At 66.5% G+C, this 56,616-nt stretch carries 53 protein-coding genes and 1 pseudogene (2 of these 54 only partly in view); 32 read left to right on the forward strand and 22 right to left on the reverse strand.

Features of this window, described 5'->3' with window-relative positions:
- From PGN27_RS14960 to PGN27_RS14985, 6 genes are all read right to left on the reverse strand, one after another.
- On the reverse strand, nucleotides 1-1,630 hold the 5' portion of the coding sequence (locus PGN27_RS14960; protein ID WP_335326817.1) for an AAA family ATPase. Its footprint begins 1,130 nt before the window's first position; the window shows 1,630 of its 2,760 coding nt (coding positions 1-1,630); its start codon is at nucleotides 1,628-1,630; its stop codon lies off the left edge, out of view.
- Nucleotides 1,631-1,695: 65 nt separating this feature from the next.
- A complete protein-coding gene (locus PGN27_RS14965; protein ID WP_335326818.1) occupies nucleotides 1,696-2,049 on the reverse strand; it encodes an STAS domain-containing protein in 354 nt (117 codons plus the stop codon).
- Nucleotides 2,050-2,181: 132 nt separating this feature from the next.
- Entirely contained in the window at nucleotides 2,182-3,168 is a 987-nt protein-coding gene (locus tag PGN27_RS14970) for a helix-turn-helix domain-containing protein (RefSeq protein WP_335326819.1), read from the reverse strand.
- Between the two features lie 82 nt (nucleotides 3,169-3,250).
- Nucleotides 3,251-3,961 (reverse strand): GAF and ANTAR domain-containing protein, encoded by a 711-nt coding sequence (locus PGN27_RS14975; RefSeq protein ID WP_335326820.1) that lies wholly within the window; start codon nucleotides 3,959-3,961, stop codon nucleotides 3,251-3,253.
- Between the two features lie 79 nt (nucleotides 3,962-4,040).
- A complete protein-coding gene (locus tag PGN27_RS14980) occupies nucleotides 4,041-4,517 on the reverse strand; it encodes a hypothetical protein (RefSeq protein WP_335326821.1) in 477 nt (158 codons plus the stop codon).
- A 137-nt stretch (nucleotides 4,518-4,654) separates the two neighbouring features.
- A complete protein-coding gene (locus PGN27_RS14985; protein WP_335326822.1) occupies nucleotides 4,655-5,905 on the reverse strand; it encodes an MFS transporter in 1,251 nt (416 codons plus the stop codon).
- Between the two features lie 113 nt (nucleotides 5,906-6,018).
- On the opposite strand from PGN27_RS14985, the gene PGN27_RS14990 reads away from it, so the two are divergent.
- From PGN27_RS14990 to PGN27_RS15030, 9 genes are read left to right on the forward strand one after another with little or no spacing between them, the layout of a single operon-like run.
- Nucleotides 6,019-7,020, forward strand: a complete 1,002-nt coding sequence (locus PGN27_RS14990) for an AAA family ATPase (RefSeq protein WP_335326823.1) — start codon at nucleotides 6,019-6,021, stop codon at nucleotides 7,018-7,020.
- Nucleotides 7,021-7,027: 7 nt separating this feature from the next.
- Nucleotides 7,028-7,897 carry a DUF58 domain-containing protein gene (locus PGN27_RS14995; protein WP_335326824.1) on the forward strand — a complete coding sequence of 290 codons (870 nt, stop codon included), beginning with the start codon at nucleotides 7,028-7,030 and terminating at the stop codon, nucleotides 7,895-7,897.
- A 60-nt stretch (nucleotides 7,898-7,957) separates the two neighbouring features.
- A complete protein-coding gene (locus PGN27_RS15000) occupies nucleotides 7,958-8,353 on the forward strand; it encodes a hypothetical protein (RefSeq protein WP_335326825.1) in 396 nt (131 codons plus the stop codon).
- Nucleotides 8,344-9,279: a hypothetical protein gene (locus tag PGN27_RS15005; protein ID WP_335326826.1), complete on the forward strand. Its 936-nt coding sequence runs from the start codon at nucleotides 8,344-8,346 to the stop codon at nucleotides 9,277-9,279. Before PGN27_RS15000 ends, PGN27_RS15005 begins: the two co-directional genes overlap by 10 nt.
- Entirely contained in the window at nucleotides 9,276-10,148 is an 873-nt protein-coding gene (locus PGN27_RS15010) for a vWA domain-containing protein (protein ID WP_335326827.1), read from the forward strand. The genes PGN27_RS15005 and PGN27_RS15010 overlap by 4 nt, the downstream gene beginning before the upstream one ends.
- Nucleotides 10,145-10,753: a hypothetical protein gene (locus tag PGN27_RS15015; protein WP_335326828.1), complete on the forward strand. Its 609-nt coding sequence runs from the start codon at nucleotides 10,145-10,147 to the stop codon at nucleotides 10,751-10,753. Before PGN27_RS15010 ends, PGN27_RS15015 begins: the two co-directional genes overlap by 4 nt.
- A gap of 30 nt (nucleotides 10,754-10,783) precedes the next feature.
- Nucleotides 10,784-11,617 (forward strand): SDR family oxidoreductase, encoded by an 834-nt coding sequence (locus PGN27_RS15020; RefSeq protein WP_335326829.1) that lies wholly within the window; start codon nucleotides 10,784-10,786, stop codon nucleotides 11,615-11,617.
- Nucleotides 11,618-11,655: 38 nt separating this feature from the next.
- On the forward strand, nucleotides 11,656-12,672 hold the full coding sequence (locus PGN27_RS15025) for a DNA topoisomerase IB (protein ID WP_335326831.1): 1,017 nt from the start codon (nucleotides 11,656-11,658) through the stop codon (nucleotides 12,670-12,672).
- 41 nt (nucleotides 12,673-12,713) lie between these two features.
- On the forward strand, nucleotides 12,714-12,971 hold the full coding sequence (locus tag PGN27_RS15030; protein WP_335326832.1) for a DUF7218 family protein: 258 nt from the start codon (nucleotides 12,714-12,716) through the stop codon (nucleotides 12,969-12,971).
- Here the strand turns inward: PGN27_RS15030 and PGN27_RS15035 are convergent.
- Nucleotides 12,965-13,513 carry a hypothetical protein gene (locus PGN27_RS15035; RefSeq protein ID WP_335326833.1) on the reverse strand — a complete coding sequence of 183 codons (549 nt, stop codon included), beginning with the start codon at nucleotides 13,511-13,513 and terminating at the stop codon, nucleotides 12,965-12,967. The genes PGN27_RS15030 and PGN27_RS15035 overlap by 7 nt on opposite strands.
- Before the next feature lie 23 nt (nucleotides 13,514-13,536).
- Between PGN27_RS15035 and PGN27_RS15040 the strand changes: the two genes are divergently transcribed.
- Nucleotides 13,537-14,301 (forward strand): endonuclease/exonuclease/phosphatase family protein, encoded by a 765-nt coding sequence (locus PGN27_RS15040; protein WP_335326834.1) that lies wholly within the window; start codon nucleotides 13,537-13,539, stop codon nucleotides 14,299-14,301.
- On the opposite strand, the gene PGN27_RS15045 is transcribed toward PGN27_RS15040, so the two are convergent.
- The gene (locus PGN27_RS15045) at nucleotides 14,298-14,483 is read right to left on the reverse strand and encodes a hypothetical protein (RefSeq protein WP_335328736.1); all 186 of its coding nucleotides are present in this window, start codon (nucleotides 14,481-14,483) and stop codon (nucleotides 14,298-14,300) included. The genes PGN27_RS15040 and PGN27_RS15045 overlap by 4 nt on opposite strands.
- An 85-nt stretch (nucleotides 14,484-14,568) precedes the next feature.
- Here PGN27_RS15045 and PGN27_RS15050 point away from each other — a divergent pair, with 85 nt between their 5' ends.
- The 4 genes and pseudogenes from PGN27_RS15050 (at nucleotide 14,569) to PGN27_RS15065 (ending at nucleotide 18,850) form a co-directional block, all read left to right on the forward strand.
- Entirely contained in the window at nucleotides 14,569-14,757 is a 189-nt protein-coding gene (locus PGN27_RS15050) for a hypothetical protein (RefSeq protein ID WP_030134057.1), read from the forward strand.
- A 65-nt stretch (nucleotides 14,758-14,822) separates the two neighbouring features.
- A complete protein-coding gene (locus tag PGN27_RS15055) occupies nucleotides 14,823-16,319 on the forward strand; it encodes an FAD-dependent oxidoreductase (protein ID WP_335326835.1) in 1,497 nt (498 codons plus the stop codon).
- A gap of 45 nt (nucleotides 16,320-16,364) precedes the next feature.
- A pseudogene (locus PGN27_RS15060) lies at nucleotides 16,365-17,544 on the forward strand (zinc-dependent alcohol dehydrogenase).
- A 172-nt stretch (nucleotides 17,545-17,716) separates the two neighbouring features.
- Entirely contained in the window at nucleotides 17,717-18,850 is a 1,134-nt protein-coding gene (locus PGN27_RS15065; protein ID WP_335326836.1) for a glycoside hydrolase 5 family protein, read from the forward strand.
- Between the two features lie 16 nt (nucleotides 18,851-18,866).
- Here PGN27_RS15065 and PGN27_RS15070 read toward each other — a convergent pair whose 3' ends face one another.
- Both PGN27_RS15070 and PGN27_RS15075 read right to left on the reverse strand, forming a co-directional pair.
- Entirely contained in the window at nucleotides 18,867-21,374 is a 2,508-nt protein-coding gene (locus PGN27_RS15070; RefSeq protein ID WP_335326837.1) for a DEAD/DEAH box helicase, read from the reverse strand.
- Between the two features lie 52 nt (nucleotides 21,375-21,426).
- A complete protein-coding gene (locus PGN27_RS15075) occupies nucleotides 21,427-22,092 on the reverse strand; it encodes a potassium channel family protein (protein ID WP_335328737.1) in 666 nt (221 codons plus the stop codon).
- A 56-nt stretch (nucleotides 22,093-22,148) separates the two neighbouring features.
- Here PGN27_RS15075 and PGN27_RS15080 point away from each other — a divergent pair, with 56 nt between their 5' ends.
- Both PGN27_RS15080 and PGN27_RS15085 read left to right on the forward strand, forming a co-directional pair.
- Entirely contained in the window at nucleotides 22,149-23,642 is a 1,494-nt protein-coding gene (locus tag PGN27_RS15080; protein ID WP_335326838.1) for a potassium/proton antiporter, read from the forward strand.
- 98 nt (nucleotides 23,643-23,740) lie between these two features.
- On the forward strand, nucleotides 23,741-24,358 hold the full coding sequence (locus PGN27_RS15085) for a hypothetical protein (protein ID WP_335326839.1): 618 nt from the start codon (nucleotides 23,741-23,743) through the stop codon (nucleotides 24,356-24,358).
- Here PGN27_RS15085 and PGN27_RS15090 read toward each other — a convergent pair.
- Nucleotides 24,332-24,913 carry a TetR/AcrR family transcriptional regulator gene (locus PGN27_RS15090; protein WP_335326841.1) on the reverse strand — a complete coding sequence of 194 codons (582 nt, stop codon included), beginning with the start codon at nucleotides 24,911-24,913 and terminating at the stop codon, nucleotides 24,332-24,334. The genes PGN27_RS15085 and PGN27_RS15090 overlap by 27 nt on opposite strands.
- 178 nt (nucleotides 24,914-25,091) lie before the next feature.
- On the opposite strand from PGN27_RS15090, the gene PGN27_RS15095 reads away from it, so the two are divergent.
- The 5 genes from PGN27_RS15095 (at nucleotide 25,092) to PGN27_RS15115 (ending at nucleotide 29,920) form a co-directional block, all read left to right on the forward strand.
- Nucleotides 25,092-25,556, forward strand: a complete 465-nt coding sequence (locus tag PGN27_RS15095; protein ID WP_031601228.1) for an MmpS family transport accessory protein — start codon at nucleotides 25,092-25,094, stop codon at nucleotides 25,554-25,556.
- A gap of 2 nt (nucleotides 25,557-25,558) precedes the next feature.
- Nucleotides 25,559-28,462: an MMPL/RND family transporter gene (locus tag PGN27_RS15100; protein WP_335328738.1), complete on the forward strand. Its 2,904-nt coding sequence runs from the start codon at nucleotides 25,559-25,561 to the stop codon at nucleotides 28,460-28,462.
- A 10-nt stretch (nucleotides 28,463-28,472) separates the two neighbouring features.
- The gene (locus PGN27_RS15105; protein WP_335326842.1) at nucleotides 28,473-28,802 is read left to right on the forward strand and encodes a DUF732 domain-containing protein; all 330 of its coding nucleotides are present in this window, start codon (nucleotides 28,473-28,475) and stop codon (nucleotides 28,800-28,802) included.
- A 13-nt stretch (nucleotides 28,803-28,815) separates the two neighbouring features.
- The gene (locus PGN27_RS15110; RefSeq protein ID WP_019514295.1) at nucleotides 28,816-29,250 is read left to right on the forward strand and encodes a DUF5078 domain-containing protein; all 435 of its coding nucleotides are present in this window, start codon (nucleotides 28,816-28,818) and stop codon (nucleotides 29,248-29,250) included.
- A 103-nt stretch (nucleotides 29,251-29,353) separates the two neighbouring features.
- On the forward strand, nucleotides 29,354-29,920 hold the full coding sequence (locus PGN27_RS15115) for a hypothetical protein (RefSeq protein ID WP_335326843.1): 567 nt from the start codon (nucleotides 29,354-29,356) through the stop codon (nucleotides 29,918-29,920).
- A 98-nt stretch (nucleotides 29,921-30,018) separates the two neighbouring features.
- Here the strand turns inward: PGN27_RS15115 and PGN27_RS15120 are convergent, their stop codons facing one another.
- Nucleotides 30,019-31,848, reverse strand: a complete 1,830-nt coding sequence (locus tag PGN27_RS15120; protein ID WP_335326844.1) for an NAD(P)-binding domain-containing protein — start codon at nucleotides 31,846-31,848, stop codon at nucleotides 30,019-30,021.
- Nucleotides 31,849-31,943: 95 nt separating this feature from the next.
- On the opposite strand from PGN27_RS15120, the gene PGN27_RS15125 reads away from it, so the two are divergent.
- The 3 genes from PGN27_RS15125 to PGN27_RS15135 are packed head-to-tail and all read left to right on the forward strand — an operon-like array spanning nucleotide 31,944 to nucleotide 35,138.
- Nucleotides 31,944-32,984 carry a 2,3-butanediol dehydrogenase gene (locus PGN27_RS15125; protein ID WP_335326845.1) on the forward strand — a complete coding sequence of 347 codons (1,041 nt, stop codon included), beginning with the start codon at nucleotides 31,944-31,946 and terminating at the stop codon, nucleotides 32,982-32,984.
- Nucleotides 32,985-32,995: 11 nt separating this feature from the next.
- Nucleotides 32,996-33,808 carry an acetoin reductase gene (locus PGN27_RS15130; RefSeq protein WP_335326846.1) on the forward strand — a complete coding sequence of 271 codons (813 nt, stop codon included), beginning with the start codon at nucleotides 32,996-32,998 and terminating at the stop codon, nucleotides 33,806-33,808.
- Between the two features lie 43 nt (nucleotides 33,809-33,851).
- Nucleotides 33,852-35,138: a GAF domain-containing protein gene (locus tag PGN27_RS15135; protein WP_335326847.1), complete on the forward strand. Its 1,287-nt coding sequence runs from the start codon at nucleotides 33,852-33,854 to the stop codon at nucleotides 35,136-35,138.
- Here PGN27_RS15135 and ygiD read toward each other — a convergent pair.
- Complete coding sequence (ygiD, locus tag PGN27_RS15140; protein WP_472850858.1) at nucleotides 35,123-35,881, reverse strand: 4,5-DOPA-extradiol-dioxygenase; 759 nt, start codon at nucleotides 35,879-35,881, stop codon at nucleotides 35,123-35,125. The two genes, PGN27_RS15135 and ygiD, sit on opposite strands and share 16 nt — an antisense overlap.
- 135 nt (nucleotides 35,882-36,016) lie before the next feature.
- On the opposite strand from ygiD, the gene PGN27_RS15145 reads away from it, so the two are divergent.
- Nucleotides 36,017-37,357 carry an FAD-dependent oxidoreductase gene (locus PGN27_RS15145; protein ID WP_335326849.1) on the forward strand — a complete coding sequence of 447 codons (1,341 nt, stop codon included), beginning with the start codon at nucleotides 36,017-36,019 and terminating at the stop codon, nucleotides 37,355-37,357.
- A 15-nt stretch (nucleotides 37,358-37,372) separates the two neighbouring features.
- Here PGN27_RS15145 and PGN27_RS15150 read toward each other — a convergent pair whose 3' ends face one another.
- A complete protein-coding gene (locus PGN27_RS15150) occupies nucleotides 37,373-38,131 on the reverse strand; it encodes an alpha/beta hydrolase family protein (RefSeq protein ID WP_335326850.1) in 759 nt (252 codons plus the stop codon).
- A 47-nt stretch (nucleotides 38,132-38,178) separates the two neighbouring features.
- On the opposite strand from PGN27_RS15150, the gene PGN27_RS15155 reads away from it, so the two are divergent.
- The gene (locus tag PGN27_RS15155) at nucleotides 38,179-39,081 is read left to right on the forward strand and encodes a mycobacterial-type methylenetetrahydrofolate reductase (RefSeq protein WP_335326851.1); all 903 of its coding nucleotides are present in this window, start codon (nucleotides 38,179-38,181) and stop codon (nucleotides 39,079-39,081) included.
- On the opposite strand, the gene PGN27_RS15160 is transcribed toward PGN27_RS15155, so the two are convergent.
- Nucleotides 39,042-39,491 (reverse strand): hypothetical protein, encoded by a 450-nt coding sequence (locus PGN27_RS15160; protein ID WP_335326852.1) that lies wholly within the window; start codon nucleotides 39,489-39,491, stop codon nucleotides 39,042-39,044. The two genes, PGN27_RS15155 and PGN27_RS15160, sit on opposite strands and share 40 nt — an antisense overlap.
- 91 nt (nucleotides 39,492-39,582) lie before the next feature.
- Between PGN27_RS15160 and hrpA the strand changes: the two genes are divergently transcribed.
- A complete protein-coding gene (hrpA, locus tag PGN27_RS15165; protein WP_335326853.1) occupies nucleotides 39,583-43,476 on the forward strand; it encodes an ATP-dependent RNA helicase HrpA in 3,894 nt (1,297 codons plus the stop codon).
- A gap of 226 nt (nucleotides 43,477-43,702) precedes the next feature.
- Nucleotides 43,703-44,317, forward strand: a complete 615-nt coding sequence (locus PGN27_RS15170; protein ID WP_335326854.1) for a hypothetical protein — start codon at nucleotides 43,703-43,705, stop codon at nucleotides 44,315-44,317.
- 287 nt (nucleotides 44,318-44,604) lie between these two features.
- Here the strand turns inward: PGN27_RS15170 and PGN27_RS15175 are convergent, their stop codons facing one another.
- The 3 genes from PGN27_RS15175 to PGN27_RS15185 form a co-directional block, all read right to left on the reverse strand.
- The gene (locus PGN27_RS15175; protein ID WP_335326855.1) at nucleotides 44,605-45,972 is read right to left on the reverse strand and encodes a hypothetical protein; all 1,368 of its coding nucleotides are present in this window, start codon (nucleotides 45,970-45,972) and stop codon (nucleotides 44,605-44,607) included.
- Between the two features lie 374 nt (nucleotides 45,973-46,346).
- Nucleotides 46,347-46,787, reverse strand: a complete 441-nt coding sequence (locus PGN27_RS15180) for a MarR family winged helix-turn-helix transcriptional regulator (RefSeq protein ID WP_335326856.1) — start codon at nucleotides 46,785-46,787, stop codon at nucleotides 46,347-46,349.
- 457 nt (nucleotides 46,788-47,244) lie between these two features.
- A complete protein-coding gene (locus PGN27_RS15185) occupies nucleotides 47,245-48,150 on the reverse strand; it encodes a fumarylacetoacetate hydrolase family protein (RefSeq protein WP_335326857.1) in 906 nt (301 codons plus the stop codon).
- Between the two features lie 107 nt (nucleotides 48,151-48,257).
- Here PGN27_RS15185 and PGN27_RS15190 point away from each other — a divergent pair, with 107 nt between their 5' ends.
- From PGN27_RS15190 to PGN27_RS15200, 3 genes are read left to right on the forward strand one after another with little or no spacing between them, the layout of a single operon-like run.
- On the forward strand, nucleotides 48,258-49,364 hold the full coding sequence (locus PGN27_RS15190; RefSeq protein WP_335326858.1) for an FAD-dependent oxidoreductase: 1,107 nt from the start codon (nucleotides 48,258-48,260) through the stop codon (nucleotides 49,362-49,364).
- 43 nt (nucleotides 49,365-49,407) lie between these two features.
- Nucleotides 49,408-50,487, forward strand: coding sequence for a sensor histidine kinase (locus PGN27_RS15195; protein WP_335326859.1), 1,080 nt, complete (start codon nucleotides 49,408-49,410; stop codon nucleotides 50,485-50,487).
- A complete protein-coding gene (locus PGN27_RS15200; RefSeq protein ID WP_335326860.1) occupies nucleotides 50,469-51,104 on the forward strand; it encodes a response regulator in 636 nt (211 codons plus the stop codon). Before PGN27_RS15195 ends, PGN27_RS15200 begins: the two co-directional genes overlap by 19 nt.
- Here the strand turns inward: PGN27_RS15200 and PGN27_RS15205 are convergent.
- From PGN27_RS15205 to PGN27_RS15215, 3 genes are all read right to left on the reverse strand, one after another.
- A complete protein-coding gene (locus PGN27_RS15205; RefSeq protein WP_335326861.1) occupies nucleotides 51,089-52,573 on the reverse strand; it encodes a multicopper oxidase family protein in 1,485 nt (494 codons plus the stop codon). The genes PGN27_RS15200 and PGN27_RS15205 overlap by 16 nt on opposite strands.
- Before the next feature lie 93 nt (nucleotides 52,574-52,666).
- Nucleotides 52,667-53,941: an acyl-CoA dehydrogenase family protein gene (locus PGN27_RS15210; RefSeq protein ID WP_335326862.1), complete on the reverse strand. Its 1,275-nt coding sequence runs from the start codon at nucleotides 53,939-53,941 to the stop codon at nucleotides 52,667-52,669.
- Nucleotides 53,934-55,124, reverse strand: coding sequence for an acyl-CoA dehydrogenase family protein (locus tag PGN27_RS15215; RefSeq protein ID WP_335326863.1), 1,191 nt, complete (start codon nucleotides 55,122-55,124; stop codon nucleotides 53,934-53,936). Before PGN27_RS15215 ends, PGN27_RS15210 begins: the two co-directional genes overlap by 8 nt.
- Nucleotides 55,125-55,196: 72 nt before the next feature.
- Between PGN27_RS15215 and PGN27_RS15220 the strand changes: the two genes are divergently transcribed.
- Nucleotides 55,197-55,616: an SRPBCC family protein gene (locus tag PGN27_RS15220; RefSeq protein WP_335326864.1), complete on the forward strand. Its 420-nt coding sequence runs from the start codon at nucleotides 55,197-55,199 to the stop codon at nucleotides 55,614-55,616.
- A gap of 11 nt (nucleotides 55,617-55,627) precedes the next feature.
- Here the strand turns inward: PGN27_RS15220 and PGN27_RS15225 are convergent, their stop codons facing one another.
- Nucleotides 55,628-56,616, reverse strand: the 3' portion of a protein-coding gene (locus tag PGN27_RS15225; protein WP_335326865.1) for an alpha-keto acid decarboxylase family protein. Its footprint extends 661 nt past the window's final position; only the last 989 of its 1,650 coding nucleotides appear in the window; its start codon lies off the right edge, out of view; the stop codon is at nucleotides 55,628-55,630.

The raw sequence follows: 56,616 nt of genomic DNA on the forward strand, positions 1-56,616 counted from the left end.
CGGCCTCGGCGCCCGATGCGAGCCGGTCGGCCAGCGCCTTGGCGACCTGATCGAGCGGGCGACCGCCCTCGGCGGCGGCGAGAGCAGTGCGGGCGGCCGCACCGATCTCGGCGGCCTTGGTACCGCCGTGGCGGCCGACATACATCGCCGCCGTCATCGCCTCCAGATAGGCCGCGCCCGCCATCGCCGGATGGAGCACCTGCAATTGCTCTGCGACCGTACGGAACTGGTCGACCGCGGACAGCAACGCCTGGGCGTCACCGTTCGTCCTCGCCGACACGAACGTCAAGCGGGTCCGTAATTGCGCCCACTGTGCCTGCTGCAGGTCCGACAACGGGCACAACTGCGCCGTCGCCAGCAATTGCCGGGCAGACTCGAACGATGCCACCTCGCGATGGGCTTCGGCGGCAGCCAGTGCACGGGCGCCGCGCGTCGCCGGATCGGGTGTCAGCTCGACGGCTCTGGTGAGAAAGGCCGCCGCGGCGGCCGTTCCACCGCGCTGACGGGCACGCCGCGCCGAGGCCTCCAGTTCGTCGGCCACCCCGGCATCGACACCGTCGGCCGCCAGCGCGCGGTGCCAGGCGCGGCGGTCGGGGTCGGCGGTCGGGTCGGTGGCGGCGGCCAACGCGCGATGAGCGGCCCGTCGTTCGTCGGTGGTGGCCGAGCGATAGGCGACACTGCGTGCCAACGGGTGCTGGAACTGCACCCGGGTGTCGACGGTGATCAGGCCGGCATCCCGCGCGGCCGTCTCGGCCGAGGCGGGCACCTGCTGCACCTCCATCGCGCGACGCAGCAGCGACGGATCCCCGACGGGTTCGGAGGCGGCCAGCAGCACCACCCGTCGGGCATCCGCAGGCAGGGACCGCAGCGTCGACAGATAGCGATCCTCGATCTCGGCGACCACCGGGCGCCGGTCGGGACGCTGGAAACCGCCCGCCAGGTCGACGGCATTGAGTCCCTGTGAAATGGCTTGCAAGGCAAGTGGGTTGCCGCGTGCCTCGGCGACGATTCGGTCGCGTACCGCCGGGTCCAGGCGGCCGGGGAACACCGACTCCAACAGCTCGCGCGCGCTTTCGTCAGTCAGACCCGGCACGGCCATCGCGGGCAACCCGGCGATACCGTCGATGGGCGTGCGCAGCGCGAGGACAAGGCCGACCCGGACGTCGGGCAGTCGGCGCGCCACGAAGAACAGCGTCTGCGCCGACACGGTGTCCAGCCACTGCAGATCATCGACGATCAGCAGTACCGGACGTCGCGCCGCGGCATCGACGAGCAGGCCGATCACGGCGAGGCCGACCAGGAAGCGGTCAGGGGCGGGTGCGGTGTCGCTGAGCCCGAAAGCGCTCTCCAGTGCCGCGCGCTGTGGGGCGGGCAGTGCGGCGCGCAGGTCCAGGATCGGCGCGCACACCTGGTGCAGACCCGCGAACGGCAGTTCCATCTCCGACTCGATACCGGTGGCTTCGAGGATGTGGAAGTCGGCGGCGGACGCGCGCAAATGACCCAGCAGGGTGGTCTTTCCGACGCCGGCCTGTCCGAGCAGCACACGCACCTCGCTGCCGCCGTCGCGGACGGTGCGCACGAGTGCGTCGAGCACCTGGCATTCGGCATTCCTGCCGATCAACGCGGACATCGCAGCCGATCTTTGCACGGTCGCCCCCGGGGGCTCGATGCGACGCGAGGTCGGCGGTGACCCGATCAGATGCCGTGCCGGGCCGCGTACTCGCAGACTTTCAGGACCCGCCGGACCGGTGCGCTGGTCAACAGCGTCAGTACCACGTCGGCCAGGATGCAGCGGTATTCCAGTGTCTTCAACATCGAGTAGCCCGCGCAGCCGAAGAAGTCGATATCGGTGAGGTCCAGCACCATCCGTTGGCACAGCACGACCTTGCTCAGCGCGTAGTCGAGTAGGACGTCGGTGTTGGTCGCGTCGAGTTCTCCGGTCACCGTCACCACGGCCAGATCGAAATCCTGCCAGTGCGTGGTCATCTGGAGAGCACGCCGGGAGATGCCGACGGGCACCGGAGTACCGCTGGGAAGTGTGTCTGTCATGACGCCCTCACTGGAAGCGGGGTATCGCTGAGGCGACCTGTGCGGCTGCTGCTCAACCGGCCTCCAGGCTACCGGGACGCCGGATCCATAATGCGACGATCATCGGCCGCATGGCGAAGTGTGCGGCGCGCCTCACCGCCGCAGTGTCTCGTGCGGACTCTCGCCGTAGGTGCGCCGATACAGCACGGCGAATCGACCCGTATGGGCGAAACCCCACCGGGCCGCCGTCGCCGCGACCGTGGTCACCGACCGGTCGCCGGCGATGAGTTCCTTACGCGCCTGGGCCAGCCGGATGGTGCGCAGGTGGGCCGTCGGCGTGGTGTTGAGGTGCCGCCGGAACAGGTACTGGACGGTGCGCGGCGACAGGTACAACGCCGCCGCGATGTCTCGGACGCTGATATCGCGTGCGGCGTTGTCCTGGATGAAGTTGACCGCCTGGCGCAGGAGCGCAGGCTGGTCGGCGCCGGTATCGGCATCCGGGGACCCCGTCGGCAGGTCGTTGGGGAAGGTGCTCAGCAACGCACTGGCCAGCATCCGGCCCGCCGAGCGCAGCACGATCGGGTCGTCGGTGGTGTTGTCGGAGGTCAGCAGGCTGTCCAGGAAGCGTTCGGTGGCCTGCAGCGCATGCGTGGTGTGGGCCTCATCGGGTGTCAGCGCGGTGAAGCGCGGTACCGACGGGGACTCGGTGTCTATCGCCGCGACCTCGGCGAGCAGGGCCTTGGACACCACCACCGAACGCAGCTGGGCGTCGGAGAGGGTCACGCGCACGGGGCCGAGACCACTCGATGCCAGAATCCACGTCCCGGGATCCGCGACCGTGGCGAAGCCGCCGTGCTGTACCTCGACCCGGCCGGCCAGCACGTGCAGCGCGACGACCGCCGGGACATGCTCGGCGCGCAGCTGCACCACTCCGGCGTGTCGGATCTCCTCGATTGCGAAGGCGTCGACATCAACCCTGGAGTGTGTGCACGAGCACGGACCGTGATCGGCGCCATCGATGCGGGTGATGCCGAATCTGGTCGAATAGCACTGGTCCAGATACTTCTGGATCAGTTCGGGATCGCTGGAATTGATGCCTGCTCGCTCGGGCAAGGCGGCAACAATGGGATCGGACGTCATCTGGGCTCCACAAAAATGGCTCCGGATGGGCGTCGTACCTGAACCCACGGTCTATGCGGTCAGTTTACCCACGTGAGGAAATTCAAACGGGTCGGTCCTCCCCAGTCCGGGAATCGATGACCTGCTCCGCCAGGTCCACCAGAGGCGTATTGCTCTCCTGGGACAGCCTGCGCAGCAGCCCGAATGCCCCGGAGGCGTCCACCCCGAAGCGCTCCATCAGGATGCCTTTGGCTTGCCCGATCAAATCACGGGAGGCCAGCGCGCTGCGGAACTGCTCATCGCGCACCAGCAGATTCCAGGCCACCGCGGTATGGGTGGCAAGGATCAGCCCCAGCTCGACGGCGTCGTCGTCGAAGGCATCGGTGCGTTCGCCGTAGAAGTTCAGGGCGCCCATCGCCTCGCGGTTCCGAAACAGCTGGAAAGCCAGCGAGGACCGGATGCTGGTGTTCTGCCGCGTCTCCTGGCAGAACAGCGGCCAGCGCTGTTCGGTCTCGATATCGCGGATCCGCATCGTGTGCTGTTCCCACGCTGCCTCCAGGCAGGGACCCTGTCTGGTGCGCCGCTGGATGTCATCGATCTTGTCGGCCACCGAATCGGTCGCGGCCACCGACTTGACCTCACCCTCGCGGGTCGCGATGGTGATGCTCGCCGACACGGCGCCCGGCAGCGCCGCTGCCGCATTGACGGTCAGCTCCCGCAGCGCGGTCTCGGTGTCGTTGGGTTGCGTGCGCTCCAGATCGCGAAGCAACTCCGCGAAGCGGAGGGCGACCGCATCACGTTCGGCATTGCGCATGAGCCACAAAATAGCGCGGTTCCCGCCGATCGGCCCATGGGTATCCCAAACACCGCGCCGCACGGCGCTCGGTGTGGTGTCAGTGCGCGACGGGAGTTCGCGGCGTTGCGTGCGCGGTCTTGGCCGAGCGCGCCGCGTTGCGGGCGGCGAGCACCCGGCGCCGCTGGCGCTCGTCGCGGTTCATGCGGCGGCAGAGCGCGCGCAGCTTGCCCGCGGACAGCTGCCGGTGGCGGTCCACCAGTTGGTCGAGCTGCTCCCAACTCAGGCCGTCCAGGTCACCGTCGGCGTCATGGCTGGCGATCACCACAGCGCCGCGCAACAGGGGAACGTTGCCGGCGCCCAGCGAGGTGGTTGCCATCAGAAGTTCGGTGGCGGTGCGGTTGACGCGGCGTTGGCAACCACCGGCGGTGGGGCTGAACCAGAAGTCGAACTGATGGTCTGCGCTGGTCAGCGCCTGAAGTCCCTGGGCGTTGACGAGTTCGGTGATATCGGCGGTGGTGTAGGCGCGTGTCTCATAAATGGCGCCGTTGGCGCTGAGGAAGAGGACTGTGTTCATGGTGATGATCCATTCGGCTCTTTCGTAGTTACCGGTGTGACGCTTTGCTGCGCCTGTTACCAAAGTTACCCGTGTGACAAACGGGCCAAACCTTGATAACAATCCGGTTGCCGAAAAATTCCGTAGCCGAACGGCCGTCAGGGCAGGGGGCCGGCGAGGGTCGCGGGCCGACACAACGCCGCCACCGTCAGGGTGAGCGCGGCTGCGACCGCGAAGGCCGCCTGCACGTTGACCGCATCCGCCGTGCCGCCCAGTACCGCGGCCGCGATCGGACGTGACCCGAGGAAGCCGACCATCCACAGCGCCATGATCCGGCCGCGCAGATCCTGTGGCGCGCGCTCCTGCACCACCGTGGTCAAGCCGGTCAAAGCCCAGCCGAAGCCCAGACCGGCGAGCGCGAAGCCGCCCATCGCGACGGCCGGTACCAGGCTGGCGGCCAGTACCGCACACCCCAGTCCCAGCCCGGTCAGACCGAGGAACGACACTCGCGCGGACGGGAGCCTGCCGCCGACGGCAGCGAGTGCCCCCATACCCACCGCTGCACCGACTCCGAAGATGGCCGAGAGCATTCCGACGAGCTGGGTGCCGCCGCCCAGCGCATCGGCCAGCGCGGGTGCCAGCGTGATCGACGGATCGGCAGCGACCCCGACGGTCGTGACGGCCAGCAGGGCCATCAGCAGCGGGCGGTCGCGCCAGACATGCCGCAGCGCGGCCCGTACGCGACGGTCGGCGTCGGCGGCCCGTGCCGGCGGTGCGGGCAACCGCACCGCGATGATGAACAACGCGAAGACCAGGTGCAGACCGGCGCTCACCGCGAATCCGGTGGCTGCACCGAAATGGGCCGCCAGGTACGCGCCGGCCGCCGGCCCGGCAATGCGACCGATGGTCATCGGAATGCTGTTCAGCGCCATCGCCGTCGACAGCTCGCCCGGCCGGATGAGGTCGGGCACGATCGACTGCATCGCAGGCCCACCCACCACGAAACCGACGCCCACGATGAGCGAACCGAGCAGGACCGCCACCGCGGCGGGCGTTCCCTGCTGATCTGGTTCCAGGAACATCCAGCCGGCGATCGAACCCGATCCGGCCATGCACAGCACCCGGCCGAGCAGGATCTGCCTGCCGGGATTACCGGAATCGGCCCAGCGGCCGCTGACCGGGCTGAGCAGCAGCTGCGGCCCGAACTGGAAAACCCCGACCAGACCCACCATCAGAGCCGATTCGGTGGCCTCATACACCACGACGGCCGCGATGATGCTGTGCGTCCAGACCGCGACGATGGAGAACATCCGGCCCCAGAACAGGGTGCCGAACACCGGGTCCAGCAGCAGCCGGACCGGCCCGCGCGGACGCGCCTGCGCAGTGGGGTCGATGAGCTGTGGCACCAACCATGTTTAGCAAACATAGCTAAATACACACAGTCGGTGCGACGGCCCGGCATCGCTTGGCGATCGCCCAACATGGGTACTCGTGGCCGGTCACGCAATCTCCGGAAGGATCTATGACCGCTTCGCATCTGCAGCCCACCGACGGGGCGATCAGTGATGCCAGAGATGTTGCCGCTGCGGTGGCAGCCGAATTCTCCACCAAGGTCGTCGGGCAACATCAGCTACGCGAATCCCTGCTGCTCGCCTTGCTCGCCGGTGGCCACCTGTTGGTCGAAAGCGTCCCCGGCCTGGCAAAGACAACCGCGGCCCGAGTGATAGCGGAATCCATCGACGGCAGCTTTTGCCGCATCCAGTGCACCCCCGATCTGCTGCCCAGCGATATCATCGGCACCCAGATCTACGAGGCTGCCAGCAACTCCTTCACCACCCGTCTCGGACCGGTACACGCCAATATCGTTCTGCTCGACGAGATCAACCGTTCCAGCGCCAAGACCCAGAGCGCCATGTTGGAGGCCATGCAGGAACGCCAGACCACCATTGCCGGCGTGGAGTATCCGATCCCGGCACCGTTCGTGGTGATCGCGACCCAGAACCCGGTCGACCAGGAGGGCACCTATCCGCTGTCGGAGGCGCAAACAGACCGGTTCATGCTCAAGGAACTGGTGCAGTACCCCTCCGTCGCGGACGAGGTCGAAATCATCGAGCGGATGGATGCCGGACTCTACGACCGCGACCACCCCGCCCGTGCCGTGGTCACCGTCGACGACATCCGGCGCGCCCAGACCGCCGTGCGCGCCGTGCACATGGATCGTGCCCTCGTCGAATACGCGGGCCGGGTGGTCGGGGTGACCCGCGACCCGGACGGCCACCTCCCCGCGAGCGTGGCGCGGCTGATCGAATACGGCGCCAGCCCGCGCGCCACCATCGCATTCTGCCGTACCGCAAGGGCTTTGGCAGTCCTGCGCGGACGCAATCACGTGCTTCCCGATGACATCGCACGGTTGGCGCACCGCGTTCTGCGGCATCGGATGGTGCTCGGGTTCGAGGCCGCCAGCGCCAGGGTCACCCCCGATGCCGTGGTGGACGCGGTGTTGCGAGCCGTCCCGGTCCCCTGAGGCGGCAATGGGTAAACACCTCGATGCGGCCAAGGCGTTAATCGGCAGGGACGCGGCGGGCATGCTCACCGGCGGTCGGTACGCCCTGGTGCACACCAGGAGCATGGAATTCGACGAGCTGCGGCCCTACGTGCCCGGCGATGACGTCCGCGATATCGACTGGAAGGCCACCGCCCGTTCGGGGCACCCGCTGGTCAAACAGTTCGTCACCGAGAAACACCACAAGATCTTGGTCGTCGCCGACGCCGGCCGCAACGCCTGCGCCGCCACACCGACCGGCGAGCCGAAATCCCAGGTGACGTCCCACATCATCGGCGCGATCGGGTTGATCACCTTGCCGCGTTCGGACGAGATCGGGCTGGTCACCGGCGACCGCCGCGGCTGCGTCGACATCCGGTTGCGGCGCGGCGAAACTCATATCGAACGCATGCTGCACCGCTATAACCAGCATGTCGGCGCAGAACCGGATGTCAGCGATATCGTGGTTCAGCTGCAATGGGTGGCCCGACATCAGCGACATCCGCTGCTGGTCATCGTCGTCGCCGACGAGCCCGAGATCAGCGACCGGTTACGGGACGTGCTGCAGTCACTCGGTGCACGCCACGATGTGCTGTGGGCCATGGTCGGCGACCGGCCCGCGGTCGATCCCGCCGATCCGGGCACCGGGTACGACGTCGCCGACGGTCGTCGGGTGTTGGGCGCCGACGTCCTCGGCGACCGCGTTGTGCGTGCCTATCAGCGGTCCGAAGAGCAACGCCGACATGATCTTTCGGAGTTCATGACCGAACTTCGGGTGCCGCATGCGCGGATCGCGTCGAGCGCGGGCATCGCTGGGGCGCTCGCGGCGATGACGGGGGTCTACGCCCGTGCCGGATGACCTGTTGAGTACCTGATGGATGCGCCGCCCGTACCGAGAGGATGGCTGTGGGGTGTGGGGATGATCATCGCGGCGGTCGTCGGCTGGTACCTGGGCGTGCTGTGGTGGACCGCACCGGGGCGAGCAGAACCGGCCGTGGTGGGCGCGGCGCGAGCGGCGATCATCCGGCGTCGGGCGCTGCGATCCATCGCCGATATCAGGATGCGTTACCGGGCAGCCGATCTCAGCGCACCTGCCGCCGCATCGCAGCTCAGCGGACACCTGCGCCGCTTCTTGCGGGAGACCACCGGACAGCGCGCGGAATATCTGCAGCTCCCCGAGATCGCCGGGGGTGCCCTGGCCCCCGCAGCGCCCGTCCTCACCGCCCTCGATGACATCCAGTTCAACCGGACCACGATCGCCGATCTGGAGGTGGCCGCCGATGCCGCCGAACGGCTGGTGCGCCAATGGATCTGACATGGCCGGCCGTCATCGTCTTCGCGTGCATCGGACTGGCCGGATGCATCATTGCCGCCCTGCTCTGGCCGTCCAGGACGCCCGAGCGTCCGCCGCGTGCGCTGGCCAACACCCGGCGGCTGACCGCCCTGCCGGAGTACGTGCGGGCCGCCCGACTGCAGGCCATCTCGGTCGCGCTGAGCATCCTCTTGCTGGTGGCGGCCTTCGCCGCAGCGGCGCTGGCCGCCGCGCGACCGAACGGATTGCCCGCACCGCAGCGCCAGGTTGCGGCAGACCAGCCCGAGGACATCATGGTGTGCGTCGGTGACGCACGCGACGATGCGGCGGTCCAGGCGACCATGCGATATTTCGCCGAGGCGGTGCGTGGATTCGGCAGCGAACGCATCGGTTTGACGTCGGCCAACCGGCGGGTCATCCCGCTGACCCGCGACTATCAGTACGCCGCAGCACGGTTCGCCGATCCGGCGGCGCTGACCTCCAGTGTGTCCTACGTCGACTATGTCCCGACGGTCTCGGACATCCTGGCGCTCTGCTTGACCGGGTTCCCGAACTTCGAATCCGAGGCACCACAACGCCGATCGCTGATCTATGTCGGCCCCGCGGTGCTACCGGACGATCCCGCACCGGCACTGTTCAGTGATACCGCCGTGCGCGCGCTGGCTCGCGATGGTGCCGTCCAGGTCAATGCCATCAGCACGGGTGCGGGACTGCCCGCCGCGCTGGCCGAGGCCACCGGCGGACGCGCGTACCCCGCCACGGCCGATGTGGTAACCCGGCTCGCAGAGATCCGCCGCAATCCACCACCACCCGTACTCGATGCCGACGGTGCAGCGGCGTACGCGTCCGAGACCCCCGATCCGGCTGTGCTTGCGGCGCTTGTCGCGATAGCCGCCGCGCTGGTGATACCGGTGGTGATCCGGCGATGACGTTGCAACCCGCGCTGCCGATATGGCTTCTCATCGCCGCAGCGGTGCTGGTGATCGCCGTGAGCGTGCTGGGCCTGCGGGCAAAAAGCCGGGCACCGGTCGCGGCGGCACTGCTGTTGTTGTGCGCACTGCTGCGGCCGGTTATCGGGGGGTCCGCGCAGGGGGTCACCAGTGTTGCCGGTGACCGCGACCCGAACATCTTCTTGGTCGTCGATCGCTCACCCGATATGGCTGGAACGTCGGTCATCCAGGCGCGCAACGATATCGAGGCACTGATCGACCGCTATCCCGACGCGCGCTTCGCGGTCATCGGCTTCGCGGCCCGCCCATCGCTGGACTGGCCGCTGTCCGCCGATGCGTGGAGCCTGCGCCCGATCGTCGCCGGCATCGGCGTCGATGACACTGCAAGCGCCGACACCGCCAATGCCGGCGCCGCGGCGACGGTCCTGCGCTACCAACTCATCGCGGCGACCCAACAGTTCCCCAGGGCCCGCAACCTGGTGTTCTATCTCGGTGCCGGTACGCCCGGATCCGATTTTCCGCCAAGGGAATTCGCGTTGCCCGAGAACTCCGTGGACGGTGGTGCCGTACTGGCTTATGGGACCGCAGGCGAAACGACCCTGCGGACCGTCGCCGATCAGCTCGGGGTGCCCTACCTGCCACGCGAACCCGGCAGTTCCGTCGCCGATCAGCTGGATGCCGACGATGTCACGGCGAGTGCTCCCGCGGCGACCAGACAGACGGTGTCGGGGTTCGAGCTGTACTGGGTGCTCAGCGGTACCGCAGCGATGCTGCTGCTCGGTGCGCTCTACCACGTGCTCCGGGAGCTGCGCCGTACCAGGCTGGACCGGGTGGAGGTGGGTCGGTGACCACCCTGCGCAGGCGAGCGTTGCTCTTCTCCGCCCCGGTAATGCTGATCCTGCTGCTCATCGCCTGTCGACTGGCGTGGACAGGGCTGGCCGAAGATGCTGCGGCGAAGACGTTTTCCGACGGTATCGCCGCGGCGCGCGATGACCGGCTCGTCGAGGCCGAGGAGGACTTCGTATCGGTGCTGGATCGCGTCGACGACGGTAGATCCTGTGCGTTACGCGTCGATCTGGTGCTGGTGCGCGAGACCCTTGGCGACCGCGCGGTGGCGGACGTCGAGGCCGATGACGCGCGCGACCACTATCGGAGCGCCCGCGAGGTCATCGAGCAGGCGCCGCGGGCCTGCTTTGCCGACAACACCGACGCCGATCCCGAGCGTCGGGAGATTCGGGCGCAGTCGGCGGCACGGCTGGATGCCAAGATCGCTGCGCTGTCGCAACCGCTACCACCCGCTCCGCCGCCCCCTCCTGCCGGTGCGCCGCCGCCACCGGCAGCGACAACCCCAGGCAGCGCGTCGACCCCTGATGTCCAGGAACGCCGACTGAATCCCGACATGGGCGATCCGCTGGACCGTCTCGGGGACATCCTGCGCGATGCTGCTCGGTGAATGACGCCCGGCGACAGATACCGTCGACTGATGGATACGGTAGCGGTGATCACCGGCGGGGCCGGCGGGATGGGCGTGGCCACGGCAAAGATCATCGGACAGAACAAGCACGTGGTGCTGGCCGATGTGCGCGCCGATCGACTCGATGATGCGACCGCGGCACTGGCGGAGCTGGACATTTCAGTGACCGCTCTCCACTGTGATGTCACCGATCGAGAGGCCGTCGGCGCGCTGTATTCCGCCGCGACCGCGTTGGGTCCGGTGACGGCCGTCGTACACACCGCTGGAGTGAGTCCTGCGATGGGCGACGCCGAATACATCATGCGCACCAACGTGTTCGGCACGGTATACGTCAACGAGGCGTTCTACGCTGTCGCCGGATCGGGAGGCGCCATAGTGAACGTGGCGTCGATGGCCGCGCACATCCTGCCCGAGTCCCTCATCCCCGTCGATCGTTTCCCCGAGGCGGATCAGGATGAGCGCGGTTTCCTGGCCGCCGTGTTGCCCGCCTGCGCGGTGGCCGGGGACGAGAAACGTTCCGCCATCGCCTACGGCATCAGCAAGAACTTCGTGAAGTGGTACAGCAGTGCCCACGCCGAGCGATTCAACGGCCGTGGACTGCGCATCGTGTCCGTGTCCCCCGGAGCAGTTGACACCGAGATGGGCAGGCTGGAGGCTGCCCGTGGTGCCGCTGCCGTGGTCGCCGATGCCGCGGTGCCTCGGTGGGGGACGGCGGAGGAGATGGCCGAGCTGTTGGCCTTCTGCGTCAGTGACCGCGCGGGCTATCTCACCGGAACCGACATCCTCAACGACGGCGGGGTCGTCGCCTCGATGCGGGAGCGAGCCCGGGCGCACGACGGCTGAACAGGTGTAAAGCGCTCGCCGCCAGGGTAATAGGACGCATGCGGTTGCGGCGGAGTGTTCTCGACGGCCCCGGTATCACCCGGTTGCGCAAGGGGAAGGGCTTCACCTATCGGGGTCCCGACGGTGAACCGCTGACGTCCGCCGACCACCTGGCTCGCATCAGGGATTTGGTCATTCCGCCGGCCTGGCGCAAGGTCTGGATCAGCCCGCACGACAACGGTCACATCCAGGCGGTGGGCACCGATGCCGCCGGTCGCAGGCAGTACCTGTACCACCAGGCATGGCAGGAGGAGCGCGCCGAGGAGAAGTTCGACAGGGTGTTGGAGATGTCGACCGCGTTGCCCGCATGGCGGGAGCGCATCGCCGCAGACCTCACCGGGCGCGGGCTGTCCCGCGATCGGGTATTGGCCCTGGCGTTGCATCTACTCGACCTCGGGTACTTCCGCGCCGGCGGCGAGCAGTACGCCGAGGAGCATGAATCCTATGGTTTGGCGACCCTGCAATGTGAGCACGTGACTCTGCGGAAAGGCGCGGTGGCCTTCGACTTCCCGGCCAAGAGCGGTGTGCGGCGGATATGGGAGATCGACGATCCAGAGGTGCTGCGCGCCGTGCGCGCGTTGTTGCGCAGGGACGGCCGCACCGAGCGGTTGCTGGCCTGCCGCAGCGGTGCGGACTGGGTCGACATTCACGCATCGGATCTGAACACGCGGTTCAAGGAGCTTGTCGGCGATGAGTACAGCGTGAAAGATCTGCGCACCTGGCACGGCACGGTTCTGGCGGCCGCGGCTTTCGCCGAGGCCGATCCGGGCGAGACGGAACGCAAGCGCAAGCGTGCGGTGTCGGGGGTGATGAAACAAGTGTCCGAGGAGCTGGGTAACACTCCGGCGGTGGCGCGGAGCTCGTATGTCGACCCGCGGGTGGTCGCCGGTTACGAGCAGGGCGCCACGATCGCGGCAGCCGCCAAACGCGCCGCGCGAGAAAAGGACCGGGCGGCCGCGGTGGCCATCCTGGAGAAGGCGACCCGCAGCCTGGTACGCAAGGTCGCCAAGGGTTGACGGTCCCGTTTCACCCGGCATGGGGCCGGGAACCCCACCTCATGCCGAATTCATCGATCAAGAACGAAAAGATGTACGAAGACCTGCGCGAGCAGGGCAACTCGAAGGAGAAGGCGGCGCGCATCTCCAATGCGGTCGCTGCGCGGGGCAAGTCCGCGGTGGCACGCAAAGGGGGCAAGTCCGGATCCTACGAGGACTGGAACGTCGTCGATCTGAAGAAGCGCGCCAAGGAACTCGGGATGACCGGTTACTCAAAACTGACCAAGGACAAGCTCGTCGACAAGCTGCGCAATCACTGACCGGTCAGCCCGAGGCGGTCGGCCAGGACGAGGAAGGCGGCCGCGAAATCGTTGTGCGCCGTCGCGTCACGCAGCTCCGTCCAGCACACCTGCTCGCGCACCGCACGAACCGCGGGGAGCAATGCCGCGAAATCGCAATGATGTTCGTTCAGGGCCCGCAGCTTCTGGGTGAGCACGACGGTGACCGGCAGGACGGGCATCCGGATCGCCAGCACGTCCCTCGGTTCGGCACGGTCGAGCAGCTTGGCGGTCACGGGTTCGCCGTTGACGCGGTGCAGCACGTCCACCAGGGCGCCGTCCATGTGCGCCTTGAACAACCAATCCTCGGGCGGACGTTCGATATCGAAACCCGCGTTGTCGAGGGTCAGCGTCGCGGCCTCGGCATCCGGTTCGGCGACCACGAAGTCGACATCGTGCACCGGTTCCGGCCCTCCTGCCGCCCACAGCGCAAAGCTTCCCGCCAATGCGAAATCGGGTCCCTGCTCCTTGAGCGCCGACCCGGCGGCACGCATGGCCGCGCGCAGCCCGTCATGTGTGGACATGCGATGCTGGGTACCCATTGAGCATGCGGATCGCCACCTTCAACATTCTGCACGGGCGCACCGTCGGAGACGGCGTGCACCCGGAGCGCCTGGCTGAGTGCATCAAACGCCTCGACCCGGACATCCTCGCGCTACAGGAGGTCGACCGCGAACAACTCCGATCCGGCCGGGCCGATCTCACCGCGGTGGCAGCGGAGGCGATGGGTGCGGTGGCGCACCAATTCGTCGCCGCCATCGCAGGCACTCCGGGTGCGACGTGGATGGCGGCCGACGGCGCCGAACAGCCGGGGACCGCGGCGTACGGCATCGCCTTGCTGTCCCGATACCCGGCCATCAGCTGGCAGGTGGTCAGAATGCCCCGCATCCCGGTGCGATTCCCGCTGTACCTCCCGGATCCGAGGAAGGTCGTGGTGGTGAAGGAGGAACCCCGCGCTGCCGTGATCGCGGCGCTGGATACGCCGCTGGGACCGATATCGGTTGCCAACACCCATCTCTCCTTCGTCCCGGGGTGGAATCGTCGGCAGCTGCGCCGCTTGGTACGTGATCTGCGGGGTCTGCCCGGACCGCGAATCCTGACCGGCGATCTCAATCTGGCTCCCGACGCGGTGGCCAGCTGCACCGGTTTCCGGTCGTTGGCAAGTGCCGCGACGTTTCCCGCGGACGCCCCGACCAAGCAACTCGACCACATCCTTACCGACGATGCCGGACTACGCGCGCACTATGCCGACGCCCCGGCGGTCGAGCTGTCCGATCACCGTCCGCTGGTCGTCGATATCGACCTCGGTTAGTCGCCCTCGCTGCGCGCCTCGGCGCCGGTCTGCCCCGCGTCGAAATCGTCATCGGAGAAGGTACGCCCCACATATGAGCCGCCGTCGTCGCCGTCGGCGCGCGAGCCTGCCACCTTCGGGTCATCATCGACGTCGGACTCGCTGTGCTCGGACTCGCGTTTTTCGGGATCTGGGCCTGTCATCATTGTCGGATACCCCTTGTGGCGAAGGTCAATCGGCATCTGCCGACCAGGGTTGACGAGACCAAAAACGGGAAACTAAGGCGGTATGGCTACTTATCGAGTCCTCAACCCGCACGGTGACGTCGTCGATACCAAAGACATCGAGAGCGCGCAGGATGCGCACGCCTGGTTCGTCGATTCCAAGGCAGACAACTCCGAACTCGGCTGGCGCATGGAGGTCAAATCCGATGACGGATGGGCCTTTTTCGACGATAGTGAGGGCTCACCGGACTGACCACGCCGGACTGACACGGACCAGCAACGGCGTTTGCGCCCCCCGTCATCGGGTATCGCGGCCCGATGACATCGCTATGGCTGGACGGCCGCAATGAGGCCGTCGATCCGAACTCTCTTCTGGAAGACGACACGTTCGACGTCGCGGTGGTCGGCGCCGGTATCACCGGCCTGGCCACCGCGTTGTTGTTGGCGCGGGCCGGTAAGAAGGTCGTGGTGCTCGAAGCCCGCCATGTCGGGGCCGCCACGACCGGCAACACCACCGGCAAGGTCAGCCTCCTGCAGGGCACCAAGCTGTCCAGGATCAGGTCGCAACACGACGAACAGGTGCTTCGCGACTATGTCGAGGGCAACACCGAGGGACGCGACTGGCTACTGCACTACATGGACGCTCACGGTCTCAGCGTGCAGCGCGAGGACGCCTACACCTACGCGCAATTCGAAGGCGGAATCGACTCGGCCCGAGCTGAACTCGCCGCCTGCCAAGCCGCCGGGCTACCGGCGGAATGGGTCGACCACGCCGATGTACCCTTCCCGTTCGCCGGTGGGGTGCGGTTGCCGGAGCAGGCCCAGATTGATCCCATACCGCTGCTGGACAGCTTCGTCGTCGAGCTGCAGCGGCATGGTGGCAGGCTGGTCCAGGGTGCGCGGGTGGGGTCGGTGTCGGTGGGAAGCCCGGTCCGGCTGCGCATCGACCGAGACGGTGAATCCTCGACGGTGACCGCTGGGCACTGCATTCTGGCGACCGGCGTCCCGATTCTGGATCGGGGCGGCTTCTTCGCCAAGGTCAGTCCACACAGATCCTATTGTGTCGCTTTCGATGTGCCCGGTGACATCACCCGTTCCATGTTCCTGTCCACCGACTCTCCGTCCCGATCGGTGCGCTACGCCCCGACCCCCACCGGGGATCTGCTCATCGTCGGCGGCGGCAGCCATACCGTCGGCAGGGTCCGCGACGCGGCCGGTGGTGTGAGCGAGCTGGTGCACTGGGCCAAACAACACTTCCCGGGCGCCGTGCAAACGCACTACTGGTCTGCGCAGGACTATTCACCGATCGACGAATTGCCCTATGCGGGGCCCATTCTTCCCGGCAGCCGGCATATCTGGGTCGCCACCGGATTCGACAAATGGGGTATGACGAACGGTATCGCCGCGGCGCTTGCTCTGTCCGGCCAGATCCTCGGTGGGCATATGCCGTGGACCAGCGCATTCGCCGCGTGGAGCCCGCATGAGCTGACCGGACTGTCGACCGCGCTGAAGCACAATCTCTCGGTGGGCTATCACCTGGCCAAGGGGTGGGTCGAACCCGCTACCCGGCATGCCGAGCCAGACGAGGGGCAAGGCGTGGTGACCGGACCGCCGTGGCGTCTGCACGCCGACAGCGTCCTCGACGGGGTCCGGCGGACGGTCTCGCCGGTGTGCCCGCACCTCGGCGGCATCGTGTCCTGGAACGACGCCGACTGCGCATGGGAATGCCCCCTGCACGGATCCCGGTTCGCTCCAGACGGAACCCTGCTCGAAGGACCGGCCACCCGCGGCCTGACAGCTCACGAGAACCCCTGAGAACCGCTCCGTTTCGGACGTTGGCTCCCGGGTATCGCCTGTTGCATGAAAGCTGTCACCTGGCAAGGAAAACGCGATGTTCGGGTCGAGCAGGTACCCGACCCCAAGATCGAACAGCCGACCGATGCGATTATCGAGGTCACCTCCACCAATATCTGCGGCTCCGATCTGCACCTCTACGAGGTGTTGGGTGCCTTCATGAATCCGGGTGACATCCTCGGCCACGAACCGATGGGAATCGTTCGGGAGGTCGGTGCCGATGTCACCAACCTCGAGGTCGGTGACCGGGTGGTGGTGCCGTTCCAGATCTCGTGCGGCTCCTGCTACATGTGCGATCTCGACCTCTACACACAGTGTGAGACAACCCAGGTACGCGAACACGGTATGGGGGCGGCACTTTTCGGATATTCAGAGCTTTACGGCCAGGTGCCGGGGGGCCAGGCCGAACTGCTCAGAGTGCCGCAGGCACAGTTCACCCACATCAAGGTGCCCGAGGGCCCGCCGGACTCGCGGTTCGTGTACCTGTCCGATGTCCTGCCGACCGCCTGGCAGGCGGTAACGTATGCCGGAATTCCCGAGGGTGGTTCGGTAACCGTGCTCGGGTTGGGGCCCATCGGCGATATGGCCGCCCGCATCGCCGCCCACCTGGGATATGACGTCATCGCAGTCGATCGGGTACCCGAACGTCTCGCGCGGGCTCAACAGCGTGGGCTGCGCACTCTCGACCTCGACCAGAACCCGGATCTGGGTGAAGCCATCCGGGAGCTGACCGGTGGTCGCGGGTACCGACTCGGTGATCGACGCCGTCGGTATGGAAGCGCACGGCTCGCCGATAGCCAAAGTGGCACAACAGGTCAGCGGGTTGCTGCCGGATGCCCTGGCCAAGCCACTGCTGGAGAAGGCGGGTGTCGATCGGCTGGACGCGCTCTACTCCGCGATAGACATCGTCCGCCGCGGTGGAACGATATCGCTGATCGGTGTGTACGGCGGTATGGCGGACCCGCTCCCGATGCTGACGTTGTTCGACAAGCAGGTCCAGCTTCGCATGGGCCAGGCCAATGTCAAGAAGTGGGTGGACGACATCATGCCGCTTCTCGGCGACGACGACCCGCTCGGCGTCGACACCTTTGCCACCCACGTGCTGCCGCTCGATCAGGCGCCGCACGCCTATGACATTTTCCAGCGCAAAGCCGATGGCGCGGTGAAGGTGATACTCACGCCCTGAGCAGTGACAACGCATCGACCCGGCGCACTCGGCGCCGGGTCGATTTGTGTACGCCGGTGCCGATGTGGGTACCGTACGGCTGTCCGGGGGATCGATGACCACTGCGAAATCGAAGGACGACAACTTGGTACGTGATCTGAGACACACCAACCGTATTCGGTCAGAACGAACGGTGCGCCGCAGAACACTGCTCAAGGCTCCGTTACTCGCGGCACCTGCGGTTGCGGCCCTGTCGGCGACGCCCACCGCCTCGGCAGCAGTGCCGGGCCGCTGGTCCAACGATCGTGCGCACCGCTGGTTTCGCGCACAGGGCTGGTTGGTCGGCGCAAACTACATCACCTCGAATGCCATCAACCAGCTGGAGATGTTTCAGGCCGAGACATTCGATGCGGCACGTATCGACAACGAGCTGCGGATGGCCCGCTCGATCGGATTGAACACGGTGCGGGTCTTCCTGCACGATCAGCTGTGGACGCGGGATCGGGTCGGATTCCACCGCCGCCTCGGCCAGTTCGTCGATATCGCGGCCAAGCACGGTATCCGGCCGCTGTTGGTCCTTTTCGATTCGTGTTGGGATCCGTTGCCGCGCAGTGGGCCGCAACGCGCACCCCGGCGCGGGGTGCACAACTCCGGTTGGGTGCAGAGCCCCGGCGCCGAACGCCTCGATGACCGGCGCTACCGCCAGGTGCTCCAGGAGTATGTCGTTCGGGTGATCGGTCAGTTCCGCAACGACGAACGGGTCCTGGGCTGGGATCTGTGGAACGAGCCGGACAATCCCGCCGCGGTCTATGCCAAGACCGAACGCAAGGACAAGCCCGAACTGGTGGCCGATCTGCTGCCGCAGGTGTTCCGGTGGGCGCGCACGGTGGATCCGGTTCAACCGCTGACCACCGGTGTCTGGGAAGGCGAATGGCGCGACGCCGCGCGCCGTAGCGAGATGGCGTCCATACAGTTGGATCTCGCCGATGTGCTGAGTTTCCACAGCTACGACAACCCCGCCGGATTCGAGCGCCGCATCGAGGAACTCCAGCCGTGGGGCAGGCCGATGATGTGTACCGAATACCTGGCGCGCACCGAGGGCAGCACCATCGAGGGAGTGCTTCCGGTGGCGAAGCGGCGGCACGTCGGCGCGTACACCTGGGGCCTCGTGGCGGGTAAGACGCAGACCTACCTGCCGTGGGACTCCTGGGACAAGCCCTATCTCGACCCGCCCCGGGAGTGGTTCCACGATCTGATCTTCGACGACGGTCGGCCATACCGGCCGCGGGAGGTCGACACGCTGCGCAGCCTCACCGGATCGCCGTGAACTCCGGTGCAGACAACTAGTCCGCGCCCACGCTGATCAGGCGGACCACCGCTGCCCCCTCCTCGTCGGAGGCGGCCAGGTCGATCTCGGCGACCATCGCCCAATCATGTTCGCGCGCCGGGTCATCCAGTATCTGGCGCACCTCCCATCGGCCAGGTTGGCGGTCGATGATGACCATGGCCGGTCCACGCGCATCCGGGCCGATGCCCACATCGTCGTGCTCGTCGAAATAATCCGCACCGGCGTCCGCCCAGCGCTCGACGTTCCAACCGGAACCGGCGTCGAGTTCGCCGAGTTCGGCCCAGCGTCGCCGCGCGAACAGCTCCACACGCCGGAAGAGGGCATTGCGCACCATGGCGGTGAAGGCGCGATCGTTGCCGGTCAGCGGACGCGGGCGGGCCGGTACCGCCACCGGGATGTCATGGGGAAGATCGGGGCTTGTCAGCTGCTCCCACTCGTCGAGCAGGCTTGAATCGACCTGGCGGACAAGCTCACCGAGCCACTCGACGATATCGTTGACCTCTTCGGTGCGCGCCGCCGTCGGTACGCCGGAGCGCAGCGCCTTGAACGCATCCGACAGGTAGCGCAACACCGCTCCCTCGGATCTTGTCAGGCCGTACTGGCTGACGTATTCCCGGAACGTCATGGCCTTTTCCCACATCTCGCGGACCACGGACTTCGGCGACAGCGCGCCGTCGGCGGCCCATGGATTGGTCTGCAGGTACACCGCGAACGTGTGCTCCAACAATTCGGCCAGCGGCTTCGGATAGCTGATATCGTCGAGCAATTCGATGCGCTCGTCGTACTCGATGCCCTCGGCCTTCATGGCCGCGACCGCCTCGCCCCTGGCCTTCTTCAGCTGTGCGGCCAGGATCTGGCGGGGATCCTCCAGTGTCGCCTCGATCACCGAAACCACATCCAGGGCATAGGTTTCGGCGCTGGCGTCCAGTACGTCGACCGCCGCGAGTGCGAAGGTGGACAGCGGCTGGTTCAACGCGAAGTCGGCCGGGAGATCCACGGTCAACCGGTAGCGCCGCCCGTCGGGCTCCGGGGTGTCGAGGCGCTGCACGATCCCGGCCTGTAGCAGGGAACGGGCGATGCCCAGCGTCTCGCGGATCAGTTTGAGCTGCCGCTTACGCGGTTCGTGATTGTCGGTGAGCAACCGGCGCATCGCGGTGAACGGATCCCCGGGCCTGTCGACGATATCGAGCACCATGGCCGTCGAGACCCGCATGCTGCTGGTGAGCGCTTCGGGAGTGGCCTCGACGAGTCGGGTCATGGTCTTCTCGCTCCACGGCACCATCCCCTCGGGAACCTTGCGACGTACCAGCTTTCGTCGCTTCTTGGGATCGTCGGCTACCTTGGCGAACTGTTTGAGGTTCTCCACCTCGTGCTCGGGCGCCTGCACCACGACGTTGCCGATCGTGTCGAATCCGGCACGCCCTGCACGCCCGGCGATCTGATGGAACTCGCGGGCGTTGAGCAACCGGGTGCGGGTGCCGTCGTATTTCGACAGCGCCGAGAACACCACCGTGCGGATGGGCACGTTGATCCCCACCCCCAGGGTGTCGGTACCGCAGATGACCTTCAACAAGCCCGCCTGGGCGAGTTGTTCGACCAGGCGGCGGTATTTCGGCAGCATGCCCGCGTGATGGACGCCGATACCGTGGCGCACCAGCCGAGACAGTGTCGACCCGAATGACGTGGAGAACCGGAACGCGCCGATGTGTTCGGCGATGGCGGCCTTTTCCTGTTTGCTGGATACGTTGACGCTCATCAGGGCCTGGGCCCGTTCCAGCGCCGAGGCCTGGGTGAAGTGCACCACGTAGATCGGTGACTGCCGGGTGTCCAGCAATTCGCCGATCGTCTCGTGCATCGGCGTGGTGGCGTAGGAGTAGAACAACGGCACCGGACGCTCGGCGCCGGTGACCAGCGCGGTGGGTCGACCGGTGCGGCGGGTGAGGTCCTCGCGCAGGGATGTGACATCACCGAGAGTGGCGGACATCAGCAGGAACTGTGCCCTCGGCAACTCCAGCAGCGGAACCTGCCAGGCCCAGCCGCGGTCGGGATCACCGTAGAAATGGAACTCGTCCATCACCACCAGACCGATATCGGCATCGCTGCCTTCCCGCAGCGCGACATTGGCCAAGATCTCCGCGGTGCAGGCGATGATCGGGGCATCGGCGTTGACCGCCGCGTCCCCGGTCAGCATGCCGACATTGTCCGCCCCGAACACATCGCACAGGGCGAAGAATTTCTCACTGACCAGGGCCTTGATCGGGGCGGTGTAGAAGCTGACCCGGTCGCCGGCCAACGCGGCGTAGATGGCGCCGGTGGCGACCAGTGACTTACCCGATCCGGTCGGCGTCGCCAACACCACGTTGCTCCCGGAGACCAGCTCGATCAGCGCCTCCTCCTGCGCGGGATAGAGCTCGGTGCCGTTGCCCGCGGCCCACTCGCCGAACGCGATGAACAGCGCATCGGGGTCGGCATCCGGGTCGGGTGAAAGTGGAGCGGCAGTCATATCGACCACCAGCCTGCCCGACGCGGCCGCGACGTCGGTGCCGGGGACCCGGTCAGCTGGGCAGACGCATCGTCGGGTTGTCCCCGGGCCAGGCCACCGTGCTGTCGGCGATCAACAACAGCTCATCGCCCGCGACGAACACATCGTCGGGTTGCGGCACCAGCACGGTGCCTGCCCGCACCAGCGTGACGAGCGCGGTGTTCACCGGGAGGTCCAACTGGTCGACCCGACATCCGACCAACGGATCGAGCTGGGGCAGTGTGATTTTCGTCAGCGCCGCGCGGCCTTCGCGCAGGCCCATCAGGCGAACGAGGTGTCCCACGTCGATGGCGCCCTCGACGGCGGCGACGAGGGCGCCGGGTGTCGATACCGCGACATCGACACCCCATGCGGGACCGAACAGCCACTGATTATCGACATCGTTGATCCTGGCCACCACCCGTGGCACGCCGAACTCCGTCTTGGTCAGCAATCCGATGACGAGGTTGGCCTTGTCGTCACCGGTCGCGGCGATGACCACATCGCAGGTGTGGACTCCGGCCTCCTCCAGCGTGGACAGCTCACAGGAGTCCCCGAGCAACCAGTCCGCGGCAGGCACCGAATCCGGTTCGAATCGGCGTCGCTCCCGCTCGATCAACAACACCTTGTGCCCGTATCCGGCGAGCTCGCCCGCCACGGATCGACCGACGTTGCCGGCACCGGCCACCCCGATCCGCATCTTGCGTGCTGCCACCCCGCTAGTTTGACTTATCGCAGTAAGGGGGCGGGGGTGAAATGACGCTGCACGAGCTGTACCTGGCGCTGCTGATCGGTGGTCTGGTGCTGCTGGCGAGCATCGTCGGCACCCGGGTGGCCACCCGTGTCGGCTTCCCGGCCCTGCTGTTTTTCCTGCTGGTGGGCGTGGTGCTCGGCGAGGACGGGCTCGGCCTGGAGTTCGACAGCGTCGAGGCCGCGCGCAACATCTGCACCGCGGCCCTGGCGGTGATCCTCGTCGAGGGCGGGTTGACCACCCGATTCGCCGATATCCGAAAGGTGTTGGCACCCGCCGCCGCGCTCGCCACGGTCGGGGTCGTCGTCAGCACGGCGCTCACGGCGGCCGGAGCCCATTTCCTGCTCGGCTTCGATTGGCAGCTGGCACTGCTGCTCGGGGCGATCGTGTCCTCCACCGATGCGGCCGCAGTGTTCTCGGTACTGCGCGTCCTACCGCTGCCCCGCAGGTTGGCCGGCCTTTTGGAGGCCGAGTCTGGATTCAACGATGCCCCCGCGGTGATCCTGGTGCTGATGTTCAGCGTCGTGCCGTTCGTCTTCGAACCGGGCGGGACACTGTGGGAGATCGTCTTCGAACTCGTCGCAGGCGCGGCGATCGGGCTCGCCACCGGCTTCGTCGGCGCAGTGACATTGCGCCGCATGGCGTTGCCGGCGTCCGGGTTGTACCCGATCGCCACCTTCGGATTGGGCGTGGTCGCCTTCGCCGCCGCAGGTAGCGTGCATGCCAGCGGTTTCCTGGCCGCTTACCTGGCTGCGGTCGTGCTCGCCAATTCCGGCCTCCCGCACCGGTCGACGACGAGGTCCTTCGCCGAGGGTCTCGGTTGGTTGGCTCAGATCGGGTTGTTCGTACTGCTGGGTCTGCTGGTCGATCCCAGCGAGTTGGGCCGGGATCTGCTACCGGCCATCGTGACCGGCCTGATCTTGTTGTTGGTGGCCCGACCGGTCTCGGTGGCCGCCTCACTGGTGGGCTTCGGCATCCCGCTGCGCGAGCAGCTCTTCCTGTCCTGGGCGGGGTTGCGCGGCGCGGTGCCGATCGTGCTGGCGACCTTCCCGATCGTCGCGGGAGTCTCCGGCAGCTCGCGATTGCTCAACATCGTGTTCGTTCTGGTGGTGATCTTCACCCTGATCCAGGCGCCCAGCCTGCACCTGGTCGCCCGGCTGCTGGGGCTCACCGATTCCGGCGCCACCCGCGAGATCCAGGTCGAGGCCGCCCCCCTGGACGTTCTCGACGCGGAGCTGCTGACGATGACCGTGCAGTCACCGTCGCGTCTGCACAATGTCAGCATCCTGGAGCTACGGTTGCCCGATCCGGCCGTGATCACCCTGATCATCAGGGACGGCAACACCTTTGTCCCACTTCCGGACACCCGCATCGCCGCGGGCGACGAACTGCTCATCGTCACCACCGCGAAGGTGCGCGCGGCCGCCGAGGCGCGGCTGCGCGCCGTTTCCCGCCGGGGCAAGCTGGCCCACTGGTTCGACGAATACGGCGAGCAGTAGCCGATCTGCGGACCCGATGCCGTCTGTAGGCGTCAATTACGCTCGCCGACGGCGCGTCGGGTGGCCCAAGTGTGCCTGTGCATGGTCAGCTGGAGTCGATGTCCGCCACGCCCGTTCTTCACCTGTCCGCCGCCGCAGCGGTGGCCGGTGCCGCGCTGCTGGTGTTCTCCGGTTCGGCCGGCGCCGCTCCCGAATCCGACGACCAGGGTTACCTCGGTTCGTTCGCGCGCTGCGCTTCCCCTGACACCGCGGTGATCTTCGGCGCCACCGAGACCTCTCGGGTGGCCATCTGTGCCGATCCCGATGGTGGCTTCGACTACCGCGGAGTCCGGGTGCGTGACGGTGCGCGACTGGTGCTCTCGGCCACCCGGTCCGGTACCGGGTACGTGGCCTTCAACGAGGGACAGTCCTACACCGTGACACCGGAGTCGCTGGTGTTCAGCATCGGCGACGATGTCATCCGGGAAGAGCCGCTGATCGATGTGCACGAGCCCGGTACCTCGGGAAGCTCGTCGTCGGAATCCACATCGACGTCCACATCCACGTCGTCGACACCGACGTCCTCCACAGCAACGTCCTCCACAGCAACATCGTCGGCCCCCACCACGACGGCGACCACCCGGCCTACGACGACGGTCACGGTGACGACGCCGCTGCCGCCACCGGGACCCGCGGAGGTCGGCGGGCAGCTAGGTGAGATTTTCAGCGGGTCGTGACGACTGCATCATCCGCTGTGCACAGTCCAGCAGGATCCGGTGCAGGTCCGCATCGGCGATGTCCTGTAGGCGCGGTTCGGCGGTGCTGCCGAAGATGCCCGACGTGATCATCCCGATGGTCACCCGAGTTTCGGCGTCGTGGGTGGTACCGATCAGCAACTCGCGCAGACTCTCGGTGATCTCCTCGAACTCACGGTGGGACTGCACCAGCGTCAACACGGCCGGGTCGCCGTAGAACATCGATCCGATGCGGCGGTGCCGGACGGCGAGTTCGACGAACCCGCTGATCGCGGCATCGCGCCGGGATTCCGCCGAGGGAATCGACTCGGCGATGCGGACCAGGCGCTCCATATCGTCGAACACCGGGCGCACCACCGCCAGCACGATGTCGTCCTTGGTCTGGAACTGGTAGTAGATCGCGGCTTTCCGGACGCCGAGGTGATCGGCGATCATCTGTAGCGAGGTGCCGTTGACGCCCCGCTCGGCGAAGAGGTGCAGCGCGGCCTCGATGACCCGCTCGCGCGCGAACCCGCGCTGCGATACCGGCTTGGCCACTGGGCACCTCCTCCTTTCCCCGGACACTCTGGCATGTCGCTTCCAGCGTTGCGGCAGATGAGTAGCGCTCGTCACATTTTCTAGCCGTGCGACTTGTAGAAGCTTAGCCGCATGGCTAACCTGACCGCAGTCGGACAAGGCTACTCTGACCGGCGTCCGGGCGTGGGCCCCACGCGGTATGAAAGGTCACAGAGCGAATGGCATCTCAGCAGTGAACGTGCTGAAGAAGATCTGGATCCCGCTGGTGATCCTCGCGGTGGTGTTCGTCAGTACGTTCACGGTGATGCGCGTGCGGACGTTCTTCGGCACCGGGCCGGGATATGTGTCCACCGAGAACAGTGCCGCCGACGACTCCGAGCCGTTCGACCCCAAGGTCGTCAAGTACGAGGTCTGGGGTGAGCCCGGCGCCACGGCCAACGTCAACTACATGGACCTGGACGCCAAGCCGGTACGCGCGGACAACGTCACCCTGCCCTGGGAGATCACGTTGAGTACCACTGCCCCGTCGGTGTTCCCGACGATCTCGGGTCAAGGTGACGGCAGCACGCTGTCCTGCCGGATCACCGTCGACGACGAGGTGAAGGACGAACGCACGGTCAACGGCGTCGGCGCGCACACCTACTGCCTGGTGAAGTCGGCATGACCATGACCGACGGCGGTGGCGAACCCCGTACCGACGCCATCCCGGTCGCCACGCGCCACCGCGGCGACGGCATCGCCCGCTCGATCCGCACGCTGGCTGTGCCGATCATCATCATCTGGGCGGTGCTGATCGGGCTGCTGAACGTGGCCGTCCCACAGCTCGAAGAAGTCGGCCAGATGCGGTCGGTGTCGATGAGCCCGTCCAATGCGCCGTCGGTGATCGCCGTGAAACGGGTTGGCACCGTCTTCGACGAGTTCACCTCGGACAGTTCGATCATGATCGTGCTGGAGGCAGATCGTCAGCTCGACGAGGCCGACCGCGACTTCTACAAGGAGATGATCGGCAAGCTCGAGGCCGATCCCGAGCACGTCCAGCATGTCCAGGATTTCTGGGGCGACCCGCTGACCGCCGCCGGCGCGCAGAGCAGCGACGGCAAAGCCACCTACGTGCAGGTCTACACCGCGGGCAACCAGGGTGAGGCGCTGGCCAACGAGTCCATCGAGAAGGTCCAGGACATCGTCTACGGTATGCAGCCGCCGCCCGGGCTGAAGGTCTTCGTCACCGGCCCCGCGGCGTTGGCCGCCGACCAGCAGATCGCGGCCGACCGCAGTCTGAAGATGATCGAGGGCCTGACGTTCCTGGTCATCATCGTGATGCTGCTGCTGATCTATCGTTCGTTCGTCACGACGATCATCACCCTCGTGATGGTGGTGATGTGTCTGCTCGCCGCGCGCGGGGTCGTGGCCTTCCTGGGCTACCACGAGATCATCGGCCTGTCGGTCTTCGCCACGGGCCTGCTGGTGACCTTGGCGATCGCCGCATCCACGGACTATGCGATCTTTCTGCTCGGCCGTTATCAGGAGGCCCGCGCCGAGGGCGAGGACCGGGAAGCGGCCTACTACACGATGTTCCACGGCACGGCCCATGTCGTCATGGGGTCGGGTCTGACCATCGCGGGTGCGACGTTCTGCCTGCACTTCACGAACATGCCGTACTTCATCACCCTGGGGATCCCGCTGGCGATCGGCATGATCGTCGTGGTGCTGGCCGCGCTGACCCTGGGGCCGGCGATCGTCAGCATCGCCTCGCGGTTCGGCAAGACCCTGGAGCCCAAGCGCGCCATGCGTACCCGCGGGTGGCGCAAGATCGGTGCCGCCATCGTGCGCTGGCCCGGACCGATCCTGGTGAGCGCCATCGCCATCACGATGGTCGGTCTGCTGACGCTGCCCGGCTATCAGACCAACTACAACGACCGCAACTACCTGCCTACGGATCTGCCCGCCCAAGAGGGTTACGCGGCCGCCGAGCGGCACTTCTCGCAGGCGCGGATGAATCCGGAACTGCTGCTTGTCGAAAGCGATCACGATCTGCGGAACTCGGCGGACTTCCTGGTGATCGACAAGATCGCCAAGGCCATCTTCCGTACCGAGGGTGTCGGCCGGGTACAGGCCATCACCCGGCCGCAGGGCACGCCGATCGAGCACACCTCGATCCCGTTCCAGATCAGCATGCAGGGTACGACTCAGAAAATGAACGAGAAGTACCAGCAGGACATGATGGCCAACATGCTCAAGCAGGCCGATGACATGCAGACGACCATCACGAGCATGGAGAAGATGAACTCCATCACCGTGCAGATGGCGCAGACCACGGCCTCGATGGTGGCCAAGATGAAGACCATGTCGCTCGACATCGCCGAATTGCGGGACAATATCGCCAATTTCGACGATTTTTTCCGGCCCATGCGCAATTACTTCTATTGGGAACCGCACTGCTTCAACATCCCGGGCTGCTGGGCGATCCGGTCGATCTTCGACACCCTCGACGGTATCGACGTCATGACCGACAACTTCGAAGAGATCATCCCGGACATGGAGCGTCTCAACGAGCTGATGCCCCAGATGGTCGTCCTCATGCCGCAGATGATCGCGACCATGAAGAACATGCAGCGCTACATGCTGACCATGTACCAGACCCAAAAGGGCATCCAGGACCAGATGTCGGCGATGCAGGACAACTCGTCGGCGATGGGTGAGGCCTTCGACGCGGCCCAGAACGACGACTCGTTCTATCTCCCGCCGGAGACCTTCGAGAACGAAGACTTCAAACGCGGGATGAAGAACTTCCTGTCCCCGGACGGGCATGCGGTGCGCTTCATCATCAGCCACGACGGTGATCCGTTGAGTCCGGCCGGGATCGCCCGAATCGACGCGATCAAGAACGCCGCCAAGGAGGCGATCAAGGGCACCCCGCTGGAGGGCTCCAAGATCTACCTTGGCGGCACCGCCGCCACGTACAAGGACATGCAGGACGGCGCGAACTGGGATCTCATCATCGCCGGGATCGCCTCGATCGCCCTGATCTTCATCATCATGTTGCTCATCACGCGCAGTGTGGTGGCGGCCGCGGTGATCGTCGGCACCGTCGTGATCTCGCTCGGTTCGGCATTCGGGATCTCGGTGCTGATCTGGCAGCACATCATCGGTATCCCGCTGCACTGGATGGTTCTGCCGATGGCGGTGATCATCCTGCTCGCGGTGGGTGCCGACTACAACCTGTTGCTGGTGGCCCGGCTCAAGGAGGAAATCCACGCCGGCCTGAACACCGGGATCATCCGCGCCATGGGCGGGAGCGGCTCGGTGGTGACGGCCGCCGGTCTGGTGTTCGCCTTCACGATGATCTCGATGGCGGTGAGCGAACTGACGGTGATGGGACAGGTCGGTACTACGATCGGACTGGGTCTGCTGTTCGACACCCTGGTGATCCGGGCCTTCATGACACCATCGATCGCTGCACTGATGGGCAAGTGGTTCTGGTGGCCCCAGCAGGTCCGCCGACGGCCACTGCCGTCCCCGTGGCCCACGCCGCCGACAGAACCGGTGCCGGCCGGCGCACCGGAGAAGTAAGGAGTCCGTGATGGCGACGACGAGATTCACAGCGGTGGTGGCCGCGGCACTGGCGGCCGGGTCCCTGGTGTTGGCCGCGCCCGCGCAGGCCGACCCGGACAGCGACTTCGCCAAGGAACTGCACACTTACGGCATCTACGGGCAGAAGGACTTCAACGCCTGGATCGGCAAGATCGCCTGCAAACGCCTCGATCGCGGTGTCGATGCCACTGCCCAGGACTCGGCGAAGTTCGTCTCCGACCAACTGGCCCGTGGTACCAGCACGCAGCAGACCTACCAGTTCCTCGGCGCCGCGATGAATTACTACTGCCCCGACAAGCGCGTCCTGCTCACCCAGTAAGGGAACACCGATGATGAAGAAGCTGACACTGGCCGCGCTGGCCGCCGCGGCGGCACTGACACTGGCACCGGTCGCCTCCGCCGACGCCACCGACGAGTACCCGATTCCCAGCAAGATCCTCAAGACCCCGTGCACCGCCGAGCAGATCCTGGCAGCGACCCGTGATACCAACCCGGTCTACTACGAGCGCTACATGATCGACTACAACAACAAGTCACCAGAGGTGCACCGCGCCGTCCAGGACCGCATCCACTGGTTCTTCGCCATGGATTACGCGGGTCGCCGCCAGTATTCGGAAGACACGGCCACCAACGCCTTCTACGAGCAGCTGGCCTGGAACTGGCCGAACTGGGCCAAGATCTTCTTCAACAACAAGGGCGTCGTCGCGGCGTCGACCGCGGTGTGCCAGAACTACCCGCCCGACGACATGTCGGTCTGGGTCTGGTAACCCGCCCCTTCTCCCTTGCGCCCGGGTGTGAAACCTCGTCGGCCCGACCGCCGAATCGCCGCAGCGGAATCACGCTCGACATCGTCACGATAGATTGGCGGCCGTGCAGAAGCAGCCGGCCGCCCTCATCCTGACCATCGTGGGGGCGTTGCTGTGTGCGGCCGCCGTGGGCGGGTTCGTGTTCTACCGCTTCTATCTGTTGCGGCCCTATTTGTTTCACCCACTGGCATTTGCGGCCGCGGGTGGTCTGGCGCTCGCCGTGGCCTGTGTGCTGGGACTGCGCAGACCGGCGGTGCGCTGGGGCGGGGCGCTGTTGTGCGTGCTCGGCGCCGGGGTGGTCGCCTTCGCCGGCTGGTTCGCCACGGCGTTGCAGTCCGATCTGACGGTGGATTCCCGACAGGCCGCCCCCACCGGTGCGATGGAACTCATCGTCCTGCGTGGCAGCGCCGTCATGGCGCCGGACCCGGTGTGGGAGCTACGGGTGCGCACCGAGGCCGGCCTGTTCTCACGCGAGTACGACCTCGGTTGCGTCAACGCGGATATGGTGTCGCTCAACGGAATCGGGTGGGCCGGGCCGGGTGTCATCCGCGCGGTGCTGTCCGACGGGATCATCGACATCGCCGTCGACGGTGCGGGCCGGCCGAACCGCACCGTCGACGCCGGCTGTTAGTCCCGCTCGCGAGCAGTCGCGTATACCCCTGAAAACACTGCCATTTGGGGGTATACGCGCTCCCCCGCAAGCGGGAGGTACCCCCAGCTCGCCGAGGGTCAGGACAGATGGTGTACCTCCTGCAACCCGTACACCGGGGTCGGCAAACCCTCGTAACGGGCCTTGAGCTGCAGTGCCAGATACAGCGAATAGTGCCGCGACTGATGCAGATTGCCGCCGTGGAACCAGAGGTTGGGCTGCTGGGTCGGCTTCCACATGTTGCGCTGCTCGCCCTCCCACGGGCCCGGGTCCTTGGTGGTGTCACTGCCCAGGCCCCACACCTTGCCCACCTTGTCGGCGACGTCCTGGCCGATCAGGTCGGCCGCCCAGCCGTTCATCGAGCCGTACCCGGTGGCGTAGACCACGACGTCGGCCGGTAGTTCGGTGCCATCGGCCAGGATCACCGAGTCCGCGGTCAGCCGTTCGACGTCACCGTGCGCGAGCTTGATCTTGCCGTCGGCGACCAGATCGCAGGCACCGACATCGATGTAGTACCCCGACCCACGCCGTAGGTACTTCATGAAGAGCCCGGAACCGTCGTCGCCCCAGTCCAATTCGAAGCCAGCGGCTTCCAGGCGGTCGTAGAACTCCTTATCGCGCTCACGCATCTGGTCATACAGCGGGATCTGGAACTGGTGCATGATCCGATACGGCAGGGAGGCGAACGTCAGGTCCGCCTTCTCGGTGGTCATCCCGTCGGCCAGCGCCTGCTCGGAATACAGTGCGCCCAAGCCGATCTCCATCAGTGAGTCCGACTTCACGATATGGGTGGAGGACCGCTGCACCATGGTGACGTCGACACCGTTCTCGTACAGCGCCTTGCAGATATCGTGTGCGGAGTTGTTGGAACCGATCACCACAGCCTTCTTGCCGACATAGGCATCGGGACCGGGATGCGCCGAGGAATGGTGCTGATCGCCGCGGAACTCGTCCTGGCCGGGGAACGCAGGCACATTCGGCTTACCGGACATACCGGTGGCCAGCACCAGCTGGGTGGGGTGCAGTGTCAGCCGCTCTCCGTCGCGGTCGACCTCGACCGTCCAGCGTTGTTCGGCCTCGTCGAACGCAGCCGACAGGCAGGTCGTCTTCGACCAGTACGGCACCTCCATGACCTTGGTGTAGAACTCCAGCCAGTCACCGATCTTGTCCTTCGGTGCGAACACCGGCCAGTTCTGCGGGAACGGCAAGTAGGGAAGATGGTCGTACCAGACCGGATCGTGCAGGCACAGCGACTTGTAGCGCTTGCGCCACTGGTCACCCGGCCGCTCGTGCTTGTCGACGACGATCGCAGGAACCCCCAGTTGACGTAGCCGAGCGCCGAGCGCGATGCCGCCCTGGCCACCGCCGATCACCAGCGTGTAGGGCTGGACGGTGCGGCCCAGCTCGGCGTCCTCGGCGGCCTTGCGCTCGGCCCAGGACCGCGGATCGGGATCGCTGCCGTGCACCGCGCCCATGACGCGGCGCGTTCCCTTGGGTTCCTCGTGTCCCTTGAGTTCCTGCAGCGCAGTCAGCAGCGTCCAGGCGCGGTCGGTGCCCTCCTCCTCACGCAACCGCAGATGGCCGATGCCCCGGCCGGCGCCGGTCTCGAACTCGATGAATGCGGTGACCACGCCGTCATCCTCGGTGGGCTCTTCGCGCGTACGCCACCCGGCGGGATCGGTATCGTCGAGGCGCTCGGTCAGCATCGCGGCGATGCTCTCGCGGCCCTCCAGCGTCTTGAGGTTCCAGGTGAAGGACACCAGGTCGCGCCAGAAGCTGTCGACGGCGAACAAGCCCGCGGCGCGGTCGATATCGCGGGTGGCCAGTGCGGTCTCGAAATCGGCGAGCCAGGCGTCCACTCGGTCCTGCGGTGACCGGACGGGGGCGGGCGCATCAATCATTTGAGTCATGTGGGCCAGCTCACACGGGCCGCCTTCGTTGGCGCAAGGGCTGCAACCCCCTGCAACCCTTTCGGCTGTGCGCCAGCTCACATAGGAATGTGAGCATGAAAGCAGCTGTGTACTACGGACCGAACAAAGTGGACGTCACCGACGTCCCCGAACCCGATCCCGGAGCGGGAATGGTGAAGGTGCAGGTCGGCTACAACGGCATCTGCGGCACCGACCTGCACGAGTATTACGCGGGCCCGATCTTCGTGCCGACCGAGCCGCACCCGTTGACCGGTGCGCAACTGCCCATCGTGATGGGACACGAGTTCTCCGGGACCATCACCGCACTCGGTGAAGGGGTCACCGGATGGGCCGAGGGCGACCGGGTTGCGATCGAACCGATCTACCGCTGCGGGCGGTGCGGACCGTGCCGGGCCGGCACGTACAACATCTGCGCCCAGATCGGATTTCACGGTCTGATGTCCGACGGCGGGATGGCCGAGTACACGGTGGTGCCGACGGACATGCTGCACAAGCTGCCCGACAATGTCTCGCTCGAACTCGGCGCACTGGTCGAACCGATGTCGGTGGCCTATCACGCCGCCACCCTCGGAGATCCAGACCCCGACCGCACCGCCATGGTGTTCGGAGCCGGGCCGATCGGGATCGGCCTCTGGTTCGCGCTGCGCGGCAAGGGGATCGAGGATGTGTTCGTCGTCGAACCCTCGGCGACCCGCCGCTCGGCCATCGAGGCGCTCGGTGCCCGCACGCTGGACCCGACGGTACTGGACGTGCCGGGCTTCATCGCCGATCGCACCGACGGGCATGGCGCGGGCGCGGTATACGACGCCGCCGGTGTCGCACCGGCGGTCGAGACCGCCCTGGCATGCGTCGGCGCGCGCAAGGCGATGGTGAGCGTCGCGATCTACGAGAAGCCGTTGACCACCCCATTGCTGAACCTGGTGATGAACGAGTCCCGAATCCAGGGCTCATTGTGTTACACCGCAGCCGATTTCCAGGCCGTCATCGGTCTGATGGCCGAGGGTGCGTACGACACCACCGGCTGGGTCACCGCCATCGGCATCGACGATGTCATCGACGAGGGCTTCGAGGCCCTGCATGCCGGAACCAAGATGAAAGTACTGGTGCAACCATGACGAGGACAGATATGACACGCACGATTCCCGCCCCGCTGCTGGGCAAGGTGGCGCTGGTGACCGGTGCAGGTCGCGGCATCGGCCGCGGTATCGCCCACGAGCTGGCCGGCCAGGGCGCCGATATCGCACTGGTCGATGTGAGCGCCGACGCGTTGGCCCAGGTTGCCGATGAGATCGTCGAACTCGGTTCCAAGGTGACCACTTTCGTCGCCGACGTGTCCGATCGTGACGCGGTGTTCGCCGCCGTCGAGCATGCCGCCGAGGCCCTCGGTGGATTCGACATCATGGTCAACAACGCCGGTATCGCGCTGGTCGGGTCGATCGCCGAGGTGACTCCGGAGCAGCTCTCGCGGTTGTGGGCCATCAACGTCGACGGTGTGCTGTGGGGCATCCAGGCTGCCGTGGCCAAGTTCATCGCGCTTGGTAACAAAGAGCGCGGCAAGATCAGCCGAATCATCAACGCCTCGTCGATCGCCGGGCACGAGGGTTTCGCGATGCTCGGCCCCTACAGTGCGACGAAGTTCGCGGTGCGGGCGCTCACCCAGGCTGCGGCCAAGGAGCACGCGGCCGACGGCATCACCGTCAACGCGTATTGCCCGGGGGTGGTCGGCACCGACATGTGGGTCGAGATCGACAAGCGGTTCGCCGAACTGACCGGCGCGAAGGAGGGGGAGACCTTCGAGAAGTTCTCGGCGACCATCGCCCTCGGGCGGCCGGAAACCCCGGAGGACGTCGCCGGATTCGTCGCCTACCTGGCCGGACCCGGCGCGGACTACATGACCGGGCAGGCCGGGCTGATCGATGGAGGCATGGTCTACCGGTGACCCGCGCGTGACAGCCCGTGTGACGGGGAGCACAATCGAACGGGTGGCAGGCGCCTCGAACCCCGAGCCCGCGGTCGCCGTCGGTGACGACCCGCGTCGCTACGCCATGCTGCTCTCCGAGGTCTACGACGCCACCATGGCAGGCGGGCGATCGCCCGCCAAACCGCGGCCGGTGATCGCCGAATCCTGGAACCGATTGCTGGACAGCGGTATCGACCCCGAGCGTCACGATCCACCGGATATCGACCGTAGCGGACTGGATCTGCTGCGGCAGTCCTCGGGGCTGCTGACGGTGCTGGAAGACATCACCCGCGGGCTGGAATCGGTGATCGCCGACGGCAGTAACATCCTGGTCGTCGCCGATGCACGCGGCCGGGTCCTGTGGCGGTCCGGGACACCGCGAGTGCTCGGCAACGCCGACCGGTTGGGCTTCGTGGAGGGTGCCGACTGGGGCGAGTCGGCGGTCGGCACCAATGCCATCGGCACCGCCCTGGTGTCACGGCGCGCGGTACAGATCTTCTCAGCCGAGCATTTCCTGCGCAGTCATCACGCGTGGACCTGCGCGGGTGCGCCGATCCGGGACCCGCGCACCGGGCATGTGATCGGTGCGGTCGACGTGTCCGGCCCGGCGTCCACGGTGCACCCCACCACGATCGCGCTGGTGGACCTGGTGGCGCGGCTGGCCGAATCGCAACTGCGGGAGGCGCACGCCAGGACGCTGGACCGGCTGCGGGCGGTGGCGGCCCCGATGTTGGCCCGGCTGGGCGAGCCTGCGTTGGCCGTCGATCCGGAAGGGTGGGTGGCCGCGGTCGACTCGATGCCCCCGCACAACCGGATCATGTTGCCGCAGAAAGCAGGACCGGGCAGGACATGGATACCGGCGTTGGGGGCGTGTGAGTTGGAGCCGCTTTCGGGCGGATGGTTGGTGCGGCCCGTCCCGGACGAAACCTGTGACGAGGCGGCCACCGCTGAGCTGACGCTGGACCTGCGCCAGCAGCCGGTGCTGGAACTGTCCGGGCCGTCCGGGTCGTGGCGGCAGGACATCTCGCCCCGGCATGCGGAGATCCTGCTGGTGCTGGCCACACATCGGGCCGGGCGGTCCGCTCCGGAGCTGGCGGCTGACCTCTACGGTGACCGGAGCCGAGTGGTGACTGTCAGGGCCGAGATGTCGCGTCTGCGAAAGCAACTGGTCGGCATCATCGAGGCGCAGCCTTACCGGTTCGGTGCCGGGATCGAAGTCCGCGTGCATCGCCCGGCGGATCCCGCGACGTTGTTGCCGTCCTCGAGCGCCCCGGCGGTGCGGCAAGCCAGGGGTCAGTCCGCGACGTAGGACGTCATCGACAGCGACCCGTAGCTGTACCCGTCCACCAGCACCGAGGCCGGCCGAGCGCCCGCGATACCGGCGAAGTACAGCATCGGGATGAAGTGATCGGGCGTCGGGACCGCGATCGGATAGTCGGGATGGTCACGTAGCCGCAGTACCTCGGCCGGATCGGTGGTGAGTATCTCCCGCGCCGCGGTATCGAACCGGGCTGCCCAGTCGAATCCGGTGTCGGCGAAGCCGGAGTCCATCAGGCGCAGATTGTGCACGATGTTGCCGCTGCCGAGCACCAGGACCCCCGCATCGCGCAAGGGGGCCAGCCGTGCACCGAGATTGAGGTGGTACTCCAGCGGTTGTTCGGCATTGATGGACAGCTGGACCACGGGGATGTCCGCCTCGGGGAAGGCGTGCACCAGGACCGACCAGGCACCGTGATCGATACCCCAGCTGTCCTCGTCGGCGCCCACCCAGGTGGGCTGGACGATCTCGGCGATCTCATCGACCAGCCCGGGTAAACCCGGTGCGGGATAACGGATATCGAAGAGTTCACGGGGGAACCCGTAGAAGTCGTGGATGGTGCGGGGCCAGGACATCGCGGTGACGGCCGTGGCGTTGATGTACCAGTGCGCGCTGATGACCAGGATGGCCCGCGGCCGGGGAGATGACCGGCCGAACGCCCGCCATGCGGCGGTGTACGGGTTGTCATCGACGGCGTTCATCGGGCTGCCGTGCCCGATGAACGCGGCGGGCATGGCGTTCATGAGTCGACGCTACCGCCGGACTGCCGGGCCCGCCCTGACTGTGTGACCGAGGTCTCGGAGGTAGGCCTTGCGGTACGCACGTACCAAGTTAGGGTCACCTTACCTACGATTGGAAGTGAGGTCCCGATGCGGAAGATCCGTGTGGCGGTCATCGGAGCCGGCCCGGCAGGCATCTACGCCTCCGACATTCTGACCAGCGAGTACCCAGATGCTCGGGTCGATCTGTTCGATCGGCTGCCCGCGCCGTACGGACTGGTCCGCTACGGCGTGGCTCCCGACCACCCGCGCATCAAGGAGATCATCAAGGCGCTGCGCCGCGTGCTCTCTCGTGACGAGATCCGGTTCATCGGCAACGTGCACTACGGCACCGACCTCTCGCTGGCGGACCTGCGCAGTCACTACGACGCGGTCATCTTCTCCACCGGCGCCCGCCACGACCGACCGCTGGACATCCCCGGTATCGACCTGCCGGGCAGCCATGGCGCGGCGGACTTCGTCTCCTGGTACGACGGGCATCCGGACGTGCCGCGGGACTGGCCGCTGCAGGCCCGCGAGGTCGCGGTCCTCGGCGCGGGCAATGTGGCCCTCGATATCGCCAGGTTGCTGGCCAAACCTGCCGACGAACAGCTCGGCACGGAGATCCCCGGCAACGTCTACGCCGGGCTCGCGCTCAACCAAGCCACCGATGTCCACGTCTTTGCCCGGCGCGGCCCGGCCCAGATCAAGTTCTCGCCCATGGAATTTCGTGAACTCTCGCACTCGCCGAGCGTCGACGTCATCGTGCACCCCGAGGGCTTCGAGATCGACGAGGCGAGCCAGAAGGCCATCAACTCGAGTAAGTCGACCAAGCTCGTCGTCGACACCATGATGAAGTACATGGACCGGGAACCGACCGGCGCTCCGCACCGCATCCACATCCATCTGTGCCAGTCTCCCGTCGCGGTACTGGGCACCGAGCGGGTCGAGGGACTGCGCACCGAACGCACCGAACTCATCGGTGACGGCACTGTCCGTGGCACCGGCGAATTCACCGATTGGCCCGTGCAGGCCGTCTACCGTGCGGTGGGTTACCTGTCCTCGCACCTGGCCGATCTGCCGTTCGATCATCACGCAGGGGTGATTCCCAACGATGCAGGCCGAGTTCTCGACGCCGACTGGATGGTGGTCGCCGCCACCTATGTCACCGGATGGATCAAGCGCGGACCGATCGGACTCATCGGGCACACGAAATCGGATGCGGCCGAGACTGTTTCCAGCTTGCTTGCCGACCTTCCCGCCATCCCGCCGCCCGCCGTCACCGACCCCGAGGCCATTCTCGAGGTCTTGGCTGGCAGGGGTGTGGATTACACCACCTGGGCCGAATGGGAACGCCTCGACGCCCACGAGATCGCCCTGGGCGCCGAGCAGGGCCGCGAACGCGTCAAGGTCGTGTCGCGCGAGGACATGATCGCGGCGGGGCGCGGCTGACCTCGCGCCGTAGCCTCAGCCGCCGAGGTAGGCGTCCGCCCAGGCACCGATGATCCGGCCGGCACGCTTGGCCTGGCCGGGGCCGGTCAACAGGTGCTCGGAGCCCTCAAGGGAGACGAAGCTGCGCGGATGGCGGGCGGTCTGGAAGATATCGCTGGCGTTTTGGATGCCGACGGTGTTGTCGGTCGGGGAGTGCAGGATCAACAGCGGCAGCTTCAGGTCGCGGATCTTGTCGCGTAGATCGGCGCGCCGGACGTCCTCGACGAAGGCCCGCTTGAGGGTCAGGGTCTTGCCGCCGACCATCCACTGCCCGCTGCCCTCGGCGAACACCTGCTCCAGGCAGGCGTCGTACTGATGCTCGACATGGGTGGGATCGAACGGTGCGCCGACGGTCACCACGGCGCGCACTCCGGGGCAGTCCCGGGCCGCGGCGATGGCGGCGGCCCCACCCCAGGAGTGGCCCACCAGCAGGTCGGCAGGGGTGCCCCGGTCGGCCATGAAACGACAGGCCTCGATCAAATCGTGCACCTTGACGGTGAACGAGCCGTCGCCCCAGTCGCCCCGCGAACCGCCCAGCCCGAGAGCGTCGAACCGCAACATGCCGATGCCGTCGGCGGCCAGTTGTTTGCAGATCCGAGCCGCCGCCGGGGAGTCCTTACCGAGGGTGAACCCGTGCGAGAACACCCCCCAACCGCGCACCGGCCCCTCGGGCAGGTCGATGATCCCGGCCAGCTCCGGACCCGTCGCGCTGGGGAAGATGCAGCGTTGCGCCATGGGTGGAGGTGTATCACGTCGGCACCGCGCCGTTTAGGGTGGCGGTCGTGCCGCTTCACACCATCGCACTCGAACTCGTCCCACCGAACGTGGAACGGGGTGCGCAGTACGCCGTCGACGAGGCGGCCAAGGTGCGGGCGCTCTCGGCCGAGTCGGGTGTGTCCATCGGACACATCATGATTCCCGGCATGATCGACGAGGACGACGACCGTCCCGTCGAGATGAAACCCAAGATGGACGTGCTCGAGTACTGGTCGCTGATCCGGCCCGAACTGCCCGAGGCGCGTGGACTGTGTACCCAGGTGACGTCCTTCCTCGACGAGAGCGCGCTGCGCGGCCGGCTCACCGAGCTGAACGCGGCGAACTTCGACGGCATCGCGTTCGTCGGTGTGCCGCGCACCCTCAAAGACGGTGAGGGTGGTGGCGTCGCCCCCACCGATGCGCTGTCCACCTTCGCTTCGTTGGTACCCAATCGCGGTGTGATCCTCATCCCGACCCGCGATGGTGAGCAAGGTCGGTTCACGTTCAAGCTGGACCAGGGCGCGACCTACGGCATGACCCAGCTGCTGTACTCCGATGCCATCGTGGGCTTCCTCACCGAGTTCGCCGCGACCACCGATCATCGCCCCGAGATCCTGCTGTCCTTTGGTTTCGTGCCGCAGCTGGAGTCCAAGGTCGGCCTGATCAACTGGCTGATCCAGGACCCCGGTAACGCCGCCGTGGCCGCCGAGCAGGAGTTCGTGACCCGGATCGCCGGGCTGGATCCGGCCGAGAAACGCCGTGAGATGCTCGATCTGTACAAGCGGGTCATCGACGGTGTCGGTGCGCTCGGCTTCCCGCTCAGCGTGCACTTCGAGGCGGCCTACGGTCCGTCGCGGCCGGCCTTCGAGACCTTCGCTGCGATGCTCGACTACTGGTCGCCGGCGAGTTCCAGCTCGAACGCCGGATAGTCGTCGAGCATCCGCCGCAGCGCCGCCTCGAACTGCCACATCGAGGACAGGTCGTGGTTCAACCGGCAGTCCACCGCGGCGGGCGATCCCGGCGGCGGGTCATCGTGCACCCGGTCGGCGACGGTGTCGAACAGACTGTGTGGGACCGCCAGGTAATGCCAGGGGTCGTGGTGCGGAGCGGTCAGCGTCGCCGCGACCAGCAGCCCGTGGCCGGTCGCGATGACGTGGGCGGCGGCGACGCGCACCGGACGGTGCGTCTCGGACACTGCCCATTCGGCAGCAGCTGCCCGGCTCTGCAGGACGTGTAACCGGACATCGTCGGTCAGCAGGGCGGGGAACTCGGAGCGGGTGATCAGCGGGTAGTCCTCGCCGAGACAATCGCTCAGCAGGGCGGTGAAGTAATCGGCCATGTCGGCCTCCCGGTCTCTCGTACTTCCGTGGTCGCCGACCTCGAGCGTGCACCCGGACGACGGCGATGGTCAACCGCCTATCCTTGGGTAAATGTCCGTCCGTGAGCTCTACGCCCGTCTGGACGGTCTGACCTACCGCGACGCCTCCCGGTTGGGGCGTCGGCTCAAGGGCCTGCGCGGCGACCCACCGGAGTCGCTGCTCGAACAGTTCGCCGCGGCCGAGGCCCTGGTGGCGACCCGGGCGTCCGCGGTACCGCAGATCAACTACCCGGATCTGCCCGTCTCGGACAGCCGCGAGGAGCTGGCGAAGGCGATCAGCGAGAACCAGGTGGTGGTGGTGGCCGGGGCCACCGGGTCGGGCAAGACGACCCAGCTGCCCAAGATCTGTCTGGAGCTCGGCCGCGGGATCCGCGGCACCATCGGGCACACTCAGCCCCGTCGGCTGGCCGCGCGTACGGTCGCACAACGCATCGCCGACGAACTGGGCACCCCGCTCGGGTCCACGGTGGGTTACACGGTGCGGTTCACCGATCAGGCCAGTGACTCCACGCTGATCAAGTTGATGACCGACGGAATCCTGCTCGCCGAGATCCAGCGGGACCGCCGGCTGTTGCGCTACGACACGCTGATCCTCGACGAGGCCCACGAGCGCAGCCTCAACATCGACTTCCTGCTCGGCTATCTGCGCGAGCTGCTGCCGCGCCGCCCGGATCTGAAGGTCATCGTCACGTCGGCCACCATCGCGCCGGGACGGTTCGCGGAACACTTCGCGATCGACGGGGTGGCGGCCCCCATCGTCGAGGTGTCGGGGCGGACCTACCCGGTGGAGATCCGGTACCGGCCGCTGGAGGTGCCGATCGGCCGCGACGAGGACGCAGACGACTCGGCCGATCCCGACGATCCCGATCACGAGATCGTGCGCACCGAGATGCGCGACGTCGGTGAGGCCATCGTCGATGCGGTCCGCGAGTTGGAGTCCGAACCCCCCGGCGACGTGCTGGTGTTCCTGTCCGGGGAACGCGAGATCCGTGACACCTTCGACTCACTCAAGGACCTGCCGAATACCGAGGTGTTGCCGCTGTATGCCCGGCTGCCTACCGCCGAACAGCAGAAGGTGTTCACCCCCAGCCGTTCTGGCCGACGAATCGTGCTGGCCACCAACGTTGCCGAGACCTCGCTGACGGTGCCCGGGATCCGGTATGTGGTCGACCCGGGAACGGCCCGCATCTCGCGCTACAGCCGGCGCACCAAGGTGCAGCGCCTGCCCATCGAACCGATATCGCAGGCCTCGGCGGATCAGCGGGCGGGCCGGTCGGGCCGCACCGCGCCAGGCGTGTGCATCCGGCTGTATTCGGAGGCCGATTACGCAGCACGGCCCCGCTACACCGATCCGGAGATCCTGCGCACCAATCTGGCCGCGGTGATCCTGCAGATGTCGGCACTCAAACTCGGTGATGTGCAGGACTTTCCGTTCCTGGACCCGCCGGACGCACGCAGCGTCCGTGACGGCGTGCAGCTGTTGCAGGAACTCGGTGCCTTCGACACCTCGGGCGCACTCACCGAAACAGGGCGGCGGCTGGCGAGGTTGCCACTGGACCCGCGCATCGGCCGGATGATCCTTGCCGCGCACGACGAGAACTGCGTGCGCGAGGTGTTGGTGATCGCCGCCGCGCTGTCCATCCCGGACCCGCGTGAGCGCCCGGCGGACCGGGAAGAGGCGGCGCGGCAGAAGCACGCCCGCTTCGCCGACGAACACTCGGATTTCGTGTCCTATCTGAACCTGTGGCGGTATCTGCGGGAGCAGCGCAAGGAGCGGTCCGGCAGCGCATTCCGCCGGATGTGTCGCGAGGAGTTCCTGCACTACCTACGGATCAGGGAATGGCAGGATCTGGCCGGACAGCTGCGCAGCATCGCCGGCGATCTGGGCATCCGGGAGGTATCCGAGGATGCCGACCCGACTCGTATCCATGCCGCATTGACCGCCGGGTTGTTGTCCCACATCGGATTACGCGAAGGTGATGGTCGCGACTACCAGGGGGCCCGAAACACCAAGTTCGTGCTGGCGCCGGGTTCGGTACTGACCCGCAAGCCCCCGCGCTGGATCGTCGTCGCCGATCTGGTCGAGACCAGCAGGCTCTTCGGTCGGACGGCGGCCCGTATCGACCCCGACTCGATCGAACGGGTCGCCGGGCACCTGGTGGCGCGCACCTACAGCGAACCGCACTGGGACGCCCGCCGTGGCGCGGTGATGGCCTTCGAACGCGTCACCCTGTACGGATTGCCGCTGGTACCGCGCCGGTCCGTCGGATACGGCCGGATCGACCCGGAAGTCTCACGGGAACTGTTCATCCGCCATGCCCTCGTCGAAGGTGACTGGCAGACCCGGCATCACTTCTTCCGGGACAACGCCCGACTACGCGCCGAACTCGAGGAGGTCGAGGAACGGGCGCGGCGCCGCGATCTGCTGATCGGCGATGACGAACTGTTCGCCCTCTACGACGCCCGGATACCGCCGGAGGCGGTCTCGGCCAGGCACTTCGACGCCTGGTGGAAGAAGCAGCGGCACAAGACACCGGATCTGCTGACCTTCACCCGAGACGAATTGCTGCGCACCGAGCAGTCCGACGAGCATCCCGACACGTGGCGTACCGAGGATCTGGCCCTTCCGCTGACCTATCGCTTCGAGCCGGGCGCCGCGGACGACGGTGTGACGGTGCACATCCCGGTGGAAGTGCTGACCCGCATCGGTGGTGACGGGTTCGCCTGGCAGGTGCCCGCATTGCGCGAGGAGCTGGTGACCGCGCTGATCAAGTCGCTGCCCAAGGATCTGCGCCGCAACTTCGTTCCGGCGCCGGACACCGCCAGGGCGATCCTGGACGATATGCACCCCGAGAACGGGTCGCTGTTGACCGAGATCGCCAGGGAACTGCGCAGGCGTACTGGCGTCGTGGTGCCGGCGGAGGCCTTCGACGTGGCCAAAGTGCCCGCCCACCTGCGGGTCACCTTCGCCGTGGAGGCCGCCGACGGTGCCGAGGTGGCGCGCGGCAAAGACCTTGCCGCGCTACAGGATCGGTTGGCCGCACCGGTTCAGCGGGCGGTCGCCCGCGCGGTCGCGGGCTCGTGGGAGCGCAGTGGCCTCACCGGTTGGCCTGCCGATCTCGACGAGCTGCCGCGCAGTGTGGAGCAGGCCAGCGGCGGGCACACCGTGCGTGGGTTCCCGGCCTTCGTCGACTCGGGAACCGCCGTGGATGTGAAGGTCTTTGCGTTGGCGGCCGAGCAGGCCGCCGTGATGCGTCCAGGTCTGCGCCGGCTGGTGCGGCTGTCTGTGCCCTCGCCGGTCAAGCCCGTCGAGCGTGGACTGGACATGCGCGCCCGATTGACGCTGAATACCAGCCCCGACGGGCCGCTGGCCGCGTTGCTCGACGATTGCGCCGATGCCGCGGTGGACGTATTCGCCCGCGAATTGGTATGGACAAGAAGAGATTTCGAGGCGCTGACGGCGCGGGTCGGGAAGTCGCTGGCCACCACGACGATGGATGTCGCGCGACGGGTCGAGAAGGTGCTGGCCGCCGCGCACGAGGCGCAGGTGTCCATCCCCGACAAGCCCGTGCAAGCCCAGGTCGATGCGGTCACCGATGTCCGCGCACAGTTGGATCGTCTGCTGCCCAAGGGTTTCGTGACGCTGACCGGTGTGACCAAGTTGGCTGACCTCACCCGTTACCTGCTGGCCATCGGCCGGCGGATGGAACGGCTGCCGCATGCTCTGGTGGCAGACCGGGATCGGATGGACCGGGTGCACGCCGTCGAGGATGCCTACGATGACTTGCTGTGCAGCCTGTCCCCGTCCCGTGCTGCCGGCCAGGATGTCATCGATATCGGTTGGCAGATCGAGGAATTGCGGGTGAGCCTGTGGGCTCAACAGCTGGGGACGCCGCGGCCGGTCAGCGAACAGCGGATCTACAAGGCCATCGGGGCGATCCGGTAGCGGTGACTACCGCGTAGCGCGTCGGGTTGTTCTATTGCCGCACCTGGTGCTATTTGCATTTATGCGAATTCTTGCACCGAATAGTTAAATAGAATAAACGGATATTGCTATCAAAACGTGTTGAATATGTGCACGGAATTTCAAATGCAGAGGGTTATCTTTTCTTCGTTCCGCCACGGCGTTGCTTTCCGGCCACGCCGTAACCCTCACCTCATGGGAGAAAGTAATGCGATCGAATACGTCCACGATGCTTCGCGTCGGCGCGGTGACTCCGATGGCGCTCGCTGCGGCCATGTGTTTCGCCGGAGTCGCGAACGCGGCCACCAGCGTCAACTGGAGTTGCCAGGGCACCGTCCTCGGTGTTTCCCAGACCTCCAGCATGAACACCTCGGTCGACGGTACCGCGCCGGCTTCGGTTACTGCGGGCTCTCCCGTGACCATCATCCTCACTCCGGGCTCGTCGAGCGTTCCGTCGTCGGCCTCCGGTTTCACGGTGACGAACATCAGCAATCTGAAGATGATCATCCCGGTCCCGGCCAACTCGACATTCGTCTCCACCAGCACATCTGGCGGAACTGTGTCCGGCTCGGCGGCGTTGGTGGGCTCTGATGTGGTGCTCACCGTTCCCGGACCGATCAGCGGTGGCAGCAGCTTCACGCCACCCGCGGTGACCATCAACCTCACGGCCAATGCGCCCGGAACGATCACCAGCAAGTACGCCGGCACGAGCTACTCCAGTCCCGGCATGACCATGACCACCCGGGTGTCACCCGGTATCAACGTTGCGACGTCGTGCTATCCGAATCCGTCGCCGACGCTCACCACCACCAACGTCACCTGAGCGTATCGCCGCGCTCGCGCATGACATGAAAAATGTCCGATAGCCCTCGGTGGGGCGAATCCCACCGAGGGTTATCGGCATTCCGCCATTCGCATCTCATCACTATTTCCCGACCTCGATTCCCGATCGATTGATCCGGTGTTCCGGGTGCCGGCCGGGTCAGTCGATAATGCGTCGGCGTCGACCCGCAGGCGCCGGTTCGATGCGAGAATTCCTGGCCCCGGTATACAAACGAATGTGGGCCCCGCTCACCAGAGCGGGGCCCACGAGTCGTGACGGCGCGGTGGTTATGCCGCGGCGCCGGAAGGCTCGCTTGCAGATGTGCTACCGCCGGCATCGGAGGTGCTGCCGCCGGCGCCCGAAGTGGCGTTCTCCGAGCGGTTTTCGCGGCTGCTCGGCTGACCGGAGTCGGCGGACTCCGGCGTCTTGCTGCTGCGGGCGTTTCGGGTGCCGAGGTCGCCATCAGTGCTCTCAGTCGACGGAGACCGTAGATCCTGGTATCCGGATTCGCGCTCGGACTCGGCCTCGGTGTCGGTGGGCTCTGCCGAGAGGGACTCGGTCAGGTCGGGCACGGTCAGGTCGGGTGCGGTGATCTCCGGCTCGGTCAGGTCGGGTTCGGTGACCTCCGGTTCTGCTGCCAGCTGCTCGGTGGGAGTGGCGCCGTCGATTGCAGGTTGCTCGGCGCCGGGTTCGACGGCGGCGGAGCCTTGGGCACTTTCGGCGCCCTCCGCGCCCTCGGTGCGCAGGACCACCGTGGTCACGCTCGACTCGTCCGCAGGCAATGCCGAGGGGCCTTGATCTGCGACCCTTGCCGCCAGCGGCGTGGCCATCGCCGTCGCCGGCGGTACCGCACCGAGCGCCTCGGCGATCGAGTTCATGGCTCTGAGGGCCATGTCGATCAACCCGTCGGGGCTCAGTAACCCCGCATTGAAGCCGAAGCCATTGAAGAAGGCGCCGACCATCGCGCCCGGCACACCGAATGCGTCGTTGATCGCACCCAGCCAGTCGCCGGTTTGTACGGCGTTCAAGACGGATTGGAACTGGACCGCGGTGGCCTCGACGATGGCCGGCGGGATGGCGAGAGCGCCGAAGACCAGCCCAAGAGCGCCCTGTACCCCGGCCTCGACGGCATTCGCGAAATTCTGCGCCATCGTGGAGGGAATTTCCATCAGATTGATCAGCGGGAAGGCGCTGAAGAGCAGGTATCCCGACACCGCTCCGTAGAGCGCGGGCAGACCATTGGTGATGTCACCGGCCAGGATCTGATCCCAGGCGTTCTTGAGGTTCATCGGAAGGCCGTTGGGATTGTCGAAGCGCAGGTTGTCGATCAATGCGGTCACGGTCGATTGCAGCGCGGTGAAGGTCTGCTCGCCATAGCCGATTCCGTTCACGATCAGTTGGCGCAGGATGGGTGCGGGATTGGCCAGGTAGGCCTCGGCGAGCGCACCGCCGTTGGCGATCGCGGTGTTGATGATCTGCAACCATTGTTCGATCGGGTTGGTCGTCGCGCTGAGCGTCACCGCCGCTGTCGACACCGAACGCGCCAGTGGCTCCGCGATATCGGGCATCGGCTGAATGACCGGGGCGAACGCTATCGCGCCGGCACCAGCCACCGCAATGCCGATTTTCAAACGTGGTTGTACGGTCGCGCTCATGCATTCTCCTGGTAATTGTCGGGCTAGTTAGCTGGAAGTTACCTGAGAAACTCAGCGACCAGTAGGGAATGGACATATCCCTAATGCTAACTGCAATGAGCAAAATGAATCTGAAGGAAAACGCCAGTTGATAACCGGTATAATAGCTCAGTGGCAAATTCTTTACGTGTGTCAGTTACTTACCGAAAAACAACTAAATCTGCTTAATTAAGCACAGCAAGTATTTGCACTAAATTCCGCCCCGCGGTTTGCATTTTGGTCGCCCAGAATGGGACGCCGTGCGGTGCTCGATCATGGCCACCCCGAGGGTGCCGCGCACGGGGGAGGGGACGCCGCGGGTCGTGCGTCAGCTCGGTGGTGTCCGTGCGGACGTGTCAGTGTGGGTAGGATTCCAACTCGCGCAGATGTTCCAGATGCTCTTGCTGGAGTGCGATGGTGCGATTGAGGAACTCGACGACAAAGGCGATCTCCGGCGCGTCGTAATCGCTGGCCAGCAGCTTTCCGCCACGGTCGAGTAGCGGGTGGAGGAGTTCGGAGATCCGGCGCGCTGCCAGGTCGGTGGCCAGCACGATGACCCGCCGCCGATCGGTGGGATGCAGCGACCGGCTGACGTAACCCATCTTCTCCAGGCGGTTGAGCACGATCGTGGTGCCCGCCGCGGTGAGGCCGAGCCTGTCGGCCAGTATTCCCGGGGTCATGGACTTCTCGCCGGCCAAGATGATGAGTTCGAGGGCCCGTCGATCCGTCTGGTTCACCCCGAGCACCCGAACCAGTTCGCGTGCCAAGTCGTCGATGGTCCCGAGGAGCGATTCCATGGTCGTCCTCAGGTCCGCGGAGATCCGCGTCAGTTCCGTTGCCATCGGACGAAAAGACCTCCCCCGGTGTGGTCTTGGCTCCATTCTTACGGACGTCGATCGCACGCTGGACATCCCGTGGACCGAGCCCTTGTTTTCGATCGTGACGGATTGTGACTATACCGATGTACCGGTGCCTCGAGGGGCGAATATCGGCGCTTTGCTTCCGCTTTGCTCCAGCCATCGTCGATATATCCTTGCCAACAACGTATCTCGATGCCATCAGATGGGATCAGCTGGCGTTCAGCTCGATTGACGCACGTTGCTGCTCACACACGTCGGCAAGCCCGACGGTTGTGTCGTGGTGCGGAACGCCTGGTCCGCACCGATTACCTAACCGCGGAATATAACGAAGAGCAGAAAACTAATTGGAGAAAGGCTTTGAATCGACTTCGAGCGCGCCAATGCCGCGGGCGTTCTAGGTGATGACATGCTCGATCCGGCCGATGCCGTCGAGAGTGAGCGTCAGCGTGTCGCCGGGACGCAACCAGTGGCCGGTCTCCATGCCGGAGCCACCGGTCAGGGTCCCGGTGGCGAACAGTTCGCCGGCATGCAGCTGTTCCGAGCGCGACGCGTGGGCCAGGACTTCGCCGATCCCGTGCGCCATGCCTGCGCTTCGGACGATGCTGACGGTTGCACCGTTGACGGCGACCGATCCGGTGAGCGCGTCGATGCGTGGCAGTACCTCATCGGCGGTGACGGCGGTATCCGACATCGAGCTCAGGAAATGCTTGGACTTCTGGGGGCCGAATCCGCTGTCCATCTCGGCGCGCTGGACATCGCGCGCGCTGAAGTCGTTGACGACGACAAAGGCACCGATCGCCCGTTCGGCTTCGGCGGGCGTGGCGTCGAGCAACGGGGCTGACAAGACGAACCCGAGCTCCAATTCGAAGTCGAGCGCGTCGGAGTAACTCGGTGTTCCGACCGGCGTGCCGGTCGGAACAAAGGTCTGGGCATTGCCCATGTAATAGATCGGCTGGCGATAGAACAGCGGCTTGGGCCGAAGCTGTGGAGCGGGGCGGCCGGTGACCTTCTCGTATGTCGCCGCGGCCCGGTGTAGACCGGGATGGAAACGGCGGATCAGACCTCGGGCGGCATCGATGTTGTGCTGTTCGTACAGCATGAAGTCGCGGAAGGACAGCGGCTGGAACGGCAGCAGATGTGGGCTGTTCCGAAGGTGCCGGTCAGCCTGCTCGGCTTCCCAATCGGCGTCGAACACCCGCCCGCCCAGTGCGGCGCTGCTCGACGCCGGCCGCCAGTCACCCTCGGAGGAAAGGAATTCGATCTGAAGGCCGGACGGGGTGCGGGTGCGACGCAGTTTCACCTCCGCGATCCTACAAAAAACGCCACCCGGCCCCGGACCGACGATTTGTCGCGAACTCTCCGCGGTTTATCACGACAACACGCGGCGCAGGCAGCCAAGATGGCGCTATGAGGCGTGTGGTGGTCGCCGGTCTGGGCGACGCGGGCGTGCTGACCGCGATCAAGCTGGCGAAGCATTTCGACGTCGTCGGCGTCTCGTCGAAGCCCGGTGTGGTCAGTGGCCAGGAGCTGGGGATCCGCCTGGCCCGTCCAGAGGAGTGGGCTCGGCACTATTGGATCGATTTCCACCGATACCGAGCGCTCGACCCGGTACGCACGGTGCACGGCACCCTCACAGGGGTTGACCTGGGCGCACGCACCGTGTCCGTCGATACCGGTGCGGCGACCATCATCGAGCCCTATGACGCGCTGGTCATCGCTACCGGCGTGCGCAACGGCTTCTGGCGGCAGCCGCGACGGCAGTCCAACGATCAGATCGATGCCGAGCTGCGCACCGCCCATGCGCGGTTCGCCGCGGCGTCGACCATCGCGGTACTCGGCGGGGGTGCGGCCGCGGTCAGCGCGGCGGCCAACCTGGCCGCAGCACTCCCCAGGGCACGCGTCGCGCTCTACTTTCCCGGCGACCGCGCGCTGCCCCAGCATCACGAGCGGGTGTGGCGCCGGGTACAGCGCCGACTGCTCGACACGGGCGTCGCGCTGCATCCCCATCATCGCGCTGTGGTGCCAGAGGGTTTCCAGTGCGACGAGATCACCAGCGGGGCTGTCCGATTCAGTACCGGCCAGCCGGAGGTGCATGCCGATGCCGTGCTGTGGGCGATCGGTCGGGTGCGGCCGAACACCGGATGGCTACCCGCCGAAGTGCTCGACGAGGCCGGTTTCGTTGAGGTCACCGATCAGCTCCAGGTCCCCGGGCACCCGGAGATCTTCGCCATCGGTGATGTCGCGGCCAGCGATCCGCTGCGGTCCTCGGCGCGCAACCGTGCCGACGGGCTGGTCGCCCACAATGTCCGGGTCCAGCTCGACCGGCGCGGTACCCCGCGCCGGTTCCGGCCGGCGACGCGACGGTGGGGCTCGGTGCTCGGCGCGCAACCCGACGGCCTTGAGGTTTTCACCCCGACCGGGCGCGCGTTCCGATTCCCGGCCTGGTCGATCGAGCGCGTGCTTCAGCCGTGGATCGTCAAGCGGGGCATCTACGGCGGCGTCCGCGACCGGTGAGCGGCTGGGGCCGGATCCTGGACCTAGGCGATAGCCTGATCGCGTGCACCGCCTGCTGCTCCGGAGTGTGCCACTGGTGTTGACGCCGGTGCTGCTGGCGGTGAGCACATTTCCCGGGCAGTTCCGTGTCTCGTTGCCCTTCTGGCTACTGGCCTGCACATCGGCGGTGGTGTTTGTCTGCGGTGAGCGCTGGCCGTTGCCGGTGTCGCTGATCCTGTCGGTACTCGCGGTACCCATGTTCGCCGATCAAGCCTGGGGCTTGTCTGGACTGGTCCCCTATCTCGGTGCGATCGCCCTGGCCGACCTGACCGCCCGGGTGGACAACAACCGGGTCGTGGCGCTGGCAGGTGCGGCCTGGCTGGCCGCGCTGCTGCTCGGTGTGGAGCTCGATGACCACGCCCAGCGCTGGGGTGCGGCCGATCTGACCACGGTGGCAGCGGCTTTGGGGCTTCCCCTGCTGCTGGGCCTGTATCTGCGCAGCCAACGTCAGATGCGGGCGACCGCCCAATCGCAGGTCCGTGCCCAGGAGCGCACCGCGATGGCCCGCGAACTGCATGACCTCGTCGCGCATCACATGGCATCGATCGTTGTGCGCACCGGAGCCGCTGAACACGTGATCGATGGTGCCGACCCGCGGGTCGTCGAGGTACTCGGCGACGTGCACCGGACGGCCGCGGACGCGCTGGCCGATATCCGCAGATGGCAGAGCGCGCTGCGCGACCCAGACCTGCACGAGGTTGCCATGGTGGAACCCGAAGCACTGTGGAGTGAGATCGACGCCGCAATAGAACGCTCCCGCGCCGCGGGTTTCGCGGTGACCGCCGATATCGACCGGGACGGCACAGGTCTGGATGCGATGGCCAGGCTCACGGTGCTACGAGTGATCCAAGAATCGCTGACCAATGTGATGAAACATGCCGAACCCGTCGGCCCGGTGACGCTGAGTGTGACACGACGCGATGGTGGCATCGACATCCGAGTGGACAACCTCGGTGGTGACGAATCGGCGGGTGGGCTGGGGATTGTCGGGATGTCGGAGCGGCTGGCACTCATGGGCGGTGATTTCCGCGCCGGTCGCGGTGAGCGGGGATGGGAGGTGCGGGCATGGTTACCCGTGTCGTGATCGCCGACGACCAGCGCCTGGTACGAGCGGGTCTGCGGATGCTCTGCGATTCGACCGAGGACATCGAGGTGGTCGCGGAAGCCTCCGATGGGGCGCAGGCCGTCCGTGCCACCGCTGAACTGATGCCGGACGTCGTGCTGATGGATCTCCGCATGCCAGGGGTGGACGGGATCACCGCAACCGAGCAGATCCGCTCGGCACGGGCCGATTCGAAGATCCTGGTGTTGACGACGTTTGATGATGACGAGCACCTTTACCCGGCGCTGGCCGCCGGCGCGTCGGGGTTTCTGGTCAAGGACACCGACCCGAGTGAACTGCTCACCGCGGTGCGACGGGTGGCCGCCGGGGAACTGGTGTTGTCGGCGCATGTGCTGCAACGCTTGGTAGTTCGGGCCGTCGATGCGCGGGGCGCCGCGGTGGTGGAACCGGTCGCGCTGACCGAGCGGGAGGAGGATGTGCTGCCGCTGGTGATCGAGGGTTTGTCCAATCAGGAGATCGCGGCACGCCTGCATCTGGGGGTGACGACGGTCAAGACCCATGTCGCGAACCTGATGACCAAGCTGGGCGCCCAGAATCGGGTACAGCTCGCGGTGTACGGGTATCAGCGCATGGAGTGACCCGGCATCGGGGTCGCCGGCGGACCCGCCGGCTGCTGCCCGGGGCCGAGGACGAGGAATTGTCCCATCATCCCCTGGTCCTCGTGCCAGGCGAGATGGCAGTGGTACATGTACGGCCATGTGGGATCGGTGTAGTCGGTGAAACGGATGGCGATCCGTATCCGTTGTCCCGGTGCGACGTACACGGTGTCCTTGAAACCGGCCAGGTGTGCCGGTGGCGCGGAACCGTCGATGTCGATGATCCGGAACTGGGTGTCGTGGACGTGGAAGTTGTGCGGCCAGTTGTCGACGTTGCGCACGGTCCAGATCTCGTCGGTATCCACCATCGCGTGAAAATCGATGCGGTTCATGTCCATTCGATTGCGGTTGATCATGAACCATTGCAGGTCGAACTGCCGCCGCATCGTCGCCGCGTCATCGGGCAGCGCCGGTAACGCGGCCAACGTCGCGGGTATTACCGGACTGCGACCGAGCGTGTCGTCGGCATGGATCGCCAGGACGGTGAAAGCATCGTCCACGCCGAAGCGGGCCGCTTCGTCAGCGGCCAGTCCGGCCCGGTTCTCGATGGGGAACGACTGCAGCGCAACGGATTCACCGGTCCGGAATCCGACGACGATCTCGGCGCGTTCCCCTGGGGAGAGCTGGACGCGGGAGGCCTCCACGGGAGCCGCCAACAGTCCACCGTCACCGGCGATGATTTGGAACCGGCGATCATCGCCGAACCCGAAATTGTACAGCCGGCCGCCCGACCCGTTGAGCAGACGCAACCGCACATGTTGCGTGGTCACCGAAAGGTGGGCGCCGGTAATGCCGTTGGTCAGGATCGTGTCACCGAGAAGTCCGATATCGGTGGTGTCGGACTCGTCCAGCGCTCCCGCACCGGTGAACCTGCGGTCCTGGACGATCAGCGGGATATCGTCGATACCGTAGTCCCGCGGCAGTCCGTCGACGGCGTCGTCATCGATCAGGAACAGCCCGGCCAGTCCTCGGTAGATGTGTTTCTCGGTCGCACCGTGCGGGTGCGGGTGATACCAGAGCGTCGCCGCGGGTTGTTTTATCTCCCAACGGGGTTCCCAAGAGCCACCGGCAGGTACGGTCTGATGCGGCCCGCCGTCACACTGCGCGGGAACGTGCATGCCGTGCCAATGCACGGTGGTCGGCTCGGCCAACTCGTTCTGCACGCGTACCGCGACCCGTTCCCCACGGCGCGCGCGCAGCGTCGGGCCGAGGATGGACCCGTTGAATCCCCAGGTCGCCGTCCGCACGCCCGGCTGTATCTCGGTGTGCCCGGACATCGCCCGCAACACGAAGATGCGGGTCCCGTCGACGACGGTGGACTCAGCCGGCGGCGGTATCGGTAGCGGACGCGTCGACCGCTCGGCGGCGGTGGTGCGCGAGCACCCCATGCTCAGGACGAGCGGGGCCGCGGCGAGACCGAACAGCAATTGTCGGCGGGTTGGTGAGAGCACCCCCTGAGTCTTCGGAATCCGGCATCGGCTGTACTCAGTCGTCCGGTCCGAAGATCCGGTCCGCCAGCACCTTGTGTCGGTCGTGAATGTCTGCTAAAACCCGGTCGCGACCCTGGGCGGCTTCGGCTCGGCGGTGTCGAGCACCAGCTCGGCGACGCGGTGGCGATGCCCCTCCGCACTTCCCAGCAGGGCGGCATCGGTGGTCGCCCGCTTGAGATAGAGGTGTGCCTGGTGCTCCCAGGTGAAACCGATGCCGCCATGGACCTGAATGGTGTCCGCGGCGATACGACTGAAGGCCGCCGAGGCGACGGCCTGGGCGATGCTGGCCGCCAACGCCGGGTCATCGGAGCCGTCCCCGATGGCCCATGCCGCGTGATAGGCGGTCGAGCGGGCATGCTCCAGGTCGACCATGCCCTCGGCCAACCGGTGCTTGACCGCCTGAAACGAGCCGATGGGCCTACCGAACTGCAACCGCGACGTCGCGTAGGCCACCGACAGGTCGAGCAGATGCTCCGCGGCACCGACCTGCTCGACGGCCAGCAGCGCCGATCCGACCTGCAGGGCGTGGGTGATCACCCGGTCGGCCTCCTCGGGCCCGGCCAGCAGCCGAGCCGGGGTGTCCTGCAATGCGATATCGGCCTGTGGCCGGGTCAGATCGAGGGTGACCAACGTCGTACGTGACACACCATCGCCGGTGGCGTCCACGGCGTACAACGACACCCCGTCAGCGCCCCGTGCCGCGACGAGCAACTCGTCGGCGTCGTCACCGTCCACGACGCGGGCGACGGTGCCGGTGAGGCGGTCGGTCCCCGAGACGGTGACGGCGGCCGGGTCGAAGGCGCCCGCCCGGTCGGGCACCGCGAACGCAGCGGTGCGGGCCCCCTCGATCAAGGCGCCCAGCAGCTCGTCACGCGCGGCCCCTGCCCGTGCCGCCACCAGCGCCGGGATCGACAGGTAGACCGTCCCGAACAGTGGTCCGGTGGCCAATGCCGCACCCAATTCCTCGACCGCGATGGCCTGGTCGACCAGCGTGCCGCCGAATCCGCCGTCGGATTCAGGCACCGTGAGGCCGAGCACGCCGAGCTCGGCGCCGAGCCGCCGCCAGACCGCCCTGTCGAACCGCGGCTCGCGTTCCATCTGTGCCCGGGCACTGGCCTCACCGAAGTTGTCAGCGGCGAACTTCCTTACCGCGGAACGCAACTGAGCCTGCTCATCGGAGAACACGAACTCAGCCTTGCCACGGGGCTGATCCGTAAACTCCTCAGCCGTGTTGTCGGGCTGATCCGTGAACTCCTCAGCCGTGTTGTCGGGCTGATCCGTGAACTCCTCAGCCGTGTTGTCGGGCTGATCCGTGAACTCCTCAGCCACGCGGAATCTCCTTCCACGGCATGCCCGCATCAGCGCGCAGATCCCCTGGCAATCCCAGGATTCGTTCGGCCAGGATGTTGCGCATCACTTCCGATGTCCCGCCTTCGATGGTGTTGGCCTTACTACGCAGGAAACGCTGCTGGACCGGACCCCGCCAGTCACCGTCGTCATCGCGTTCGAGCGCGTAGCTGTGATACAGGATGCCCTCGGCGCCAAGCAGATCCATGCACCACACATAGATGTGCTGATTGAGTTCGGCGCCGACGAGCTTGCCGATCGACCCCTCCGGGCCGGGTCCGCCGACGCTCGCGGTCGCTCGCGAGCGCTGTGCCGTGAGTCGCTGCGCCTCCGAGCGCAACCACAATTGCGTCAACCGGTCGCGCAGCACCGGGGTGTGCAGGTCTGGGCGCGCCGCCCACAGCCCGACAGCCTCGGAGATGGTGCCCGCACCGCGCCGTGATCCGCTACCGCCCAGGGCGCTGCGCTCGTTCATCAGTGTCGTCATCGCGACACCCCAACCGTTGCCGACCGCCCCGAGTCGATGCGCATCCGGGATGCGGGCGTCGGTGATGTAAACCTCGTTGAACTCCGCCTGCCCGGTGAGTTGACGCAGCGGTCGGGTCTCCACACCGGGGGCGTGCATGTCCAGGACGAAATAGGTGAGCCCCTTGTGTTTGGCGACCCCGGGATCGGTGCGAGCCAACAAGAGACCCCAGCGCGCGCGGTGGGCCAGGCTGGTCCACACCTTCTGGCCGTTGATCACCCACTCGTCACCGTCGGGCACCGCCGAGGTGGCCAGGCCGGCCAGATCGGAGCCGGCGCCGGGCTCGGAGAACAGCTGGCACCAGATGTCCTCGGTGCTGGCCAGCGGCCGCAACCAGAACCGCTTGAGCTCATCGGATTGCGCGTGTTCCCGCACGGTCGGTGCGGCCATCCCGTAGCCCATCGGATTCAGCCCCAGGGGCATCGGCCCGCCGGCACCCTGCAGGATGGCGTCGGCGACAGCCTGCAGTCCTCGAGACACCCCCATGCCGCCCAGGCCCTCCGGGAAATGCACCCATGCCAGACCGGCGTCGTAACAGGCGGCCAGGAACCGCGGGACGGGCACCACCTTGGGGTCGTGCTCTTCGACGACTCGCCTGGCACGTTCGGCGACCCGTTCGGCATCTGCTGTCGCGCTCATGAGCCCACCCTAGGCAAGAGTGATCGACGTCACGTATGCGGGTCGACCAACCGGTGGGGGAGGATGGCCCTCATGCATGTGACCGCGCACGCCACCGTCGACACCGAGATCCAGAAGGTATGGGACACCCTGACCGACCACTTGGGCATGGCCGGCTGGGGACCCGGAATCAGCGTCACCCTGGGCCGCCCGGGCGCCCCCGAGCCCAACGGACTCGGGGCCGTGCGCCGGATCAGCACACCCGGGCCGGGACCGGACATCGTCGAAGAGGTCACCACCTTCGAGGCACCCCATGTCTTCGGTTACAAGGCGCTGTCGGGCACGCCGTTCCCCGGCTACACCGGCGAGGTGCGGCTGAGCCCGTCCGGGACCGGGACGCGGATCGACTACACGATCGGCTCGACCGCCTCGTTCCCGCTCGTCAAGGCGCCGCTGGCGGCCATCGCGCAGGTGCTTCTGCGCCTCCTGGTGCGCGCCGCGTCGCGGGCCTGACGGCGATACTGCTACCTGTTCTGCGGACCGTTCACGCCGTAATCGAAGACCCGGGTGGCTTCTCCGACCGCCACGGTGGCCGCGGTCATGTCCAGCGGCTGCAGGGCCACCTCGATGAACACCAGGCGATCGGTGTCCGCCGCCGCGGCGAGTGCGTCCTGTAGTTCGGAACGCGTGGTGCAGACCGCGGTCAACAGCCGGTCGTCATCGATGCCGAATGCCCGCGGCACGTCGGGGTAGGCCCAGTTGGCGACGTCGTTGTAGGCCGCGGTGGCCCCCAGGATCGAGCGCTCGATGGTGTACCCGCGATTGTTGAGCAGGAATATCACCGGCGCGAACCCGTGCCGGATCACCGAGGACAGCTCCTGGGCCGTCACCTGGAACGAGCCGTCGCCGGTGCACAGCACATGCCGTCGGTCCGGTTGGGCGACCAGGGAACCGAACAGGGCGGGAAGCGCATATCCGATCGAGCCCCAGCTCGATTGGTTGATATAGCTGACCCCTTCGGGCAGCGACATCCCGACGGTGTTCTGGGCCGAGGTGCCGGTTTCGGCGACCAGCACATCGCCGGGGCGCAGGAACCGTGCCAGCTGCCCGAAGAAGAACTCTTCGGTGAGTTCGCCACCGTGGGTCTCGGCTGCCTGCGGCCGCGGCGCTTCCTGCCACCACCGGGGCCCGGCGGCAGGATCGACCGAATCGAGAACCGCTTCGATGGTCGTGCCGTAATACACGGCGCTGTCCGATATCTGGGTGTATGTGGGCTCCAGCCGCACGACCGACCTGCCCGCGAAGTCCAGTGTGAAACACGCGGTGGTGACATCGGAAGTGGTGAAGCCGCAGGTGATCACCAGATCACTGTCGTCGAAGATGGCCTGACCCGCGGCGCCGGGCAGCATGCCCTGGTACTGCTCGGCCGTCGGATCGGCGTAGTGCACGGTGGGCAAAGTGCAGAAGTACGGAATGTCCCGCTGGGCGCAAAAACGCGCGATCGCGGGCAGGG

Origin of the sequence: Mycolicibacterium neoaurum, from assembly GCF_036946495.1 — a bacterium.
Classification (GTDB): Bacteria; Actinomycetota; Actinomycetes; order Mycobacteriales; family Mycobacteriaceae; genus Mycobacterium; species Mycobacterium neoaurum_B.

Excerpts from the sequence above, each read along its gene's own strand:
- PGN27_RS14965 (WP_335326818.1), bottom strand. The coding sequence starts at position 2,049 with ATGACAGACACACTTCCCAGCGGTACTCCGGTGCCCGTCGGCATCTCC.
- PGN27_RS14970 (WP_335326819.1), bottom strand. The coding sequence starts at position 3,168 with ATGACGTCCGATCCCATTGTTGCCGCCTTGCCCGAGCGAGCAGGCATC.
- PGN27_RS14975 (WP_335326820.1), bottom strand. The coding sequence starts at position 3,961 with ATGCGCAATGCCGAACGTGATGCGGTCGCCCTCCGCTTCGCGGAGTTG.
- PGN27_RS14980 (WP_335326821.1), bottom strand. The coding sequence starts at position 4,517 with ATGAACACAGTCCTCTTCCTCAGCGCCAACGGCGCCATTTATGAGACA.
- PGN27_RS14990 (WP_335326823.1), top strand. The coding sequence starts at position 6,019 with ATGACCGCTTCGCATCTGCAGCCCACCGACGGGGCGATCAGTGATGCC.
- PGN27_RS14995 (WP_335326824.1), top strand. The coding sequence starts at position 7,028 with ATGGGTAAACACCTCGATGCGGCCAAGGCGTTAATCGGCAGGGACGCG.
- PGN27_RS15000 (WP_335326825.1), top strand. The coding sequence starts at position 7,958 with ATGATCATCGCGGCGGTCGTCGGCTGGTACCTGGGCGTGCTGTGGTGG.
- PGN27_RS15005 (WP_335326826.1), top strand. The coding sequence starts at position 8,344 with ATGGATCTGACATGGCCGGCCGTCATCGTCTTCGCGTGCATCGGACTG.
- PGN27_RS15010 (WP_335326827.1), top strand. The coding sequence starts at position 9,276 with ATGACGTTGCAACCCGCGCTGCCGATATGGCTTCTCATCGCCGCAGCG.
- PGN27_RS15020 (WP_335326829.1), top strand. The coding sequence starts at position 10,784 with ATGGATACGGTAGCGGTGATCACCGGCGGGGCCGGCGGGATGGGCGTG.
- PGN27_RS15025 (WP_335326831.1), top strand. The coding sequence starts at position 11,656 with ATGCGGTTGCGGCGGAGTGTTCTCGACGGCCCCGGTATCACCCGGTTG.
- PGN27_RS15030 (WP_335326832.1), top strand. The coding sequence starts at position 12,714 with ATGCCGAATTCATCGATCAAGAACGAAAAGATGTACGAAGACCTGCGC.
- PGN27_RS15035 (WP_335326833.1), bottom strand. The coding sequence starts at position 13,513 with ATGTCCACACATGACGGGCTGCGCGCGGCCATGCGTGCCGCCGGGTCG.
- PGN27_RS15040 (WP_335326834.1), top strand. The coding sequence starts at position 13,537 with ATGCGGATCGCCACCTTCAACATTCTGCACGGGCGCACCGTCGGAGAC.
- PGN27_RS15045 (WP_335328736.1), bottom strand. The coding sequence starts at position 14,483 with ATGACAGGCCCAGATCCCGAAAAACGCGAGTCCGAGCACAGCGAGTCC.
- PGN27_RS15050 (WP_030134057.1), top strand. The coding sequence starts at position 14,569 with ATGGCTACTTATCGAGTCCTCAACCCGCACGGTGACGTCGTCGATACC.
- PGN27_RS15055 (WP_335326835.1), top strand. The coding sequence starts at position 14,823 with ATGACATCGCTATGGCTGGACGGCCGCAATGAGGCCGTCGATCCGAAC.
- PGN27_RS15070 (WP_335326837.1), bottom strand. The coding sequence starts at position 21,374 with ATGACTGCCGCTCCACTTTCACCCGACCCGGATGCCGACCCCGATGCG.
- PGN27_RS15075 (WP_335328737.1), bottom strand. The coding sequence starts at position 22,092 with ATGCGGATCGGGGTGGCCGGTGCCGGCAACGTCGGTCGATCCGTGGCG.
- PGN27_RS15080 (WP_335326838.1), top strand. The coding sequence starts at position 22,149 with ATGACGCTGCACGAGCTGTACCTGGCGCTGCTGATCGGTGGTCTGGTG.
- PGN27_RS15085 (WP_335326839.1), top strand. The coding sequence starts at position 23,741 with ATGTCCGCCACGCCCGTTCTTCACCTGTCCGCCGCCGCAGCGGTGGCC.
- PGN27_RS15095 (WP_031601228.1), top strand. The coding sequence starts at position 25,092 with ATGAAAGGTCACAGAGCGAATGGCATCTCAGCAGTGAACGTGCTGAAG.
- PGN27_RS15100 (WP_335328738.1), top strand. The coding sequence starts at position 25,559 with ATGACCGACGGCGGTGGCGAACCCCGTACCGACGCCATCCCGGTCGCC.
- PGN27_RS15105 (WP_335326842.1), top strand. The coding sequence starts at position 28,473 with ATGGCGACGACGAGATTCACAGCGGTGGTGGCCGCGGCACTGGCGGCC.
- PGN27_RS15110 (WP_019514295.1), top strand. The coding sequence starts at position 28,816 with ATGAAGAAGCTGACACTGGCCGCGCTGGCCGCCGCGGCGGCACTGACA.
- PGN27_RS15120 (WP_335326844.1), bottom strand. The coding sequence starts at position 31,848 with ATGACTCAAATGATTGATGCGCCCGCCCCCGTCCGGTCACCGCAGGAC.
- PGN27_RS15125 (WP_335326845.1), top strand. The coding sequence starts at position 31,944 with ATGAAAGCAGCTGTGTACTACGGACCGAACAAAGTGGACGTCACCGAC.
- PGN27_RS15130 (WP_335326846.1), top strand. The coding sequence starts at position 32,996 with ATGACACGCACGATTCCCGCCCCGCTGCTGGGCAAGGTGGCGCTGGTG.
- ygiD (WP_472850858.1), bottom strand. The coding sequence starts at position 35,881 with ATGCCCGCCGCGTTCATCGGGCACGGCAGCCCGATGAACGCCGTCGAT.
- PGN27_RS15145 (WP_335326849.1), top strand. The coding sequence starts at position 36,017 with ATGCGGAAGATCCGTGTGGCGGTCATCGGAGCCGGCCCGGCAGGCATC.
- PGN27_RS15150 (WP_335326850.1), bottom strand. The coding sequence starts at position 38,131 with ATGGCGCAACGCTGCATCTTCCCCAGCGCGACGGGTCCGGAGCTGGCC.
- PGN27_RS15160 (WP_335326852.1), bottom strand. The coding sequence starts at position 39,491 with ATGGCCGATTACTTCACCGCCCTGCTGAGCGATTGTCTCGGCGAGGAC.
- hrpA (WP_335326853.1), top strand. The coding sequence starts at position 39,583 with ATGTCCGTCCGTGAGCTCTACGCCCGTCTGGACGGTCTGACCTACCGC.
- PGN27_RS15170 (WP_335326854.1), top strand. The coding sequence starts at position 43,703 with ATGCGATCGAATACGTCCACGATGCTTCGCGTCGGCGCGGTGACTCCG.
- PGN27_RS15175 (WP_335326855.1), bottom strand. The coding sequence starts at position 45,972 with ATGAGCGCGACCGTACAACCACGTTTGAAAATCGGCATTGCGGTGGCT.
- PGN27_RS15180 (WP_335326856.1), bottom strand. The coding sequence starts at position 46,787 with ATGGAATCGCTCCTCGGGACCATCGACGACTTGGCACGCGAACTGGTT.
- PGN27_RS15190 (WP_335326858.1), top strand. The coding sequence starts at position 48,258 with ATGAGGCGTGTGGTGGTCGCCGGTCTGGGCGACGCGGGCGTGCTGACC.
- PGN27_RS15200 (WP_335326860.1), top strand. The coding sequence starts at position 50,469 with ATGGTTACCCGTGTCGTGATCGCCGACGACCAGCGCCTGGTACGAGCG.
- PGN27_RS15215 (WP_335326863.1), bottom strand. The coding sequence starts at position 55,124 with ATGAGCGCGACAGCAGATGCCGAACGGGTCGCCGAACGTGCCAGGCGA.
- PGN27_RS15220 (WP_335326864.1), top strand. The coding sequence starts at position 55,197 with ATGCATGTGACCGCGCACGCCACCGTCGACACCGAGATCCAGAAGGTA.